Annotated in this window: 51 protein-coding genes and 2 pseudogenes (1 of these 53 only partly in view); 18 read left to right on the top strand and 35 right to left on the bottom strand. The window is 65.5% G+C overall.

Annotated features, from left to right (window positions below):
- From miaB to murJ, 9 genes and pseudogenes are all read right to left on the bottom strand, one after another.
- Nucleotides 1-513, bottom strand: partial view of a tRNA (N6-isopentenyl adenosine(37)-C2)-methylthiotransferase MiaB gene (miaB, locus tag WN73_RS28240; protein ID WP_028172527.1) — the 5' portion only. Its footprint begins 885 nt before the window's first position; the window shows 513 of its 1,398 coding nt (coding positions 1-513); the start codon lies at nt 511-513; its stop codon lies off the left edge, out of view.
- Nucleotides 514-704: 191 nt separating this feature from the next.
- Nucleotides 705-1,381, bottom strand: a pseudogene (locus WN73_RS28235) (HAD family hydrolase).
- Nucleotides 1,382-1,837 carry a Fur family transcriptional regulator gene (locus WN73_RS28230; RefSeq protein WP_011083619.1) on the bottom strand — a complete coding sequence of 152 codons (456 nt, stop codon included), beginning with the start codon at nt 1,835-1,837 and terminating at the stop codon, nt 1,382-1,384.
- Nucleotides 1,838-1,875: 38 nt separating this feature from the next.
- Nucleotides 1,876-2,361: a ribosomal protein S18-alanine N-acetyltransferase gene (rimI, locus tag WN73_RS28225; protein WP_028172529.1), complete on the bottom strand. Its 486-nt coding sequence runs from the start codon at nt 2,359-2,361 to the stop codon at nt 1,876-1,878.
- Nucleotides 2,358-3,053 (bottom strand): tRNA (adenosine(37)-N6)-threonylcarbamoyltransferase complex dimerization subunit type 1 TsaB, encoded by a 696-nt coding sequence (gene tsaB / locus WN73_RS28220; RefSeq protein WP_028172530.1) that lies wholly within the window; start codon nt 3,051-3,053, stop codon nt 2,358-2,360. Before tsaB ends, rimI begins: the two co-directional genes overlap by 4 nt.
- A 199-nt stretch (nt 3,054-3,252) precedes the next feature.
- Complete coding sequence (locus tag WN73_RS28215) at nt 3,253-3,822, bottom strand: NifU family protein (protein WP_028172531.1); 570 nt, start codon at nt 3,820-3,822, stop codon at nt 3,253-3,255.
- Nucleotides 3,823-4,060: 238 nt separating this feature from the next.
- The gene (locus WN73_RS28210; protein ID WP_028172532.1) at nt 4,061-4,555 is read right to left on the bottom strand and encodes a universal stress protein; all 495 of its coding nucleotides are present in this window, start codon (nt 4,553-4,555) and stop codon (nt 4,061-4,063) included.
- 108 nt (nt 4,556-4,663) lie between these two features.
- Complete coding sequence (gene trpS / locus WN73_RS28205; RefSeq protein ID WP_028172533.1) at nt 4,664-5,716, bottom strand: tryptophan--tRNA ligase; 1,053 nt, start codon at nt 5,714-5,716, stop codon at nt 4,664-4,666.
- A 92-nt stretch (nt 5,717-5,808) separates the two neighbouring features.
- Complete coding sequence (murJ, locus tag WN73_RS28200) at nt 5,809-7,341, bottom strand: murein biosynthesis integral membrane protein MurJ (RefSeq protein ID WP_028172534.1); 1,533 nt, start codon at nt 7,339-7,341, stop codon at nt 5,809-5,811.
- Nucleotides 7,342-7,466: 125 nt separating this feature from the next.
- On the opposite strand from murJ, the gene WN73_RS28195 reads away from it, so the two are divergent.
- The gene (locus WN73_RS28195) at nt 7,467-8,468 is read left to right on the top strand and encodes an adenosine kinase (RefSeq protein WP_011083626.1); all 1,002 of its coding nucleotides are present in this window, start codon (nt 7,467-7,469) and stop codon (nt 8,466-8,468) included.
- A gap of 165 nt (nt 8,469-8,633) precedes the next feature.
- Here the strand turns inward: WN73_RS28195 and WN73_RS28190 are convergent, their stop codons facing one another.
- On the bottom strand, nt 8,634-9,827 hold the full coding sequence (locus WN73_RS28190; RefSeq protein ID WP_028172535.1) for a serine hydrolase domain-containing protein: 1,194 nt from the start codon (nt 9,825-9,827) through the stop codon (nt 8,634-8,636).
- 347 nt (nt 9,828-10,174) lie between these two features.
- On the opposite strand from WN73_RS28190, the gene WN73_RS28185 reads away from it, so the two are divergent.
- On the top strand, nt 10,175-10,495 hold the full coding sequence (locus WN73_RS28185; protein ID WP_011083628.1) for a hypothetical protein: 321 nt from the start codon (nt 10,175-10,177) through the stop codon (nt 10,493-10,495).
- A 189-nt stretch (nt 10,496-10,684) separates the two neighbouring features.
- A complete protein-coding gene (locus tag WN73_RS28180) occupies nt 10,685-12,178 on the top strand; it encodes an NAD-dependent succinate-semialdehyde dehydrogenase (RefSeq protein WP_028172536.1) in 1,494 nt (497 codons plus the stop codon).
- A 51-nt stretch (nt 12,179-12,229) separates the two neighbouring features.
- On the opposite strand, the gene WN73_RS28175 is transcribed toward WN73_RS28180, so the two are convergent.
- The 5 genes from WN73_RS28175 to WN73_RS28155 all read right to left on the bottom strand — a co-directional run bounded on the left by WN73_RS28175 (nt 12,230) and on the right by WN73_RS28155 (nt 17,898).
- Entirely contained in the window at nt 12,230-12,505 is a 276-nt protein-coding gene (locus WN73_RS28175) for a hypothetical protein (RefSeq protein ID WP_011083630.1), read from the bottom strand.
- Between the two features lie 192 nt (nt 12,506-12,697).
- Nucleotides 12,698-13,120 (bottom strand): hypothetical protein, encoded by a 423-nt coding sequence (locus WN73_RS44750; protein WP_231166608.1) that lies wholly within the window; start codon nt 13,118-13,120, stop codon nt 12,698-12,700.
- 352 nt (nt 13,121-13,472) lie between these two features.
- A complete protein-coding gene (locus WN73_RS28165; RefSeq protein WP_271555625.1) occupies nt 13,473-15,689 on the bottom strand; it encodes an SLC26A/SulP transporter family protein in 2,217 nt (738 codons plus the stop codon).
- Nucleotides 15,690-15,972: 283 nt separating this feature from the next.
- The gene (locus tag WN73_RS28160) at nt 15,973-16,887 is read right to left on the bottom strand and encodes a phosphoribosylaminoimidazolesuccinocarboxamide synthase (RefSeq protein WP_028172538.1); all 915 of its coding nucleotides are present in this window, start codon (nt 16,885-16,887) and stop codon (nt 15,973-15,975) included.
- A 93-nt stretch (nt 16,888-16,980) separates the two neighbouring features.
- A complete protein-coding gene (locus tag WN73_RS28155) occupies nt 16,981-17,898 on the bottom strand; it encodes a pirin family protein (protein WP_028172539.1) in 918 nt (305 codons plus the stop codon).
- Nucleotides 17,899-18,189: 291 nt separating this feature from the next.
- Between WN73_RS28155 and WN73_RS28150 the strand changes: the two genes are divergently transcribed.
- Nucleotides 18,190-19,251 (top strand): AraC family transcriptional regulator, encoded by a 1,062-nt coding sequence (locus tag WN73_RS28150; RefSeq protein WP_271555623.1) that lies wholly within the window; start codon nt 18,190-18,192, stop codon nt 19,249-19,251.
- Nucleotides 19,252-19,566: 315 nt separating this feature from the next.
- On the top strand, nt 19,567-20,994 hold the full coding sequence (locus WN73_RS28145) for a serine hydrolase domain-containing protein (RefSeq protein WP_271555621.1): 1,428 nt from the start codon (nt 19,567-19,569) through the stop codon (nt 20,992-20,994).
- Between the two features lie 149 nt (nt 20,995-21,143).
- Here the strand turns inward: WN73_RS28145 and WN73_RS28140 are convergent, their stop codons facing one another.
- Nucleotides 21,144-22,511, bottom strand: coding sequence for an MmgE/PrpD family protein (locus tag WN73_RS28140; RefSeq protein WP_028172542.1), 1,368 nt, complete (start codon nt 22,509-22,511; stop codon nt 21,144-21,146).
- 122 nt (nt 22,512-22,633) lie between these two features.
- On the opposite strand from WN73_RS28140, the gene WN73_RS28135 reads away from it, so the two are divergent.
- Nucleotides 22,634-23,749, top strand: coding sequence for an FUSC family protein (locus WN73_RS28135; RefSeq protein ID WP_271555619.1), 1,116 nt, complete (start codon nt 22,634-22,636; stop codon nt 23,747-23,749).
- A gap of 13 nt (nt 23,750-23,762) precedes the next feature.
- Here the strand turns inward: WN73_RS28135 and WN73_RS28130 are convergent, their stop codons facing one another.
- From WN73_RS28130 to rpsT, 13 genes are all read right to left on the bottom strand, one after another.
- The gene (locus tag WN73_RS28130; protein WP_271555617.1) at nt 23,763-24,410 is read right to left on the bottom strand and encodes a DUF6064 family protein; all 648 of its coding nucleotides are present in this window, start codon (nt 24,408-24,410) and stop codon (nt 23,763-23,765) included.
- A gap of 142 nt (nt 24,411-24,552) precedes the next feature.
- Complete coding sequence (locus WN73_RS28125) at nt 24,553-25,203, bottom strand: 2-hydroxychromene-2-carboxylate isomerase (protein ID WP_011083641.1); 651 nt, start codon at nt 25,201-25,203, stop codon at nt 24,553-24,555.
- Nucleotides 25,200-25,688, bottom strand: a complete 489-nt coding sequence (locus WN73_RS28120; protein WP_271555615.1) for a DUF2867 domain-containing protein — start codon at nt 25,686-25,688, stop codon at nt 25,200-25,202. The genes WN73_RS28125 and WN73_RS28120 overlap by 4 nt, the downstream gene beginning before the upstream one ends.
- On the bottom strand, nt 25,685-27,079 hold the full coding sequence (locus WN73_RS28115) for an MATE family efflux transporter (RefSeq protein WP_271555783.1): 1,395 nt from the start codon (nt 27,077-27,079) through the stop codon (nt 25,685-25,687). Before WN73_RS28115 ends, WN73_RS28120 begins: the two co-directional genes overlap by 4 nt.
- Before the next feature lie 84 nt (nt 27,080-27,163).
- On the bottom strand, nt 27,164-28,459 hold the full coding sequence (murA, locus tag WN73_RS28110) for a UDP-N-acetylglucosamine 1-carboxyvinyltransferase (RefSeq protein WP_011083644.1): 1,296 nt from the start codon (nt 28,457-28,459) through the stop codon (nt 27,164-27,166).
- 293 nt (nt 28,460-28,752) lie between these two features.
- Complete coding sequence (gene gyrB / locus WN73_RS28105; protein WP_011083645.1) at nt 28,753-31,188, bottom strand: DNA topoisomerase (ATP-hydrolyzing) subunit B; 2,436 nt, start codon at nt 31,186-31,188, stop codon at nt 28,753-28,755.
- Nucleotides 31,189-31,469: 281 nt separating this feature from the next.
- Nucleotides 31,470-32,153: a hypothetical protein gene (locus WN73_RS28100; RefSeq protein ID WP_271555609.1), complete on the bottom strand. Its 684-nt coding sequence runs from the start codon at nt 32,151-32,153 to the stop codon at nt 31,470-31,472.
- Between the two features lie 140 nt (nt 32,154-32,293).
- A complete protein-coding gene (locus tag WN73_RS28095) occupies nt 32,294-34,450 on the bottom strand; it encodes a hypothetical protein (protein ID WP_271555607.1) in 2,157 nt (718 codons plus the stop codon).
- A 118-nt stretch (nt 34,451-34,568) separates the two neighbouring features.
- Nucleotides 34,569-35,312: a hypothetical protein gene (locus WN73_RS28090; RefSeq protein WP_028172551.1), complete on the bottom strand. Its 744-nt coding sequence runs from the start codon at nt 35,310-35,312 to the stop codon at nt 34,569-34,571.
- Between the two features lie 112 nt (nt 35,313-35,424).
- Nucleotides 35,425-36,561 (bottom strand): DNA replication/repair protein RecF, encoded by a 1,137-nt coding sequence (gene recF, locus WN73_RS28085; protein WP_028172552.1) that lies wholly within the window; start codon nt 36,559-36,561, stop codon nt 35,425-35,427.
- A 200-nt stretch (nt 36,562-36,761) separates the two neighbouring features.
- Nucleotides 36,762-37,880, bottom strand: a complete 1,119-nt coding sequence (gene dnaN, locus WN73_RS28080) for a DNA polymerase III subunit beta (RefSeq protein ID WP_011083651.1) — start codon at nt 37,878-37,880, stop codon at nt 36,762-36,764.
- Nucleotides 37,881-38,258: 378 nt separating this feature from the next.
- Complete coding sequence (gene dnaA / locus WN73_RS28075; protein WP_028172553.1) at nt 38,259-39,671, bottom strand: chromosomal replication initiator protein DnaA; 1,413 nt, start codon at nt 39,669-39,671, stop codon at nt 38,259-38,261.
- Between the two features lie 1,280 nt (nt 39,672-40,951).
- Nucleotides 40,952-41,218 carry a 30S ribosomal protein S20 gene (rpsT, locus tag WN73_RS28070; RefSeq protein ID WP_011083654.1) on the bottom strand — a complete coding sequence of 89 codons (267 nt, stop codon included), beginning with the start codon at nt 41,216-41,218 and terminating at the stop codon, nt 40,952-40,954.
- A gap of 361 nt (nt 41,219-41,579) precedes the next feature.
- Here rpsT and WN73_RS28065 point away from each other — a divergent pair, with 361 nt between their 5' ends.
- The 3 genes from WN73_RS28065 (at nt 41,580) to WN73_RS28055 (ending at nt 43,753) form a co-directional block, all read left to right on the top strand.
- The gene (locus tag WN73_RS28065; protein ID WP_011083655.1) at nt 41,580-41,897 is read left to right on the top strand and encodes a hypothetical protein; all 318 of its coding nucleotides are present in this window, start codon (nt 41,580-41,582) and stop codon (nt 41,895-41,897) included.
- A 144-nt stretch (nt 41,898-42,041) separates the two neighbouring features.
- Nucleotides 42,042-42,698, top strand: coding sequence for a peptide-methionine (S)-S-oxide reductase MsrA (gene msrA, locus WN73_RS28060; RefSeq protein WP_011083656.1), 657 nt, complete (start codon nt 42,042-42,044; stop codon nt 42,696-42,698).
- A 350-nt stretch (nt 42,699-43,048) separates the two neighbouring features.
- Entirely contained in the window at nt 43,049-43,753 is a 705-nt protein-coding gene (locus WN73_RS28055) for a polysaccharide biosynthesis/export family protein (protein WP_231166607.1), read from the top strand.
- 143 nt (nt 43,754-43,896) lie between these two features.
- On the opposite strand, the gene WN73_RS28050 is transcribed toward WN73_RS28055, so the two are convergent.
- The 4 genes from WN73_RS28050 to WN73_RS28035 all read right to left on the bottom strand — a co-directional run bounded on the left by WN73_RS28050 (nt 43,897) and on the right by WN73_RS28035 (nt 46,560).
- Nucleotides 43,897-44,379: a hypothetical protein gene (locus tag WN73_RS28050; RefSeq protein WP_028172555.1), complete on the bottom strand. Its 483-nt coding sequence runs from the start codon at nt 44,377-44,379 to the stop codon at nt 43,897-43,899.
- Between the two features lie 214 nt (nt 44,380-44,593).
- Nucleotides 44,594-45,268: a dienelactone hydrolase family protein gene (locus WN73_RS28045; RefSeq protein ID WP_028172556.1), complete on the bottom strand. Its 675-nt coding sequence runs from the start codon at nt 45,266-45,268 to the stop codon at nt 44,594-44,596.
- A gap of 160 nt (nt 45,269-45,428) precedes the next feature.
- On the bottom strand, nt 45,429-45,770 hold the full coding sequence (locus WN73_RS28040) for a hypothetical protein (protein ID WP_028172557.1): 342 nt from the start codon (nt 45,768-45,770) through the stop codon (nt 45,429-45,431).
- Between the two features lie 25 nt (nt 45,771-45,795).
- A complete protein-coding gene (locus WN73_RS28035) occupies nt 45,796-46,560 on the bottom strand; it encodes an alpha/beta fold hydrolase (RefSeq protein ID WP_028172558.1) in 765 nt (254 codons plus the stop codon).
- A gap of 319 nt (nt 46,561-46,879) precedes the next feature.
- On the opposite strand from WN73_RS28035, the gene WN73_RS28030 reads away from it, so the two are divergent.
- The 3 genes from WN73_RS28030 (at nt 46,880) to WN73_RS28020 (ending at nt 51,155) form a co-directional block, all read left to right on the top strand.
- On the top strand, nt 46,880-47,371 hold the full coding sequence (locus WN73_RS28030) for a (2Fe-2S)-binding protein (protein WP_028172559.1): 492 nt from the start codon (nt 46,880-46,882) through the stop codon (nt 47,369-47,371).
- The gene (locus WN73_RS28025) at nt 47,368-49,662 is read left to right on the top strand and encodes a xanthine dehydrogenase family protein molybdopterin-binding subunit (RefSeq protein WP_028172560.1); all 2,295 of its coding nucleotides are present in this window, start codon (nt 47,368-47,370) and stop codon (nt 49,660-49,662) included. The genes WN73_RS28030 and WN73_RS28025 overlap by 4 nt, the downstream gene beginning before the upstream one ends.
- Before the next feature lie 398 nt (nt 49,663-50,060).
- Nucleotides 50,061-51,155 carry an HD-GYP domain-containing protein gene (locus tag WN73_RS28020; protein WP_011083664.1) on the top strand — a complete coding sequence of 365 codons (1,095 nt, stop codon included), beginning with the start codon at nt 50,061-50,063 and terminating at the stop codon, nt 51,153-51,155.
- Between the two features lie 115 nt (nt 51,156-51,270).
- Here WN73_RS28020 and WN73_RS28015 read toward each other — a convergent pair whose 3' ends face one another.
- Nucleotides 51,271-52,851, bottom strand: coding sequence for an ATP-dependent acyl-CoA ligase (locus tag WN73_RS28015; RefSeq protein WP_028172561.1), 1,581 nt, complete (start codon nt 52,849-52,851; stop codon nt 51,271-51,273).
- A 218-nt stretch (nt 52,852-53,069) separates the two neighbouring features.
- Nucleotides 53,070-53,480: a VOC family protein gene (locus tag WN73_RS28010; RefSeq protein WP_011083666.1), complete on the bottom strand. Its 411-nt coding sequence runs from the start codon at nt 53,478-53,480 to the stop codon at nt 53,070-53,072.
- 126 nt (nt 53,481-53,606) lie between these two features.
- Between WN73_RS28010 and WN73_RS28005 the strand changes: the two genes are divergently transcribed.
- The 6 genes and pseudogenes from WN73_RS28005 to WN73_RS27980 all read left to right on the top strand — a co-directional run bounded on the left by WN73_RS28005 (nt 53,607) and on the right by WN73_RS27980 (nt 57,070).
- Complete coding sequence (locus WN73_RS28005; protein WP_028172562.1) at nt 53,607-54,581, top strand: Bug family tripartite tricarboxylate transporter substrate binding protein; 975 nt, start codon at nt 53,607-53,609, stop codon at nt 54,579-54,581.
- Between the two features lie 150 nt (nt 54,582-54,731).
- Complete coding sequence (locus tag WN73_RS28000; RefSeq protein ID WP_028172563.1) at nt 54,732-55,010, top strand: DUF3551 domain-containing protein; 279 nt, start codon at nt 54,732-54,734, stop codon at nt 55,008-55,010.
- 95 nt (nt 55,011-55,105) lie between these two features.
- The gene (locus tag WN73_RS27995) at nt 55,106-55,390 is read left to right on the top strand and encodes a DUF3551 domain-containing protein (RefSeq protein WP_312000463.1); all 285 of its coding nucleotides are present in this window, start codon (nt 55,106-55,108) and stop codon (nt 55,388-55,390) included.
- Between the two features lie 37 nt (nt 55,391-55,427).
- Nucleotides 55,428-55,967: an ArsR/SmtB family transcription factor gene (locus WN73_RS27990; protein WP_271555594.1), complete on the top strand. Its 540-nt coding sequence runs from the start codon at nt 55,428-55,430 to the stop codon at nt 55,965-55,967.
- Nucleotides 55,968-55,978: 11 nt separating this feature from the next.
- Nucleotides 55,979-56,311, top strand: a pseudogene (locus WN73_RS27985) (SRPBCC family protein); the annotation flags it as partial.
- A gap of 21 nt (nt 56,312-56,332) precedes the next feature.
- Nucleotides 56,333-57,070 (top strand): DUF899 domain-containing protein, encoded by a 738-nt coding sequence (locus WN73_RS27980; RefSeq protein ID WP_028172567.1) that lies wholly within the window; start codon nt 56,333-56,335, stop codon nt 57,068-57,070.
- Nucleotides 57,071-57,180 lie beyond the last annotated feature (110 nt).

Raw genomic sequence — 57,180 nt, 5'->3', positions numbered from 1 at the left:
GGTGCAGAACTTGTCGCAGCCTTCCTGCACCGTGACGAAGGCGGAAATGCCGCGCGCGCGGATCGCATCGGGTTTCGGCTGGGCCAGGAAGCTGAACTTGTCGGCCGCGGGAAATTCGGTCTCGATCGCGCGGCCTTCGTTGCCGGCCCGCTTCAGCAGCTCCGGCAGGTGATGATAGCTCTGCGGGCCGACCACGACGTCAACCACCGGCGCCCGGCGCACGATCTCCTCACCCTCGGCCTGCGCCACGCAGCCTGCGACGGCGATCTGCATCGCGCGGCCCCCGCGGGCGGCCTCGTCCTTGGCGACGCGCAGCCGGCCGAGCTCGGAATAGACCTTCTCGGAGGCCTTCTCGCGGATATGGCAGGTGTTGAGGATGACGAGGTCGGCGTCCTCGGCGCTGGCCGTCTCCACGAATCCTTCCGGAGCCAGCGTGTCCACCATGCGCTGGGCATCGTAGACGTTCATCTGGCAGCCATATGATTTGATGTGCAGCTTGCGCGGCGGCGTCATGGAACCCGAAAATGGAGGTGGAGGACGGCCTTCAGATATAGGCTGGAGGGGGGAAAATCCAGCGAATGGAGCCCGAGGCGGTCATTCCGGGGCGCCCGCAAGGCGGGCGAACCCGGAATCGCTCCAAAAGCACGGGATTCCCGGTTCACGCACCTTGCGCGTGCCCCGGAATGACGAGCAAGGGGGCGAAGTCAGCCCGCCAAAGCGTCCGCCTCGACCCGCCGGACCAGCTCCGGCAACTGCCGCATATCGTCGAACGTCAGTCCGGCGCCGGCGGCCCGCAGCCTTTCGGCGTGCCCCGGCGGGCAATGGCTGCCGCCGTGAAAGCCCAGCACGGTCATCCCGGCGGCGTGCGCGCCGGTCACTCCGGGAAGGCTGTCCTCGATCACGAGGCAGCGCTGCGGGGCGACCTTCATCTGCGCGGCGGCAAACAGGAACAGGTCGGGCGCGGGCTTGCCGCGGGCGACCTGGCTCGCGGAAAAGATGTTCGGCGCGAGCAGGAGAGCCCGGCGCACGTCAGGCCGTGATGGATCTTCTCCGGCGTGCCGCTCGATGCGACGCATTTCGGTAGATCGATTGCGGCGATCGCCGCGGCCACATGGGTGATCGGCTGCAAATCGCTGGCGTAGAATTGCAGCGTGGCCGCATTCACTTGGCTCTCCAGATCGTCGGGGAGGCTGCGGCCGATTTCCTGCTCGACCATCCGCCGCGCGTCCTTCTCGGATACGCCGAGAAAGCGGATTAGCACCTGCTCCGAGGTGATCGGATAGCCGTGGCGGGTCAGCACATCCGCATGCGCGCGACAGGAGATCACCTCGCTGTCCACGAGCACGCCATCGCAGTCGAAGATGATGAGATCGACGGGCACTTAGCTTGTGGGCTTGTCGTCGTCGAGCGGGACGCAATAGAGCTCGAGCCGGTGGTCGACCAGCTTGTAGCCGAGCTTGCGCGCGATCTCCGCCTGGAGCTTCTCGATCTCTTCGGAGGTGAACTCGATCACCTTGCCGTCGCGCAGATTGATGAGGTGGTCGTGATGGCTGTCGCGCATCGTCTCGTAGCGCGCGCGTCCCTCGCGAAAGTCATGGCGTTCGATGATGCCGGCATCCTCGAACAGCTTGACGGTGCGATACACGGTCGAGATCGAGATCTTGTCGTCGACGGCGACGCAGCGGCGGTATAATTCCTCGACGTCGGGATGATCGACTGCCTCTGCGAGCACGCGGGCGATGACGCGGCGCTGCTCGGTCATGCGCATGCCGGTGGCGGCACAGCGCGCCTCGATGCCGGACGCCTTGGATGCAGAAGAAGGTTTCAGTGCGGTCATGATCTGTCTGCCTGACGGGGCGTTTTCTGCCATCAATGTTACGACAAGTCACGCCGCATCAGAAGGGCGTTCAATTGTTCCCCGTTCGGCTGTTTATAGTAGCGTTCGCGGCGTCCGACCACCATGAATCCGCACCTTGCGTAGAGCCGCCGTGCCGGCTGGTTGTTTTCCTCGACCTCGAGAAATATCGTGCGCACGCCGCGCCCGGCGAGGTGGCCGAGATGGCTCATCAGCAGCGTGTGGGAGAGGCCGCGGCCGCGATGGGCCTGGTCGACCGCGATCGAGAGGATCTCCGCTTCGTCCGCGCCGATCCGCGACACCGCAAAGCCGATGGTCTTGCGGCCGAGGCGCAGCCGATGCACCAGCGTATTGCGCTCGCTCATCATGCTCTCGAATTCGCCTTCGCCCCAGCCGCGCGCGAAGGAGGCGCCATGAAGCTGCGCGAGCCGCGCGGCATCGCGCGCGGAAGCCGGCTCGACGGCGGCCGTGCCGCCGCGCCACCATTCCGACAGCCATCTCATCATGGGGTTGCGGCTTGAGCTGCGAGCGACGGCAGTGCGGTCGGTTTTGCGTCGGGCGCCTTCAGATAGAATGGCCGCGCCGGATTTGTCTCGGGATCGGCGGCAGCGCCAAGCCATGCGACCCAGCCGATATCGGGCGCGGGCTGCGCGTCGACCGCGACCGGCTGCGGTGCATCCTTCGGCCAGCGATCGGCAAGGATGTTTGCGGCATTGCCGACCAGATGCGGTGCGCCGAATTGCGAGGCCGCGATCGCCTCGTCGACGGAGACGACGCCCGGCCGCACCAGCTGGCTGCCGTCGCCGGCGACGATCTGGAAGTAGACGTGATCGTGCCGCGCATCGATAGCGGAGATGACCGGGGCCGATTTGCTCTGGCCGACGACGGTGGCGGCATAGGCCGACAACGTCGTCAGCCCGACGGCCGGCCGCTTGGCCGCGAGTGCAAGGCCGCGTGCCGCCGAAATGCCGACGCGGAGGCCCGTGAAGCTTCCCGGGCCGACGGTGACGGCGATTCGGTCGAGCGCGGTGAAGGAAAGATTGGCCGATTGCATGACGCGCGCGATCATCGGCATCAACGCCTCGGCGTGGCCGCGCTTCATGAGAAGCTGCTCCTGCGCAAGCAGCTCGCCGGCGTCGGTATCGAGCACGGCGGCCGCGCACGCCTCGAGCGCGGTATCGATGGCAAGGATCAGCATGAGAACGCGAATGGCGAGTGGCGAATAACGAGTAGTGTAGCGAACCACGCGCCAATCCGCCATTCATCACGCACTATTTGCAGGCCTCCAAAATGCCCCACGCAAGCTGTCATTCCGGGATGGTGCGTCAGCACCAGACCCGGAATCTCGAATTTCCGGGCTCGGTCCTTCGGACCGCCCCGGAATGACGGCTTCGTCGTCACATCGGCCGGACTTCGACCACGTCGGGCACGAAGTGCTTGAGCAGGTTCTGGATGCCGTGCTGGAGCGTCGCGGTCGATGACGGGCAGCCGGAGCAGGCGCCCTTCATGTTGAGATAGACGATGCCGTCCTTGAAGCCGCGGAAGGTGATGTCGCCGCCGTCATTGGCGACCGCCGGCCGCACCCGGGTCTCGATCAGGTCCTTGATCATGTCGACCGTCTCGGCATCGGCCTCGTCGAAGAACTCGTCCTCGTCGTCGAGATCGGCATCGCTTTGCGCCGCGCCGTCGGCGAGCAGCGGCGCGCCGGACATGTAGTGCTCCATGATGGCACCGAGGATCGCGGGCTTGAGCTGCTGCCATTCACCGTTCGCCTTGGTCACGGTGATGAAGTCCGATCCGTAGAACACACCGGTAACGCCGGGCACCTCGAACAGCTTTTCGGCGAGCGGTGAACGCGCGGCCGATTCGCGGCTCGAAAATTCCATCGGGCTGCCGTCGACCACGACGCGGCCGGGAATGAATTTCAGCGTGGCGGGATTGGGGGTAGCTTCGGTTTGAATGAACATGGTTTTCTCCAGACGTCGCCGGTTCAAGGCCGGCGCGCAAGCTATCCACTAGCAGATGGCGACGGGGAACGCACGATCAAGGGGCGAGATGGCCGTTCCGTTGTTATATCAGTGGGTTAAGGTGCCAAGATATTCCAACCTCGTCATGGCCGGGCTTGTCCCGGCCATCCACGCCTTACTTCGCGGAAGCAAGAACGTGGATGCCCGGGACAAGCCCCGGGCATGACGAGCGCCCGGCCTACGACAGCGAATCCACGCTTTGGTCGCTCAGCGCGCCGGAGATGATCGTCACCGGCACCGGGAACGTGCCCAGCTCATGCGCGAGCAGCGCGACCAGGGGTCCCGGACCTTCCGCGCCGGGATTGGCGGCGAGCACCAGCATGGCGATGTCGGGGTCCTCGTCGATCACCGCGAGCAGCTGTTCCATCGCGGCCCCTTCGCGAATCACCCGCTCCGGCGTGATCGCGGCAATGCCGTTGGCGCGGCCGGCGGCGCGGTCGAGCGCGGCTTCCGCCGCCTCATGCGCCTCGGCGCGCATGATGTCGGCGACACCAAGCCATTCCTGGGTCTGCTGCTCGGGCTCGATGATGCGCAGCATCACCACCCCGCCGCCGGCGCGGATCGCCCAGCGGCTGGCGTAGTAGACCGCGCGGTCCCATTCGGCGGTGTCGTCGACGATGACGAGGCATTTGGGCTTGTGACCCGGCTCGAAGCAAAGTCGCTTGCTGGTCATGCATGTCCCGGCGTGTGCGCGGCCGGCATGCTGCCACACTCCCGCAACGTTTGGGAGAGGGGAAGCGGCCGACGCCGGCGCGCCGGCCGCGTTTTGCGAATGCGACAATCAGCGCCGGCGGATGAAGCCGACGATGTCCTTCGAGAGCTTCATGGTCTCGTCGGCGATCGCGCGGGCCCGGTCGGAACCCTCGTTCAGGATCGCGTCGATATGGCCGGGGTCGGCGACGAGGCGCTTCATCTCGCCGGCAATCGGCGCGAGCTTGGTGACGCACAGCTCCGCCAGCGCGTTCTTGAAGCTGGAGAACTGTCCGCCGCCGAAATCCCTGAGCACGTCGGCCTTGGAGCGGTCGGCGAGCGCCGCGAAGATGCCGACGAGATTGTCGGCCTCGGGCCGGGCTTCCAGGCCTTTCTCCTCGGTCGGAAGCGGCTCCGGATCGGTCTTCGCCTTTCGGATCTTCTGCGCGATGGTGTCGGCGTCGTCGGTGAGGTTGATGCGCGAATTGTCCGAGGCATCCGACTTCGACATCTTCTTGGTGCCGTCGCGCAAGCTCATCACGCGCGTCGCCGGGCCCGTGATGAAGGGTTCCGGCAGCGGGAAGAACATGCCGTCATTGGTGCCCTGGGCGCGGATCGAGTCGCCGAAGTCGTTGTTGAACTTCTGCGCGATGTCGCGCGAGAGCTCGAGATGCTGCTTCTGGTCCTCGCCGACCGGCACGTGGGTGGCGCGGTACAGGAGGATATCGGCCGCCATCAGCACGGGATAGTCGAACAGCCCGACGGAGGCGTTCTCGCGGTCCTTGCCGGCCTTCTCCTTGAACTGGGTCATGCGGCCGAGCCAGCCCATGCGCGCGACGCAGTTGAATATCCAGGCGAGCTCGGCATGACCCGAGACCTGGCTCTGGTTGAACACGATGTGCTTCTTTGGATCGATGCCGCTGGCGATGAACGCGGCGGTCACCTCGCGGGTGTTGCGCGCGAGCTCGACCGGTCCGCCCCAGACGTCCACGCCCTGCGTGATCGCGTGCATGTCGACGACGCAATAAATGCAGTTATGGGTTTCCTGCATCTTCACGAAGTTGACGATCGCGCCGAGGTAATTGCCGAGATGCAAATTGCCCGTCGGCTGGACGCCCGAGAAGACCCGTTCAACGAATGGCATGGCAAGCTTTCCTGGAAGGTACCGGCCGTCGTTTCCAACAGCGGCGCTGCCTCGTCAAGGGCAATTCGATCATCCTGCGCGCCGAGGTCGGGCTAGGCGGGCCGCCTCAAGGCGGCAGCCGCCTCGCGCCAGGAGGCCGCGCCGAGGATTTGCAGGAGCAGGCCGTAGACGGCGATTCCGGCCGCGATCTGCACGCCCAGCACGATGAATTTGATGACGCCATGCGCGTCGGGCGGCACCAGGCCCGCGGTCAGCCAGAGCAGGGCGCCCATGGCGGAAGCGGCGAGCACGATCCGCGGCAGTCGCCTGCGGGCGGCGGTGTCGACCGAGAAGCCGAATTCGCCCGTGCCCTTCCGCAGCAGCGAGAGCGCGCTGCTCCAGGCGCCGGCCGCGATACTCGCGGCGATCCCGCTTGCGCCGAAGAAATGGCCGAGCAGAACCGCAAGCGCGACCGCGACCACAAAACCCTTGGCCGTTGCGAGCAGCGGCGTCATCGTGTCGCTGCGGGCATAGAAGGCCGGTGACAGCGCCTTGATCAGCACGTGGGCCGGCAGGCCCAGCGCCAGCCACATCAGCGCGCGCGCGGTGGCCGTGCTGTCATCGGCGCCGAAGGCGCCATGCTCGAACAGCAGCCGCACGATCGGCTCGGCCAGCACGATCAGGCCGAGGGTTGCCGGCAGCGCGAGCCCGGTCGCAAGTTCCAGCGCGCGCGATTCCGCATGCGCCACCGCGTCGCGGTCGCCGCCGGTGACGGCGCGCGTGAGCTCCGGCACCAGCACCGTTCCCATGGCGACGCCGACGATGCCGAGCGGCAGCTCGATCAGGCGGTTGGCGAAATAGAGCCAGGAGACGGCAGAGGGCGTCGCCGAAGCGATGATCGCACCGGCCACCATCAGCCATTGCGGGCCCGAGCTTGCGATCATGCCGGGAATGGCCTTGGCGAAGAAGCCGCGCATCTCCTTGTCGAAGCTTGCGCGCAACGGTGCGGCAAGCCGTCCGCTTCGCTGCGACAGCAGCATGGCGAGTTGCAGTAGCCCGGCGATGCCGACGGTCGCCGCCAGCATCCACGCGGCGGAGGTCGCATCGGCATGCCAGACCAGCAGCGTCGCGATTGCGGCGATCAGGGCGATGTTGAACAGCAGCGGCGAGAACGCCGTGAGCGCAAAACGCCCCTGCGCGTTGAGCAGCCCCATCAGCACGGTGACGGGGCCGGCGAAAGCGAGATAGGGCAGCATCAGCCGCGCGTTCTGGACGGCGAGATCGAGGCTGCTGCTACCGAGAAATCCCGGCGCGATCACCGTGATGATCAGCGGCATCAAGAGCGCAATGACGAGCGAGATTGCGATCAGGGCCGCGCTGACCGTGCCGAGCACGCGTCCCGCGAACGCGGAGGCGGCCGCCTCGCCGTCGCGATCCCGGACGCGCAGCCAGGCCGGGATCAGCGCCGCGTTCAGGGCCCCTTCGCTGAGCAGCCGCCGCACCACGTTGACGAGCTGGAATGCCGCCAGAAAGGCATCCGCCACCGCGCCGGTGCCGAGCAGGGCGGCAATCATGGAATCGCGCGCAAAGCCCAGCAGTCGCGAGGCCAGTGTTCCCGTCGAGACGGTCAGGAAGGAGCGGATCATTGCGCGTGCATAATACCGTGGCTTGCCCGCGAAGGCCGGGTCGTGATAGGCCGCGAGCCAGATTTCAGGCCGACAGGAAGCGGATTTTCCCGGCAATCGCAATCCGCCAAACAGGATCAAGGTGAATGGCTGACGTGAAATATGACGTTCTCGGGATCGGCAACGCGCTGTTCGACGTGCTGGTCAGGACCGACGAGGCTTTTCTCGCCAAGCACGGCATGACCAAGGGCAGCATGTCGCTGATCGACGAGGCGCGGGCCGCCGCCATCTACCAGGATATGGGCCCGGCGACGGAAGTCTCGGGGGGATCTGCCGCCAACACCATCGTCGGCATCGGCAGCCTCGGTGCGCGTGCCGCCTATGTCGGCAAGGTCAAGGACGACCAGATCGGCAAGCTCTACGTCCACGACATCCGTGCCGCCGGCGTTGCCTTCAACACGCCCGCCGCGAAGGATGGTCCCGCCACCGGCTGCTCCTACATCCTGGTCACGGGCGATGGCGAGCGCACCATGAACACCTATCTCGGCGCGGCGCAGGATCTGTCGCCGGCCGATATCGATCCGGCCGAGATCGCGAGCGCCGGGATCGTCTATCTCGAGGGCTATCTCTGGGACCCCAAGAACGCCAAGGAGGCCTTCGTCAAGGCGGCCAAGATCGCTCATGACGCGAGGCGCAAGGTGGCGCTGACATTGTCGGATTCCTTCTGCGTCGATCGCTATCGCGACGAGTTCCTGTCCTTGATGCGCAACGGCACCGTCGACATCGTCTTTGCCAACGAGTCCGAGCTGCATTCGCTCTACATGACCTCGGACTTCGACACGGCGCTGAAGCAGCTGCGCAACGACGTCAATCTCGGCGTGGTCACCCGCAGCGAGAAGGGCTGCATGGTCGTCTCGGCGGAAGACGCCGTCGCCGCGCCGGCGGCTCCCATCGCCAAGCTCGTCGACACGACAGGCGCCGGCGATCTCTTCGCCGCCGGCTTCCTCTATGGCCTGGCGCGCAACCTGCCGTACAAGCAGTGCGGCGAGCTCGGCGCGCTCGCGGCCGCCGAAGTGATCCAGCACATCGGCGCGCGTCCGCAAGTGTCGCTGAAGGAGCTGGCGGAGCAGCGCGGGCTGACGGCGTAACGCAAGCCCGCGCCTCGCTCTCCGCTGTCATCGCCCGGCTTGACCGGGCGATCCAGTACTCCGAGACGCCTGTGATTTATTGAGAAGCCGCGGCGTACTGGATCCCCCGCCTTCGCGGGGGATGACAGTCGTCGTGTGGTGAGAGCCGTGCGCGAAGTCGCCCCCTCACGCCGCCTTCTGCCCGCTCCCCGCATCGAGCCCGGCATAGACGCCGCGCTCGAATCCCGCGAACGCCTCCAGGCACTTTCCGTCCGCGAACGGCAACACCTGCATCAGGATCACGCCGGTGACGTCGCGCGCCGGGTCGATCCAGTAATAGGTGTTGGCGAGGCCCGCCCAGGCGAGGCTGTTCGGGCTGCGGCCTTCCGGCGTCTTGGCGGTGTTGATGAGGAAGCTGAGGCCCCACTTCTTCACCTGGTCCGGATAGAGGTCGACGTCGTTGGTGTACATCGGCGCCACCGAGGTCATCTTGGTGACGTTGAGATCGCCGATGTGGTTCTGCCCCATCGTTGCGACCGTCTCGGCCTTCAGCACCTGGTTGCCGTTGCCGCGGCCCTTGTTCAGGATCATCTGCGTGAACCTGATGTAGTCGGCCGCGGTCGAATAGAGGCCGCCGCCGCCCATGCAAAATTCCGGCGCCTGCTCGAGCTCGAACGGGATCGCGCCGAGCTGGCCGTCCTCGCCGCGCGCATGCATGCCGACCAGCCGTTTGCGCATGTCGTCGGTGATCTTGAAGCCGGTGTCGCCCATGCCGAGCGGGGCGAACAGATTGTCGCGCAAATACGCGTCCAGCCGCTTGCCGCTGACGGCTTCCACCGCCTTGCCGACGAAATCGATATTGGTGCCGTATTCCCAGCGCGTGCCGGGATCGGAGGCGATCGGCGTCTTCAGCGCGGCGTTCTGGCAGGTGATGATACCCGGCGTTCCGGTCTTCTCGAGATAGATGCCCATATTGCCGTTCCACATGTCGTAGCAGAAGCCGGCGGTGTGGGTCATGAGCTGGCGCAGCGTGATCGGTCCCTTGGCCGGCCGCAGCTTCGGCTCGCCCTTGGCGTCAAAGCCTTCGAGCACCTGCGGCTTGGCGAGGTCGGGCAGCACCTCACCGATCGGCGCGTCCAGCGACAGCTTGCCTTGCTCGACCAGCTGCATCGCGCCCGCTGCGGTCACAGCCTTCGTCATCGATGCGATCCAGAACACGCTGTCCGCTGTCATCGCGTCGGGCTTGGACAGATCGCGCTTGCCGAACGCGCCCTGATACAGCACGTCGTTACCGCTGGCGGCGATCGCCACCACGCCGGGAATCTCCTTGGCGTCGCTTGTCTTACGCAGAACCTCGTCGATCTGGGCTTGGCTTTGCATACGCGTTTCCTCCGGTTTGATTATTGTTGGAAGTGATCGATTGTCCTCCTGCATGCCCCGCGCGGCAAGCGCGTCGCGATGTCTCCGCCGGTCGCGATGTCGTGACTTGACGACCCGCGCCGCGCGCAGGACGACAGGTCGTCTGAACTGAAACACTCCGTCACAATCTGGGGTGGATGGCCGCAACGAACCGTGACCGTGGACGGGCTCCGGCGATATGTTTCGCGTGTTTGAAGCACTTGAAACATTTTGTGCGTCGCGGCGTTTGGCAACGGGCCCAATCAGCCGCGGACGTTAGGACTTGATACAAATTTGGCGGCCGGCACCGGCCGCGAGGGGGACCTCTGATGATTTCAACCTGGAGCGAATGGAAGCGCTATCCCCGTCCCGGACGGGGCGACAATCTCGAGGCGCCGATCTCGCCCGGCATTTACGAGGTCCGCATCGCCGGCAGCGGCGCGCTCTATTCGTTCGGCGCGGTCGACAATCTGGCGCAGGCGCTGGCGCTGCTTCCGGTCGGCTCGAAATCGTGGTTTGGCCGCCGCGACACCACGGGCGTTCCCGATCTCGAATATCGCACCTGTGCGACCTCCTCGAAGTCCGACGCCAAAGCCGCCGCCGAGCGCATGATCGGCCGGCGCGAGACCTATATGAGCGGCGCGGCCTGAGCATGATCCGGACCCGAAGGGCCGCGTTAGCGCAAAGTGTGCAGCGGTTTTCCGGAAAGATCATGCTCAAACAATAAGTTCGCCGCTACGAGCTTAGCTCCCATCTGATGTGCGTTGCGGGGCGGTGCATTACGCGCCGTCTGTCCCTATATTCCGGGCCGATCCGATCGCGCTCCGAGGAGTAACGCTATGACCCCGACTGCCGCCGCACGCGCCCAGCACGCCACCGCCACCCTGCGCGACCGGTTGAAGGACCCGTCGCTGCTGAAGGAGGCCTGCTACATCGACGGCGCCTGGGTCGGCACGCCGGTCTTTGCCGTCAACAATCCCGCCACCGGCGTCGAGCTTGCGAAGGTTCCACAGCTTGGTGCGGACGATACGACCAAGGCGGTCGAAGCCGCCGAGCGGGCCTTTCCCGCCTGGGCCAAGCACACCGCCAAGCAGCGCTCCAACATTTTGCGCAAATGGTTCGAGCTGATCATCGCCAATCGCGAGGACCTTGCGCTGATCCTCACCTCCGAGCAGGGCAAGCCGCTCTCCGAGGCATTGGGCGAGGTCGACATCGGCGCCGCCTATATCGAGTTCTTCGCCGAGGAAGCCCGCCGCGTCTATGGCGAAACCATTCCGACGCAACGTCCTGATGCGCGCCTGCTCGCGATCAAGCAGCCGATCGGCGTCTGCGGTGCGATCACGCCGTGGAATTTCCCGAACTCGATGATCACGCGAAAAGTCTCGCCGGCGCTGGCGGCCGGCTGCACCGTGGTGCTGAAGCCGGCCAACGAGACGCCGCTGTCGGCGCTGGCGCTGGCCGTGCTCGCCGAGAAGGCCGGCATCCCCAAGGGCGTACTCAACATCATCACCGGCGACGCGCCGCCGATCGGCAAGGTGCTGTGCGAGCATCCGGCGGTGCGCTTCGTCGGCTTCACCGGCTCGACCGCCGTCGGCAAGATTCTCTACCAGCAGGCCTCCGTCGGCGTGAAGCGGCTCGGCCTCGAGCTCGGCGGCAACGCGCCCTTCGTGGTGTTCGACGACGCCGATATCGATGCGGCGGTCGAAGGCGCGATCGTCTCGAAATACCGCAACATGGGCCAGACCTGCGTCTGCGCCAACCGCCTCTACGCCCAGGACAAGATCTACGACGAGTTCGTGCAGAAGCTGTCGAAGAAGGTCGCGGTGATGAAGATCGGCGACGGCACAGAAGCCGGCGTGACGCAGGGCCCGCTGATCAACCTGAAGGCGGTCGACAAGGTCGAGCGCCACATTGCCGACGCCGTGAAGCGCGGCGCCAAGGTCGTCACCGGCGGCAAGCGCAGCGAGCTCGGACGCTCCTTCTTCGAGCCCACGGTGCTCGCCAACGTCAAGCCGGACTCGCTGGTGGCGCAGGAGGAAACCTTCGGCCCGCTCGCGCCGGTGATCCGCTTCAAGGACGAGGCCGACGTCATCGCGATGTGCAACGCCTCGCCGTTTGGGCTCGCCTCCTACTTCTATTCCCGCGATCTCGGCCGCGTCTGGCGTGTCGCCGAAGCGCTGGAGTCCGGCATGGTCGGCGTCAACACCGGCCTGATCACCACGGAAGTCGCGCCGTTCGGCGGCGTCAAGGAAAGCGGCTTGGGGCGCGAAGGCTCGCGCCACGGCATGGAAGAGTATGTCGAGATCAAATACGTGATGATGGCGGGGGTCTAACCGGCAATCGATGCTGCGCGCCGGCGATTTGAACTCGCCGGCGCGAATGCATCAGCGGCACACGTAGGCGCCGTTCACATATACGCGGACGCATGCTGTGCCGACCGCTGCCGCGCCTACCGCCGCTCCCCCTACGACCGCGCGCCGCGTGGTTCGACGTGCGACGCCGGCGACGCTCGCCGGGGTTGCCGGTCGTCCGACCCTGGCTTCAGCGGCTTGAACGACGAGCGTGATGCCGTCCTCGTGTGACCAATTGATCGAGCCGAAAATTCCACAGCCTAGAACGGCTGCAACAAGTAGCATTCGCTTGGTGCCGGCCAGCTTCATGGCAATCTCCCTCGGGTATCAAAGCCGAGCGATCAGCATTCTCTGGTCATTTGCTCCCGGCTTGATCTGGATCAATGGAGCACAGGAATTGCAAAGCGGCTTGCTCGCTGTTGCGAGGCGTGCGCCGTCTGGCAAAGGTGCAAGATGCGGGAGGCGGCTCGAAAGCCGCCTCCCGCTGATGCGACTGTGCCATTACTGACAGCGATACATGCGGCCGTCCTCCATCTTGGTCAGCGTACCGGGTGTGCAGACCATGCCGTTTCGCCTGCGCCAGTCCTCCGGCGAGTAGGCGTAAGACGCGTAAGGACCGCCGCCCGCATAATAGCCCGGACCGGCCCCCCATCCAGGTGACGTTGCGGCAATCGCGGCGGCTGTGCCAACCGCTGCGACACCTGCTCCGACACCGTAGGCGCCGGCACCATATACGGCGCGCCGTGTCTGTCGACGCGCCACGCCGGCAACGCTCACGGGAGTCAGCGGGCGACCGACCCGCGCCTGTGCACTGTCGACCGACATCGAGACGCCGTGCTCCTCAGACCAGGCGAAGGAGAACAACGTCGCGCAGGCGAAGGTCGAGACTGCTATTGCAATTCTTGTCGCGCATGTACGTGTCATGTTTTTTCCTCCATTGCTGTCTTCCAAATGCGCTTTCGCTGTCCGGGGGCCGTTGCGCGGTCCCTGGCGGTCTTCTCGCGCTGGTCTGGAGCGGCGTGCAACCGACGCCGTTTGCGCGCGGCGCAAGCGGCGGCCCTTGCGATAAGAGAAGCTTCATCGGAGGCACGCCGTATCGTACTCGGAGAGCAATGGCAGGCAGGATCATATTGCAGATCGGCGACGCCCGCTATTGTCCCAATGCACCGCAATGGGTCACGCCAACTGCCTCATTGCAATGCTTGGTGGCGCAATCTCATGAGACGGAAGTGCCGTAGCCCGGACTGCGTTTCGCTCCGTCCGGACTACGCGGTCGTTACCGCCGCAGCACCGCGATCGTCCTGTTCGCAAATGTCAGTCGCTCGGCCATGACCGACACGAAATAGGTCAGCAGCTTGCGGCTGAGCGCGGGGGCCTCGTCCCTGATCGCGTCGAACTGGTGCGTGTTCAGCACGTAGAGCACGCTGTCGACCTCGGCCTGGATCGTCGCGCTGCGCGGCGTCTGCGACACCAGGCCCATCTCGCCGATCGTGGTGTAGCGCCCGAGGCTTCGGACCCGCGTCATGCCATTCTGCTCCGCGGGGATCATGATCCCAACGCGGCCGTCGAGGATGAAGTGCATGGAATCGGCGGCATCGCCGGCCTGCACGATGATTTCGCCGGCCTCGACCTCGAGGCGCTGGCAGCGGCGGATCAGTTCGTCGGCATCGTCCTCGCTGTCGAGAATCCCTGCGAACCAGTCGCGCAAATTCGCCTCTTCCTGCGCCAGGCCCTGATGCTGCGCGATGAGCTCGTTCTCGCACCACTCCAGCGCATGATCGAGCTCGGGAATGACGGTGACGCCGTCGCCGAGGAAATCGCTGGAGCGCAGCACCTTCTCGGCCGCGGCTGGCAGGTGCACCAGGATCAGCTCGACGCCGAGGTCGCCGGCGCTGCGCTTGATCTGGGCAAAACTGTAGGCGGCCGACGAATCGACGCCGGTGACGAGCTTGAAGTCGAACAGCAGATAGCGGCACTCCGGGCGTTCGTGCAGCAGTTTCTTGACGTGCTGATAGAGCCGGTTGGCGGACCCGAAGAACAGATAGCTCTGGAGATTCAGGCCCTGGATCTTGCCGCCATGAGCGAGCAGCACCTCCTGGTCGTCGCGCGAGCGATCGAGCGAGGAGCGATATTCGGCGCCGTCAAAACTGTATTTGATCGATTCGACCCGCGCCGCGCTGAATGCGAAGGTCGTGCAGCCGATGATCACGCCGATCAGGATGCCCGGCACGAAACCCCAGATGACGATGATCGCGATGATGGCGACCAGCGACAGATATTCGAGCTTCGAGAGCCGCTTGCGCGACTCGATGAGCCATTTGTGGAGCTGATCGGCGCCGAGATAGAGCAGCAGGCCGCCGAGCACGAATTTCGGCATGAAGCCGAGCAGCTCCGGTGCGATCGCGAGCATCAGCAGTGATATGGCCGCAACCGTGAAGCCGGACAGGCGTCCGCGGCCGCCGCTGCTGAAATTGAGGATCGAGCGGCTGACCGAGATGCAGCCGGCATAGCCGGCGAGCGCGCCGGACAGGATATTGGCGGCGCCGGTCGTGTTCAGCTCCCGCTCAAGATTGGCCTCGCGGTGAACGGCGACCTCGATGCCGGTGGTGTTGAACAGGGTGCTGGAGGCGCTAACGAAGATGACGGCGACGACGTTGCCGAGCAGGTCCGGCACGGCGAACCACGGATAGTGCGCGAGGTCGTCGATGTGCCAGGGCAACATGAAGGTCGCCGGCGGCGGCGGCTGGAACATCCAGCCCAAAGCGCGCGCCTCCTCCGGCGAAATCCCGGCGATCCAGAACGCCAGATGCGCGGCGAGCATGCCGCCGACCAGGATGATCGGCAACCCGAACGCGTTGCGCGAGCGGTGCCACGTCAGATAGAGCACCAGCGCCATCGCGCAGGCGGCGCCCAGCTCCGACATCGTGACGCCGTTGGTGAAGCGCGGCAGGGTGGCAAACTGCACGGGACGATCGGTGATCACCCGGATCGCGCCCATCACGATCAAGAGCCCGGTGGCGCCGAGAAAGCCGCCGATCACCGGATAAGGCACGTAGCGGATGGCGCGGCCCATCCGCGTCAGTCCCAGTCCGCACAGCACGATCCCGGTCAGCATGGTCGACAGGCCGAGCGTGATCAGGACGGGCGAGAGCAGCGGCGCCGACAGATTGGCCGCTTCAATGCGTTCGACCAGCGAGGCGGCCAAGATGCCCGTCACCGCGGCGGTCGAGCTGTCGGGGCCGGCGACCGCGAAGGGCAGGGAGCTTCCCAGCCCAATGACAGCCGCAAGGACCGCGGAGCTGATGAAAGTCGCGGCGATGCCGTAGGACAGATAAGGCGACAGCGGCCCGGTGAAGATCAGCAGCGCGTAGGATAGCCCGAAAGTGACGGCCAGGACGCTGGCGGCGCTCCCGCCCAATATATCATTCAGCGCACGCCTGAGGGCCGGGTTGAAACGGGCAGCCGGACTGAAAATAATTGCTGGATCGGTCACGCGGTTGCGCTCGCCCCTGAAAAAGTCCCGTCCGAGACGTAGACGACTGCGGACTTAGCGCAACAGGATTCTAGTAGCTATGAAATATCCGACAGTTTCGGCGATGGCATGTGAACGGCCAATCATGCGTGAAGAAATAGAGCCGGACGGACAATGCCGGAGCGGCGCACCGACCCCCTCCACGTCATTGCGAGCGTAGCGAAGCAATCCAGAATCCCTCCGCGGAAAGACTCTGGATTGCTTCGTTGCGCTCGCAATGACGAGTTTGTGGCAGCAACTGCGCCTAAATCTTCAGCTCTTTCCCCGTCACGCGCCGATACGCCTCCAGATACCGTTTGCTGGTCGCCTCCACCACGCTCGCCGGCAGCGGCGGCGGCGGGGCGTCGCCGTTCCAGCGGCCGGCGCGGCGCTCGACGTCGAGATAGTCGCGCAGCGGCTGCTTGTCGAAGCTCGCCTGTGGCTGGCCGGGCTTGTAGGCATCGACGGCCCAGAACCGCGACGAATCCGGCGTCATCACCTCGTCGATCAGGATGATGCGGCCGTCCTTGTCGCGGCCGAACTCGAACTTGGTGTCGGCGATGATGATGCCCTGCTCGCGCGCCAGCTCCTCGCCGAGCGTGTAGATCGCGCGCGTCATGCTCTCGAGCGTGTAGGCTGTCTCGTCGCCGACCACCTCGCGCATCCGCGCAATCGTGATGTTCTCGTCATGGCCGGTCTCGGCCTTGGTCGCCGGGCTGAAGATCGCTGGCTCCAGCTTCTCGCTCTCGACGAGGCCGGCCTTCAGCTTCTCGCCCGCGAGCGTGCCGCTGGCGGCGTATTCCTTCCAGGCCGATCCCGAGAGATAGCCGCGGATCACGCATTCGATCGGAAACACCGTGGTGCGGCGGGAGAGCATGGCGCGGCCGAGGATCTCGGCGCGATGCGGCTTCAAGGCGGGCACGGCCGCGATGATCTCGTCGGTGTCGGCGCTGATCATGTGATGCGGCACCACGCCTTCAAGCTCGTTGAACCAGAACGCGCTGATCTGGGTCAGCACCGCGCCCTTCATCGGGATGGTCTCGCCCATGACGACGTCGAAGGCGCTGATGCGGTCGGTGGTAAGGAGCAGCAGGCGGTCGTCGTCGACGGCATAGATGTCGCGCACCTTGCCGCGCCCGATCTTGGGGAGCGGCAGGTCGCTGGAGAGCATGGTGGTCATCGGCAAAGCTTTCGCAGACAGATCTTTCGAAGGCATGGCCTTCAGGCGGGAAATCCGGCCGCGCCTGACGGCACGGCCGGAAACCGGATTAGCCTATTCCGGCAACGGAATGAACTCATGTTCCTGAGGAACCGCCGCGAAGCGGCCGGTTTTCCAGTCCTGCTTGGCCTGCTCGATCCGCTCCTTGCTGGAGGAGACGAAATTCCACCAGATGTGGCGCGGGCCTTCCAGTGCATCGCCGCCGAGAAACATCATTCGCGTGGCCTTGAGTGCCTTCACGGTGATGCGGTCACCGGGGCGGAAGATCAGCAGCCGCGGCCCCTCATAGCGCTCGTTCGCGATCTCGACCTCGCCGTCGACCACGTAGATCGCGCGCTCCTCGTGATCGGGGTCAAGCGGCACGCTCGCGCCCGCGACCGCCGTGACCTCGGTGTAGAACCAGGGCGAGACCATGGACACCGGCGACGTGATGCCGAAGGCGGAGCCCGCGATCACCCGCGCGGTGAAATCCCGCTCGGAGATCATCGGCAGGTCGCCGGCGCCGTAATGCTGGAACGACGGTGCGATCTCTTCCGATCCGGCCGGCAGCGCGATCCAGCTTTGCAGGCCCAGCATCTGCTGGCCCGAGGCGCGCTGCGCATCCGGCGTGCGCTCGGAATGCGCGATGCCGCGGCCCGCCGTCATCAGGTTCATCGCGCCGGGCGCGATCTCCTGGACGTTGCCCTCGCTGTCGCGATGCATGATCGAGCCGTCGAACAGATAGGTGACGGTGGCAAGTCCGATATGCGGATGCGGCCGCACGTCCATGCCCTTGCCGGAAACGAACTGCACCGGGCCGAAATGATCGAAGAAGATGAAGGGTCCGACCATTTGCCGCCTGCCATGGGGCAGCGCGCGCCGCACGACGAAGCCGTCGCCGAGGTCGCGCGTGCGCGGCACGATGACAAGATCGAGCGCATCGCAGGACATGGGATCGCCGAGCACGGGATCGTTGGAGGGTTGCCAGCTCATGATGGACTCCTTTTAACTTTCTTGGGCACGATCGTAGCAGGATTTGGCGTCGCCGTCGCGACAAAGCCGGACAAGATGTCGTGGGGGCGGCGGTGCCACATTCTCAACTGTCTTCGCCCGCGAAGGCGGGCGATCCAGTACGCCGCGGACCATCGATTTAATCATTGCCGTCTCGGAGTACTGGATCGCCCGGTCAAGCCGGGCGATGACGGTTGTGGTGCGGATGGTGCTTGAAAAAATCGGCCTGACGAACGATGGTCGGTCGATTACACCAGACGGCCGCCACAACTGATGACCCTTGCCGCAACAGAGCTTGCATTTCGCGCCGCGTCCGTGGCGCTGCTGCTGGTGCTTGCGGCGTCCTTGGTCTCGGATTTCCGCAATGTGCTGGCGGCCCGGCTCGGTGCGGCCTTCGCGCTGGGCTCAGCGGCGCATGCGGCGAGCTATTCGGTAGATGTCACGTCGCGGATCCCGCTCCTGCATGCGCCGCTGATCGCGCTCTCGACCGGCACGATCGTGGTGTTCTGGCTGTTCACACGCTCCCTGTTCGACGACGAGTTTCGCCTCCGCTGGTGGCACGGATGGGTCTGGGCGCTGGTGACGGCCTTCAGCTTCGCAGGCTGCGTCTGGATTGCACCCAGCGGCCATGTGCGGTTCTCGGTGACGGTGGTCAATCTGATCGCGCTCGGCTTCATCGCGCTCGCGGTCGGGCAGATGATCGCCTCCTGGCCGGCCGACCTGGTCGAGCGCCGCCGTCACGTTCGTGTCTTCATCGTCTGCGTAACCGCGCTCTATGGCGGGCTGAACGCGGTGCTCCAGATCGCCGTCGCCGGCCAGCACGTCGGCGATGTCGCCGAAACCATCAATGCCGGCGTGCTTGCCTGCACCGTCGCGGCGATCGTCTATGCCATGATGCGCGTTGACGGGGCGGATCTGTTTCCGGCCGCGGCGGAGCCCGCACCGCCGATTGTTTTCAGTCAGCCTGCAGCCGATGACGCGGCCGATCAAAAGCTCATCGACGCCCTGATGCGGCTGATGGCCGACGAGCGGATCTATCGCCAGGAGAACATCACCATCGGCGTCCTGGCGGGTCGGCTGAAGATTCCCGAATACCGGCTGCGCCGGCTGATCAACCAGCGGCTCGGCTACCGCAACTTCAATGTATTCCTGAACAACCACCGGATCGAGGAAGCAAAGGCCGCGCTCGCCGATCCCGCCCAGGCCGAGGTCCCGGTCATCACCATCGCCATGGACGCCGGCTTCCAGTCGCTCGGCCCGTTCAACCGCGCCTTCAAGGCGGTCACCGGCGTGACGCCGACGGAGTACCGGCGGCTCAACACCAGCGCGGCGTGACGGGTCCTTCGCCTCTCCCCGCCTGCGGGGAGAGGCCGACGCGCGAAGCGCGGCGGGTGAGGGGGAGCCTCCGCGAGTCAAACTCTCACCGCCCCCGCGGAGGCTCCCCCTCACCCCAACCCTCTCCCCGCAAGCGGGGCGAGGGAGCGGACCACCGTCGTGACTGCATCCTCGCATTGCTTTGAAATATTTGAGTTATTTCGGAATCGGCCAGCCCCGCTCAGTTTCAGCCACGCTATTTTCCAAATCCGGCGAGCGCGTGTCGCCCGCATCCGGCCTGCTCTCCCGCACCTGCCCCGAAGCCGGAGAAAGCCCGTGACCCGCCGCCGCAAGATCATCCTCCTCACCACCGCCATCGCCGCTGCCGGCGTCGCGCTCGGCGCGGCGCGGGCGCACGACGTGCCCAGGATCGCCACCGGCTTCGTCGCCGACATCCTGTGCTCCGAGACGTTCGTCTCGGGCCTGGATATCAGGCGGACCTTCGCCGAAACCATGGACGCCATGCCGGGCACCAGTCTGATCACCTGGGCGATGGACTATCAGGTCGATCGCGCGCGCAAGGACGTCACGGTGACATTGTTCGGCATCGGCCGCAGCCATGCCGTCTATCGCGAGGGGCTCGGCTGCACGCTGGAGCACGGCGCGGCGATCGCCGACGTCACCGTGCCTGCGGACGACAGGCAGCCGGCGCTGCTGCCCGAGATCGCCGGCCCTGCGATCGTGCCGCCGCAAAGTCCCGAGCTTGCCGCCGCGCTCGACCGCGCGTTCGCGGAGCCCGCGCAGCCGCCTTATCGCCGCACCCGCGCGGTCGTCGTGATGAAGGCGGGCCGCATCATCGCCGAGCGCTATGCGGACGGAATCGGACCGGAGACTCCGCTGCTTGGCTTCTCCATGACGAAATCGGCGATCTCGGCGCTAACAGGCGTGCTGGTGCGCCAGGGCAAGCTGAAGCTCGATGGGCCTGCGCCGGTCGCCGCCTGGAAAGATCCTGACGATCCGCGCCACGCCATTACCGTCGATCAGCTGCTGCGCCACACTGCGGGCCTTGCGCTCGGCAGCTCATTGGAGGCTTCGCTCGGCTCCGCCTTCGAGCCCGTCAACCGGATGAAGTTCATGGAATCCGACATGGCCACCTATGCAGAGAGCATCCCGCTCGAGACCGCACCGGGCACCGCGTGGAACTATCACGACGGCAACACCATCATTCTCGCGCATCTGATCCGCGTTGCTGCCGGCGGTACCCCCGAAGACGCGCTGCGCTTCGCGCGCCGCGAATTGTTCGCCCCGCTCGGCATGCGCCATGTCACGCTCCAGCTCGACGGCGCCGGCACGGTCGAGGGCTCCAGCGAAATGCTGGCGACCGCGCGTGACTGGGCGCGGTTCGGCCAGCTCTATCTCAATGACGGCCTCGCCGGCGGCAAGCGCATCCTCCCCGAGGGATGGGTGAACTATTCGGCGACGGCGACGCCAAACGCGTGGGTCGGCATCGGCGCCGGCTTCTGGACCAACCACGGCGCCAGCTTTGGCGCGAACCTTCGCATCACACACGGCTGGCCACGCGATGCCTTCTTCGCCAAGGGCACGATCGGGCAGTACACGATCGTCATTCCCTCGGAGCGACTCGTGATCGTGCGGCTCGGCCGCTCGCCGAACTGGCCGCCGGAGGCGGACGGCGTGTTCGATCTCGTGCGCGACGTGGTGGCCGCAACGCACGAGAAGGGGAAGCTGGCGGGGGTGAATTGATTTAACCTCTCCCCGCTTGCGGGGAGAGGTCGGATTGCGCAGCAATCCGGGTGAGGGGGTACAGGTCTCGCGGCCATCTCATTCGCGGAGAGATGCCCCTCACCCCAACCCTCTCCCCGTAAGAACGGGGAGAGGGGGAAGAGAGAGTCCTACCTCCCCAATTCCGTCGCCTTCGCCACGCGGTCGAACCGCTCCAGCGTCAGGATCGCATCGGCAAATTTCTCCGCGCGCGCATTCAGCACCGGACGCGCCAGCGTCAAGAATTTCTGCTGCATCGCCTGCGCATCGGGAAACGAATTCGGCTCGCCGGAGGGATCGGCATACAGCCGCTCGTGCACGCCGTCGTCCGTCGTGATGCTGACGCGCGCGCCGAACGGATGGGTGCGGCCGATCTCGAGCCGGTCGTCCTGCACCACGTCGAACTTGTCGGCGAGCGCGTCGATGGCGGTATCGCCGAGGCGGTTGTAGTCATCCCAACCAAAGCTGCCCTGATCGAGCGCGAGCGCGCCGGTGAAGAACATCGAGAACTGGCCGCCGACGATCGAGGTCGGATGCCGCTTGGTCGCGGCATCGCCGGTCAGCGTGATGCCGTTGCGATGCAGGCCGATCTCGACGCGCTTGACCTGGTCTGGCGTCAGATTGTGCTCGCGCCGCATCGCGATCAGCGCGTCGATTGCGGCATGGGTGTAGCGGCAGCTCGGATACGGCTTCACGCCGATCTTCATCGTCTCATAGGTCTTGCCGAGCTCGGCGACGGCCTTGCCGGGATGCGCGTCGTCGGTGTAGCCGGTGAGCAGGCCGTGCTTGCCCTCGACCGATTCGGTCGCGCCGACGAAATCGTTGCGCGCCAGCGTCGCGGCGATCACGCCGTTCATCGCGGCGGCGCCGACCTGGTAGCGCTTGTTCCAGGCGCCGTTGACCAAAAATTGCAGCGAGCCGGCGGCCTGGCTGCCGGAGACGCCGAAGGCGGCGATGATCTGTTTTTCGCTGAGGCCGAACAGTTTTCCGGCCGCGGCGGCCGCGCCATAGGTGCCGGCGGTCGCGGTCGGATGGAAGCCGCGCGCATAATGCGAGGTCGGGTCGAGCGCGTTGCCGAGCCGGCAGCAGACTTCATAGCCCGCCACGATCGCGGTCAGCACGTCGCGCCCGGAAGCGCCGACCATCTCGCCGACGGCGAACGCGGCCGGAACGACCGGCGCGCTCGGATGCAGCGAGGAATCCGCATGCGTGTCGTCGAAATCGAGGGAATGGCCGAGTGCGCCGTTGAGGAGCGCCGCCACCGCCGGGGTCCAGGTCTTGCTGTCGCCGAACACGGTGGACTCGCCCCTGGTGTCGAGCGCGAGCGCCTCCAGCATCTTCAGGATCGAGGGGGTGGATTCCGCTTCGCTTCTGGCCCGGATCGCGCTGCCGAGGAAATCCAGCGTCAACACCTTGGCGCGATCCAGCACTTCCGCCGGAATATCCTGGTATTTCAGATTGAAGACATAGGCGGCGAGCGTTGCGGTTTCGTGGGCCATCGTGTTTCCTCGTTTTGGCGCGCAAGTTAGGCGGGCTGATTTGGCCTTTCAAGCGGCCTTGGGGCCGCGGGCATCAGCTATGCTTTTGGCAGGCGCAAGAGGATCGACCGGGACATTCGACGATGGCACTCGCAAGACAAATGTTCGACCGGATCCGATCACGGCGGACGCAGTTGGGGTTGGCCATCCGGGTCACGGTCGCCGCGGTGGCGGCCTATGCCATTGCCACCGCGCTGCATCTGCTCCTGCCGCTCTGGGCGGTGCTGACCTCGCTGATCGTGACCCAGATGAGCGTCGGTCGCTCGCTGAAGGCGACGCGCGACTATGTGCTCGGCACGATCGGCGGCGCCATCTATGGCGGCGCCATCGCGATCCTGATCCCTTACTCTACCGAGGCCGGCCTGTTGGGGTTGCTGGTGCTGGCGGTCGCGCCGCTCGCCTTCGTGGCCGCGATCAACCCAAGCCTGAACGCGGCGACGGTGACCGCGATTATCGTGCTGCTGGTTCCGACCATGCATCATTCCGATCCCATGACCTCGGCGATCGATCGCGTCAGCGAGGTCGGGGTCGGCGCCATCACGGGATTGCTCGTTTCGTTCCTGGTGCTGCCCTCACGCGCGGTGCGACAGATCCGCGCCAGCGCGGCAAGACTGCTCGAACTGATCGCGGACGCCTTCACCGAGTTGCTCGCGGGTCTCACGCGCGGCCGCGACAACGATGCGCTGCACCGGATCCAGGACGGCATCGGCACCGCGATGGTGGGCATGAATGCCATCGGTACAGAAGCCGAACGCGAGCGTGCGGCGCGCCTGTCGAGCGGGCCCGATACCGGTCCCTTGCTGCGAACGGTCCTGCGGCTGCGCCATGACGTCGTGATGATCGGCCGCGCCACCGTCGTCCCGCTGCCGGTCGAGGTGCAGATGCGGCTCGCCGCGCCGCTGGCGGAGGTCAGTGCGGCGATCGTGCGCTTCCTGCGGTCGGCGGCCGAAGCACTGCGGGCTGGCGCCGGCGCGCCGCCGATCCATCCCGTGCATGTCGCGCTTCAGCACTACGCCGAGGCGGTTGCCGCGGTGCGCCAGGACGGTCTGATCCGCGGCCATTCCGGCGACACCGCCGAGCGCTTCTTCGCCATCGGATTCTCGCTGGAGCAGATGCACCAGAATCTCTGCGATCTCGACCGCGTCGTCGGCGAGTGGTCGGAGGCAGCAAGCGACAAGCCCGCGCGCGTGGCGGAGTGAGCCGGTGCTGGAACTAGCAGGCTGATGCGACCCGCCGGTCACGCTGGACCAGCAGTGCCAGAGAGACAGCTCCAGCCACCAACAGCGCCCAGTCTTGCGGCACGCGGAGCAGTATCGCGGCGCTGCCGCCGACAAGCGACCATAGAAACGGGATCACAAGGAGCCAGCGCGGGACCGGCTGCCTTGTCAGCAGCAACATGCCGAAGCTGAAGATGGTGACGGGACACGGCGTGACTCCGAACATCGGCAGTTCGTTGGGGTGCTGACCCATCTCGAGGCCGAACAGGGGGTAGATCGCCGCCGCGTAGAACACGAACGCGACTCCGATAACCCCCGCTGATTCCTCATTGTAGTCGAAATCGATCCGGTTTTGGCACACGCCGAAATAGACGAAGGCCGCAGCCTGGACGACAAACAATGCGCCGAAAATGTAGGCCAGCTTGTTGATCGTTGCGAAGAAGGTCAGGTGATAGACGATCCCGGTCCATGCCCACATCGCCGCAAGAATGCCGGCGACGATCTGATCGGCCCATCTGTCCTTGCGAAACACCAGCACGAAGGCCAGCCCGCCCAACAGATATGCGAGAACCTGCATCGGCCAGATTGCCCGGTTGTAGCTCGCAAAAACACCTAGGAATTGCTCGATCGTGAACGGCAGCATGATCGCGGCTCCTTCCGGGAGGAGACGCTATGCAGCCGGCGAGATGCGTCATTTGACCGGGATCAACGCGGATGCACGCCCGGCCGCGGCATGTTGACCTATGTCGGTCATGGGCCGAGGCCGGTACGCATCAGGACTTGCCCTACCGCTTCGTCAGGCCCTTGTCCTGCATGCGCCAGACCAAGAGATCGATGCGGTCCTGGCCGAAGAACGGCTCGTTCTCGAACACGAAGGTCGGCACGCCCCAATGGCCGGAGGCGGCGTGGTCCTTCTCGTTCTCCGCGATCACCTGCTCGTAACGATCCGGATCGGCGCTGATCGCAGCATCCATCGCGGCGAGATCGAAGCCGGCCTTCTCGGCAGCGCGGGCGAGATGATCGCCTTCGTTCCAGCCCGCCACCGAGCCGTCCCACAGCACGCGCGCAATTGCATCGGTGAATGCGAGCGAACGGCCCTCGAGCTGCGCCATCGCGCCCAGCCGGGTCAGCCGGTGGATGTAGGGTTGCTCGGCCGCGACATCGAACGTCGTCTTGTCCTGCACGATCGGATCTGGCCTCGGAAAGCGGAACGGAATGCCCTCGTGCTGCGCGACGCGCGTGCTGTCGAGCACCACATAGCGAATGAAGTTCGGGCTGGCCTTCTTGAAGAAGCCGGGGACGCGGACTGCGAGCGGATAGACCGGTCGCAGGTTCACCGCGAGGTCATACTCCGCGACGAGCTTCAGCGTCTTCGGCAGCGCCAGATAGCTGAAGGGACTGCGGTAGGAGTAGAAGAGGTCGACGGACAGGGTCATCTCGCCGGTTCCCCGATGCGCTTCATCATGCCGCGGACCACGAACTTGTGGAAGGGCATGATGAGGGCGAGATAGGTCCGGCCGAGCAGATTGTGGGTGCGCACCAGCGTGGTCGATGTCACCTGGCGGTCCGCCTCCGTTCCGGCGACATCGACGACGAGGCGGAAATCGAGATGGGAATCGTTGAAGCCCGCGACCAGCCGCTCGGGTGTTTCGCTGACCACCGGAAACAATCCGATCAGGCCATACGGCGCCGGTGCGCCTTCGCCCGAGGTCTTCAGTCCGAACGGTCTCACCAGGATGTTGCGCAGGCGTATGAGCGCATCGACCCAGCGTGGCCCGTGCAGCACCATCCGCACGCAGGCCTCGCGGGCATTCACCGCCGTCGCGCCGATCTCCACGCGAAATGCGTCCACGAACTGCGCGCCCGCCAGCAGCGTGCCGGCGTCGACATTGGGAGGAACTTCGCGGACTGTGCCGATCATCTCACCAGTCTGCGCGCCAGCATCCGGAAGCGCAAGACCAGGAGGCCGGCATAGACGAACGTGCCGATCGAGAATCCGATCCAGACGCCGACTGCGCCCAGCCCGGCGTGGAAAGCCAGGACCCAGGCGACGGGAAAGGCGACGCACCAATAGCCGATCGCCGCGAACACCAGCGTCATCCTGGTGTCATTGATGCCGCGCAGTGCGCCGCCCATGATGGTCTGGAGACCGTCGGCGATGAAGAAGGTCGCGCCGACCAGCAGCAGTGTCGCCGTCAGCTCGACCGTTGCCGCGCTGGCCTCGCTGCCGCCGAAGAACAGCCGTCCGAGCTCGTAGCGGCCGAGGATGATGGCAACCGTCAGGGCCGAGACCAGCGCTACGCCAAGCACCGCAGCGACGAGGCCCGCACGTCTCACCGCGGCCGGGTCGTTGCGGCCGAAGGCGTGGCCGACGCGGACCGTCGCCGCCATGCCGATGCCGAGCGGGACCATGAACAGCACGGCCGTGACCTGGAGCGCAATCTGGTGCGCGGCAAGCGCCGTGGTCGAGATCAACCCCATCAGCAGCGCGGCGGACGAGAACAGGCCATATTCCAGCAGCAGGGAAAACGAGATCGGCGCGCCGAGCGCGATGAGCTGGCGCATCAGGGGCCAGTCGATCCGCCAGAGATGGGCGAGCGGGCGGTAGTCCGCGAATGGCTTTCGCCATGCGGCGATGGCGAGCACGGCGAGGAAGGTGCCGAGATTGACGAGCGTGGTCGCAAGCCCGGCGCCGAACAGGCCGAGCTCCGGCAGGCCGAACAGGCCATGGATCAGGACATAGACCAGCGCGGCATTGACGGGGATCGCCGCGACCGTGATCCACAGCGGCGGCTGCGGCCGGTTCACCGCGCTCATCATGCTGCGCAGCGCGATGAAGCCGAGCGCCGGTGCGATGCCCCAGGCGAGGCCGTTCAGATAGCGCTGGGCGAGCGCGGCCGATTGCGGCACCTGTCCGAGAGCGATCAGGATGTGTTCGCCATAAAGCGGCGAGGCCATCATCGGCAGCGAGATCAGCAGCGCGACCCACAAGCCGACGCGCAAGGCGCGGCGGATGCGCCTGACGTCGCCGGCGCCGAACGCCTGCGCCACCAGCGGCGACACCGCAGCCATCAATCCGAGCCCGAAGGTAAAGCTGACGAAATAAACTGTATGCGCCAGCGCGGCGGCGGCGACCGCATCCTCGCCGAGCCGGCCGATCAGCGCGAGATCGGTCGTGATCATCGCGATCTGCCCGAGCTGCGTCAGCATCATCGGCACGGCCAGCCGCAGCGTCTCGACGAACTCATCGGCGAGATGGTTTTGCGGCACGCCGGATTGCGGCTGCGAATGATGTTGCACGGTGTCGAGCATGGTCACTCAATAGCATCACTGAGCGACGAAAACATGGCCGTGTTTTTTCCCTCTCCCACAAGGGGAGAAGGGAAGAAAGATGCCTCAGCTCTTCCGCTCGGGCACGCGCTTGATCTTCGCGCCCAGCGCGTTCAGCCGCTCCTCGATGCGCTCGTAGCCGCGCTCGATCTGATCGGCGTTGTTGATGGTCGAAGTGCCCTCGGCGCAGACCGCGGCCAGCAGCATCGCCATGCCGGCGCGGATGTCGGGCGAGGTCATCGGCGCCCCGCGCAGGCGGCTGGGACCGGCGATGATGGCGCGATGCGGATCGCAGAGCACGATACGCGCGCCCATCGCGATCAGCTTGTCGACGAAGAACATCCGCGATTCGAACATCTTCTCGAACATCAGGATCACGCCCTCGCATTGCGTGGCGGTGACGATCGCGATCGACATCAGATCGGCCGGGAAGGCCGGCCAGGGCTGGTCCTCCAGCTTCGGCACGTGGCCGCCGAAATCGTCCTGGATCTTCAGCGTCTGGTTCGAGGGCACGATGAGGTCGTCGCCCTCGACGCGGCAGACGATGCCGAGCCGTTCGAAACCCATGCGGATCGAGCGCAGATGCTCGACACCGGCGCGCACGATGCGAAGCGGCGAGCGCGTCACGGCGGCAAGCCCGATCAGCGAGCCGACCTCGATATGGTCGGGCTGGATCCGGTAGGTCGCTTCCCCCAGCGTTGCCGGACCATGGATGATCATGGTGTTGGTGCCGATGCCCTCGATTTTGGCGCCGAGCGCGACCAGGAAGTTGGCGAGGTCCTGCACATGCGGCTCGGAGGCTGCGTTGCGCAAATAGGTGACGCCGTCGGCGGCGACCGCCGCCACCAGCGCGTTCTCGGTCGCGGTGACGCTGGGCTCGTCCAGGAACACGTCAGCGCCGGCGAGCTTTGGCGCGCGGAATTCGAGCCGGTCGGTTGCGGTGACTTTGGCCCCAAGCTGTTCCAGCGCCAGCACATGGGTGTCGAGCCGGCGGCGGCCGATGACGTCGCCGCCGGGCGGCGGCAGCATCACCTCGCCGCAGCGGGCGAGCAGGGGGCCCGCGAGCAGGATCGAGGCGCGGATGCGGACGCAGAGCTCGGGGTCGAGATCCGCAGCGCGGATGCTCTTGGCATGGATATGAAGCGTGTTGCGGGCGGTCCACTCCGCCGCCGCGCCGACCGAGCGGATCAGCTCGACCAGCGTCTCGGTGTCGCGGATCCGCGGCACGTTCTCCAGCGTCACCGGATGCTCGGTGAGCAGCGCGGCGGCGATGATCGGCAGCGCCGAATTCTTGTTGCCGGACGGCTCGATCGAGCCCGAGAGCCGATGACCGCCCTCGACGATGTACTGGATGGGCGCCACGGTGGTTCTCGCTGTCCTGTTGGGTGGGGCGGGGTGGTTCGGAGGCGGAAACTACCGAGAATTGGGCACGGTAGCAATTCGGGCTTGAAGGTCGCCACGAAGGAGGTGCGCTCCCTCTCCCGCTTGCGGGGGAGGGTTGGGGTGGGGGGGCTTCAGCGGTGGGGTTGTCGAAATCTACGGAGGATATCCCCGCGAGGAGAAAGCCCTCACCCGCCGCGCGCGGGACGATGCTTCGCATCGCCCGGGGGGCGTCGACCTCTCCCGCAAGCGGGAGAGGTGCAACGAGGTCGGGGCTAGATATCGATCGTCGCGCTGAGCGAATGTTCCTGGATGAAGTCGCGGCGCGGCTCGACCACGTCGCCCATCAGCTTGGTGAAGATGTCGTCGGCCTCGTCGACCTCCTTGACCTTCACCTGGAGCAGCGAGCGCGCATTGGTATCCAGCGTTGTTTCCCAGAGCTGCTCCGGGTTCATCTCACCCAGTCCTTTGTAGCGCTGCAGGGTGACGCCCTTGCGGCCGGCGTCGGTGACCGCTTCGAACAGATCGACCGGACCGTGGACCGTGTGCTCGACGTCCTTGCGCCGAAGGTTGCCGGGGCGGGCATAAACATCCTGCAGCTTGGGCGTAAATTCGTCGAGCTTGCGGGCCTCGGCCGAGCCCAGGAACGCGGAGTCAATGATCGCGACGTCCTTGACCCCGCGCACAGTGCGCTCGAACTGGAAGCCCTGGCCTTCCACGTAGTGGCCGACCCATCCGCGTTCGACATCCTCGGCCTGCTTGTCCAGCCGTCCGGCGACGTATTGGGCGGCCGCGGCGGCCTTGTCGGGATCGCCGTAGATGTCCTTGTTCAGCACGCCAGTGATGGCGGCCTGTTCGACGACCTTGCGGTTGTAGCGGGTGTGCAGATTGCGCAGGATGCTGCGAACGACGCGGGCGTCGTCGATCAGTCCGCGCAGGTCACGGCCGCTGCGGTCGCCGCCGGTGCCGGGCGTGAATATGCAATCATCGAGACCGGTCTCGATCAAATAGTCCTCCAGCGCCCGCTCGTCCTTCAGGTACTGCTCGGACTTGCCTCTGGAGACCTTATAGAGCGGCGGCTGGGCGATGTAGAGATAGCCGCCGTCGATGATGTCGCGCATCTGCCGGTAGAAGAAGGTCAGCAGCAGCGTGCGGATGTGGGCGCCGTCGACGTCGGCGTCCGTCATCACGATGATCTTGTGATAGCGCAGCTTCTCGATCGAGAACTCGTCGCTGATTCCGGTGCCGAGCGCCGTGATCAGCGTGCCGATCTGCTCGCTTCCCAGCATCTTGTCGGGACGCACGCGCTCCACGTTGAGGATCTTGCCGCGCAGCGGCAGCACCGCCTGGAATTCGCGGTTGCGGCCTTGCTTGGCGCTGCCGCCTGCCGAGTCACCCTCGACGATGAAGAGTTCGGACTTGGCCGGATCCTTTTCCTGGCAGTCGGCGAGCTTGCCGGGCAGCGAGGAGACCGAGAGCGGGCTCTTGCGCGTCAGCTCGCGCGCCTTTCGCGCGGCTTCGCGGGCGGCTGCGGCCTGGATCACCTTGCCGACGATCATCTTGGCTTCGCTAGGGTGCTCCTCGAACCAGGCCTGGAGCGCCTCGTTGAGCACGTTCTCGACCACGGGACGCACTTCCGAGGACACCAGCTTGTCCTTGGTCTGCGACGAAAACTTCGGATCGGGCACCTTGACCGACAGAACGGCGGTGAGGCCTTCGCGGCAATCGTCGCCGGTCAGCGCGATCTTTTCCTTCTTCGCATTGGCCTCGGCATAGCCGTTGACCTGGCGCGTCAGCGCGCCGCGGAAGCCGGCGAGATGGGTGCCGCCGTCGCGCTGCGGGATGTTGTTGGTGAAGCACAGCACGTTCTCGTGGTAGCTGTCGTTCCACCACAGCGCCGCCTCGACGCCGATGCCGTTGGCTTCCGCGCGCACCATGATCGGCGCCGGCACGATCGCCTTCTTGTTGCGGTCGAGATATTTGACGAATTCCTCGACGCCGCCGGAATAGTGCATCTCCTCGCGCTTCTCGACCGCGTGGCGCATGTCGGAGAGGGCGATGTTGACGCCGGAGTTGAGGAAGGCGAGCTCGCGCAGGCGGTGCTCGAGCGTCGCGAAATCATATTCGATGTTCTTGAAGGTGTCGGGCGAGGCCAGGAACGTCACCTCGGTGCCGCGCTTGCCCGGCGCGTCGCCGACCACCACCAGCGGTGCGACGGCATCGCCATGGGCGAACTCGATGTAGTGCTCCTTGTTGTCGCGCCAGATGCGCAAGCCGAGCTTGCTCGACAGCGCGTTCACGACGGAGACGCCGACGCCGTGCAGGCCGCCGGAGACCTTGTAGGAGTTCTGGTCGAACTTTCCGCCGGCATGGAGCTGGGTCATGATGACCTCGGCCGCCGAGATGCCTTCACCCTTGTGGATGTCGACGGGAATGCCGCGGCCGTCGTCGCGCACGGTGACGGAATTGTCGGCATTGAGCACGACATCGACGCGCGTGGCGTGGCCCGCAAGCGCTTCGTCGATCGCGTTGTCGACGACCTCGTACACCATGTGGTGCAGGCCAGAGCCGTCGTCGGTGTCGCCGATATACATGCCCGGGCGCTTGCGGACGGCATCGAGACCCTTGAGCACGCGGATCGATTCCGCCCCGTAATCGCTCGGATTTGAGGGCTCGTTTTCGGCAGGCGTCTGCCGAGCAGGTTCTGTCATAAGAGGCCTTCGAGATGTCGCCCGAATCAGCCGCGCAAAAGGCGCTGATGTGAGGCTATTTGTGCCATGAAAGACCGCTCGCGCCTAGCGCAAAGTATCCTCCGGCAACCCTTTGACTAAATAGGGATTTTTGGCCGGTTTTCAAGCCTCGCAAAGGCCGATTCTGGGCGCCGCAAAAAGCGCGATTCGGACCCTCTTTTTCACTCCCTCGAAGGCGTGGATTTTGCGGGGTGGGAAACGGCGTTCCGGGCGCCGTGGCGCGCCGGACCAGGCCACTGGGTTCAGTATATCTGGGACGGTTTCTTATCGTCGCTGAGGCCCCAGGCCTCGCCTGAGGCCAGGGTGACGGTATCGGTGCGCACCAGAAGGCCCGACACGCGTAGCTCGTAGGAATACGTGCCGGGCGGCAGATCCAGCGTTTGTGGATGATTTTCGCCGCCCGCGATCTTGATGGTTTGATCGTTGATCACAAGCGAAGCCACATCCGGCCTTAGATAGCCGAATATCAGCCGCGCTTGTCCTGATATCGGCAGGACATCGGCCTTGGCTGCAGCCTCCGGATTCCGCTGCGCCAGGCTGACCGTGGTCTCGCCCTTGGCGCGGCCAAGCTTCAGCACGGCCGGGCCCTTCGGGGAGACGAAGGCCAGTTGCACGCGATCGGCGGCGATCACCGCGTCATCCGGCTTCTCCTGCCAGCCGCGCTGTCCGAGCTCTCTGCGGTAGAAGGCGAGCACCTCGCTGAGCTCCGCGGGCACGCGCGCTTCGATCTCGAGCCGGAGCGGGACCTTGGCGTCATGCGCGTGCGTGGTGCGGAATTGGCTGAAGCTGCTTTGCTTCGGTGCCGGCATGTCGACGTCGGGATCTGCCGTCAGCGGCTCCTTCGAACAGCCTGCGAGAAGCGTGAGGGCGCACACCAGCAGCCGCCATCGTGCCGGAACTCTCGTCCCGCGCTTGACCGCTGTCATGCTCCATCTCCGAGAATGTCGCGCGTTGTGGTCTTCGCGCGATGCGGCGGCTGCGACACGGTCGCCGCCGCTTCCAGACGACTAGTCGCCCCAGGAACCGGACAGGTTCAACCTGGCCGTTACAGGCACAGGCGGCGGAATCAATACATCTGCAGCGGAAGCACCTCGCCGGTCGGACCCACCATCAGGCCCCAGGCATCGCCGGCGGCGACCGTGAGGGTCTCGGTGCGGGCGGGACGCCCCGGTACGCGCAGCGCATACTGATACTTGCCGGGCGCCAGATCGAGCATCGGACCTTTCGGCGACTGCGGGCCGCCGGCGCCGGCCGCGATCTTGATGGTCTGCTTGTTGATCGTGAGCGATGCTTCCTTCGCCCCGATATTGCCGAGCATCACCCTGGCCTGGCCCGGCTTGGGCATGATGTCCGCCTTGGTCGCGGCATCCGGATTCTTCTGCGCCAGATTGACAATGGTCTCGCCTTTGGCGCGACCGAGCTTGAGCACGGCCGGGCCTTGCGGCGAGGTGAAGTCGATCTGCGCGCTCTCCGCGGACACGGCGGCGCCGTCGGCCTTTTCCTGCCAGCCGAGCTTTCCAAGCTCGGTGCGGTAGAACGCCAGCACGTCGCCGAGCGGGGCGGGGATGCTGGCCTCCAGCTCGCGGCGGAACGGCGTCTCGCTGCCCGGCAGTTTCGTGGTGGCGAGCGAGGTCGACGACCGCTGCGTCGGCACGGGAAGCTGGGATTCGGTGTCCGGCTTGAGCGGCTCGGATGACTTGGCCTGCACCTCCGCAGGCTTATCCGCAGGCTTGGCCGCAGTCACCCTGAGGCCCGAACCCTCGGCACTGACCCGCACCTTGGGGCCCATCTGCATCACGGTGAAGGAGATCGACTTGCCGCTTCTGGCAAACTCCAGCATCGCCATGTTGGGCTGGTTGATGACCGAAGGCCGCTCGTTCCAGCCCAATGGCTTCAGCGAGGCCCGGTAGAACGCGGTCAGCGCCTTCACGCTCGATGTGGACGAGAATTCGAGGCTGCCGTCGCTGCCTTCGAACTTCACGCCCTCGGCGTTCTCCGGCAGCGGCACCGGCGTCTTGCTGTCGGCGAGCGCGTTGAGCGGGACATCGGACAGCGCGGCCGCCTGCACCTTGCGCCGCGCCTCGTCGGCGGCGATGACCTGCTTTGCGGCTGCCGCGGCATCGCTGAAGAATCTGTCGTCAGCCTCCTTCTTTGCCTTGGCGCGGGCGGCAAGGGCTGATTCCTTCACCTGCGCGGTCAGGCTGACCATGGTGAAATCGTATTTGCGGCCAAGCCGCAGCACGCCGGCTTCCTCGGCGTTGGAGATCTTGATCGCCACCTCGTCGCCGGGCGCGAGCGGCGCGCTGCCGTCCTCCTGCCAGCCGCGCGCGGCGAGCTCGCGATGATAGAAGGCCAGCACCGCGGGCAGCTCGGCCATCGCGGCCGCCGACATCTCGCGCTTGTTGGAGCTTGCGCTGCCGAGCCCCCTCGACGACTTGGTGAAAGTTGGCCGCGGCAGCCCGGCGGCGTCGCTGTCGGCCTTGAGATCGAAGGGAAGCGCGAAGGGCGCGACGCGGATGTCGACATTGGTGCGGCCGTCGTCGCGGCGCGTCAGCGTCAGCATGACGGGCTTCTGCTTGTAGAAGCCGGTGACCTCACTGTCGGGATGCTCGTAGAACACGCGTAAGCCGTTGGGAACGGTCTCATCCAGGCTGGTCGTCCAGCGCGCGGCCGTTTCCGGCGTGAGCTTGCGCCAGCCGATCGCTTCCATCTGGCCGGTGTAAAAGTCCGATGTCGCATCGAGCGCTTGAGGCGCGACGCAGCCGAGATAGGGCCTTGTGCCATCGAACACGATGTCGCTCGCGCCGTCGGGGAACGGCACGTTGCCGTAGATCCGGTCGGTCGAATAGTAGACCACGGACTGGTCGGGCCGGCCGAGGGCCTGCGTGAAATGAACGGACAGGCCCTGCCGTCCCTTCTTGAAATTCAGCGTGGTGCTCTTCTCCTCCAGTGGCCGCACATAGGGCACCCAGCCGGCGGCGCTGAGGAGCTTCTTCACCGCCGGCGATGTCACGGATTCCGGCGTCGCCATGCGATATTCGACGCGGTAGGGATCGGGGCGCGAATTATCCTCCACCGCACCCTCGAGCTGCGGCAGCGCGTGAACGTCGACAATGCCATCGTCGGCGCGTGCGGGCAGAGACGCGCTCGCCATGAGCAGAAGGCCGCAGGCAAGCAGCCGCCAGCGTGCCGGGACCTGCGTCCCGCGCTTGATGATCGACATCGCCAAAACTCCTGGATTTCGCGCGGGTCTTGATCCCTCGCGCAATTGCAGACTGCGACACCGTCGGCGCGGCCTCAGACGAGAAGTCGCGGCAGGAACCCGTGAGGTTCAAAAGGGCTCAATACAGCAGGAGCGGCGACCATGCGTCACCGTCGGGCCCGACGGTGAGCTCCCAGGTATCGCCGGCAGCGACGTCGAGGACATTCGTGGTGGCTGGATGGCCCGGCACGCTCATCTCGTAGGAATATTTGCCGGGCTGCAGATCCAGCGACACCGCATGGGCGCCGGCGGCGCGCTTGATGTTCTGCTCATTGATCGTGAGCGTGGCGTCCGTCTTGCTGATATTGGCGAACACCAGCTTGGCCTGGCCGGGTTCGGGCATGACGTTCGCGTCGGTCGCGACCAATGCGTTCTTCTGCACGAGCTTGACCGTGGTGCTGCTGTCCTTGCGGTGGAGCTCCAGCAGCGCTGGTCCCAGCGGGGAGGCGAAGGCGAGCTGGACGTGATCGGCGGCGATCACCGCGCCGTCGCGCTGCTCCTGCCAGCCGAGCTTGCTGAGCTCGGTGCGGTAGAAGGCGAGCACGTTGCCGAGCTCGGCGGGTACGGTGGCCTCCAGTCTGATGCGAAGCGGCGCTTTAACGCCCTGCACCACGGTGGTGTGGGTCCCCCTGTAGCTGTAGCGGGTCGGCGCGGGCAGCTTGGCCTCGGGGTCCGGCGTGAGCTCTGCCGAAAACAGCCGCGGCAGATCCGGCACAAAGGCGCCGGCGGTTGCCGCGAGCATGCAGCTTGCGAGCAGGGCGAGGCCGCACGCAAACGCCCGCCATCGTGCCGGGGCTTGCGCCCCGGACCTTACCGTCCGCATCTCACTCTCCAAGGGATTGCGATTCATGTCATCGCGCAGTCACGGCTGCGACGTCGTCGGCGCGGCCTCCGACAGCTAGTCGCGGCGGGAAATCGTCGGGTTCAATGGCGTTCTAGCGCCGGGCGGAGACGCGTCCGCTCTCGACGTCAAAGACTTCGCCCCCGGCGCCGATCTCGGCGAAAGCGGCGGGGTCCGCGCCGGTCAGCCAGACCTGCGCGCCGAGCTTTTTCAGCTCCTCGAACAGCGCGGCGCGGCGGTTCGGATCGAGATGGGCGACGACCTCGTCGAGCAGCAGCAGCGGCACGATGCCGGTCATCTCGGCGACCAGCGTCGCGTGCGCCAGCACGAGGCCGATCAGAAGCGCCTTCTGCTCGCCGGTCGAGGCATCGCGCGCCGGCATGCCTTTCGGCGCGTAGATGACCTGGAGATCGGTCAAATGCGGGCCGTCGGTGGTGCGGCCGGCGATGGCGTCGCGCGGACGGTTGTCGCGCAGGATCTGGCGGTAGCGGTCCTCGACCGACGTCGCGGTCTCCCGGAGCAGCGCGTTCTCCATCCAGCCGTCGAGCGCGATCTGCGCCGAAGGAAAGGCGGAAGCCTGCGCGCGTGCGTTCAGCATGCCGGTCAGCCTTGCTGCGGTCTGGCCGCGGGTTGCTGCGACCGCGACCGCAAGCTCGGCGGTCTCGCGCTCGATCGCGTCACACCAATGGTCGTCGTAATTGCGCGTCTCGAGCAGGCGGTTGCGCGAGCGGAGGGAGCGCTCGAGCGCGTTGATGCGGCTGGAATGCTCGCTGTCAATGGCGAGCACCAGGCGGTCGAAGAAGCGCCGCCGCTCGGAGGCCGCGCCCATGAACAGCCCGTCCATCGCCGGCGTCAGCCACACCATGCGGATGTGGTCGCCGAAGGCGGCCGCCGAATTCACGGGCTCGCGGTCGATGCGGCAGCGCCGGGTCACGGCAGCGTCGGCGCGCGGCGGCTCGATGCCGGTGCCGAGCGTGGCGAGGCCCAATGCGCCCTCGACCTGCGCAGACACGGCCCAGGAGCCGTCGCCCTGATTGTCGGCAACGTCCTCCAGCGTCGCACGCCGCAGGCCGCGCCCCGGCGACAGGAACGAGATCGCCTCGATGCAATTGGTCTTGCCCGCCCCGTTCGGCCCGACCAGCGCCACCATGTCAGCCGCCGTCTCGAGCCCCGCCGCCCGATAATTGCGAAAATGCGTCAGCGTCAGGCGATGAATGCGGGAGGGGGTCATCAGTTCTTCGTCATGGGCGCGTTCTCCCTTTGCGGGAGCCTGCCGTAGGGTGGGCAAAGGCGCGCGCTTCGCGCGGCGTGCCCACCGTCTTGCCGCGATCTGCGGTGCTGCATGGTGGGCACGCTTTCGCCTTCGCTCTTCGAGCTCCGGCGCAAGCTTTGCCCACCCTACGGCTTCGATGGTTGGCCGAGAGAGGGCCCTCACACCCGCATCGGCATCAGCACGTAGAGCGCGCTCTTGTCGTCGCGGTCCTGGACCAGGGTGGGCGAGCCGGGGTCGGCGAGCCTGAGGGTCGCGACCTCGCCTTCGATCTGGGCGGCGATGTCGAGCAGATAGCGGGAGTTGAAGCCGATATCGAGGGCGTCGGAGGCGTATTCGACCTCGAGCTCTTCGGTCGCGCTGCCGGAATCGGGGTTGGTCACCGACAGCACCAGCTTGCCCGGCGACAGCGACAGTTTCACCGCGCGGCCGCGCTCGCTGGAGATGGTGGAGACGCGGTCGACCGCGTTCTCGAAATCCTTCTTGTCGACGACGAGCTCCTTGTCGTTGCCTTGCGGGATCACGCGGCCGTAGTCGGGGAAGGTGCCGTCGATCAGCTTCGAGGTCAGCACGACGTTGCCGATCGTAAAGCGGATCTTGGCCTGCGACAGCTCGATCGTCATCTCGGCTTCGGTGTCCTCGATCAGGCGCTGCACCTCGCCGACCGTCTTGCGCGGCACGATTACGCCGGGCATGCCGTCGGCGCCCTTGGGCTGGACCAGGTCGAGCTGGGCGAGGCGGTGGCCGTCGGTGGCGACGCCGCGCAGGGTCGCGGCCTTGGCGGTGCCGGCGGCGTGCAGATAGATGCCGTTGAGATAATAGCGCGTCTCCTCGGTCGAGATCGCGAACTGGGTGCGGTCGATCAGCCGCTTGACGTCCTTGGCGGCGAGCGAGAACGAATGCGACATGTCGCCGGCGGCCAGATCCGGGAAATCATTCTCCGGCAGGGTCTGGAGCGTGAAGCGCGAGCGGCCGGCGCGGATCGCCAGCACGGCGCGGTCGCCGTCGGCCTCGAGCACGATCTGGGAGCCGTCCGGCAGCTTGCGCACGATGTCGTAGAACATGTGCGCCGGCACCGTGGTGGAGCCGGCAGTCGCGGTTTCCGCGGGCAGCGTTTCCGTCACCTCGAGGTCGAGGTCGGTCGCCTTCAGCGACAATTTCGCGTTCTCGGCCCGGACCAGCACGTTGCCGAGGATCGGAATCGTATTGCGGCGCTCGACCACGCGGTGGACATGACCCAGCGATTTCAGGAGTTGCGCGCGTTCGACCGTAACCTTCATTGCACTACTCGCCCGATCCCCAAGATGAAAAAAGCCGGGCGGCCGAAAAGCGCGCCGCGGCACCGAAGACCCCGACAGGCCAGGGTCTCCAGCCGATATGACCAAAGCCGTCAGGGTCGCGCAAGGTGGCGCGGATGGCCCCCGGTTTCAAGGGATCGGGAGGCAGTTCCCCACGATTTACAGGCAAAAACACCCGCCGCCGCTCAGGCATAGGTCTGCTCCCTCGCCCCGCTTGCGGGGAGAGGGTTGGGGTGAGGGGGAGTTTCCGCAAGGGAGGTGAGAGTTGGACGCGCCGAGAGTCCCCCTCACCCGGAATCCGCGCTGCGCGCGTATTCCGACCTCTCCCCGCAAGCGGGGAGAGGTGAAAGAAATAGGCGTTTATTCCTGAAGCTGGCGCTTCAGCGACTCGACTTCCTCCGACAGCGCGGTGTCCTTGGAGACCAGCGCCTCGATCTTGCGCACGGCGTGCAGCACCGTGGTGTGGTCGCGTCCGCCGAAGCGGCGGCCGATTTCGGGCAGCGAGCGCAGGGTCAGCGTCTTGGCGAGGTACATCGCCACCTGGCGCGGACGGACCACGTTGGCGGTGCGGCGCGAGGACAGCAAGTCGGAGCGGCTGACATTATACTGCCGCGCCACCACGCGCTGGATGTCCTCGATCTTGATCCGCTTCGGCTCCTGCGGCCGGACCAGGTCGCGCACCTCGCGCTCGGCCATCTCCAGCGTCACCGGCTGGTTGTTGAGCTTGGAATGCGCCAAGAGCCGGTTGATCGCGCCTTCGAGGTCGCGGCCGTTATGGGTGATGGTGCGGGCGAGATAATGCAGCACCTCCTCCGGCACGTCGAACGTCGCATGATGGGCGCGGGCGGCGGCGACGCGCGACTTGAGGATGCCGTGGCGCAGCTCCTCGCCGAGCGAGCCCATCTCGACCACGAGGCCGCCGGCCAGCCGCGAGCGCACGCGGTCATCCAGGCTTTCGAGATCGGACGGCGGACGGTCGGCCGCGATCACGACCTGGCGGCCGGCGTCGATCAGCGCGTTCAGCGTGTGACAGAACTCGGCCTGAGTGGACTTGCCCTGCAGGAACTGGAGATCGTCGATCACCAGCACGTCGATACCGCGCAGCGCTTCCTTGAAGGCGAGCGCCGTCTGCGTCTTCAGCGCGGCGACGAAGCCGTACATGAACTTCTCGGCCGTGAGATACAGCACCTTACGCTCGTTGCCGGAATTGCCGGCCCAGGTCACCGCCTGGAGCAGATGCGTCTTGCCGAGGCCGACGCCGGCATGGATGTAGAGCGGGTTGAACATGACGGGATCGCCGCGACGTCCTTCGGCAACCTGGCGCGCGGCTGCATGGGCCAGCGTGTTGGAGCGGCCGATGACGAAGCTCGCAAAGGTCAGGCGCGGATCGAGCGGCGAGCCGCCGAGCGCGTCATGATTGGCCGAGACCGGCGCGGTCGCAGTCGAGCGCAGCTCCGGCGCAGGCGCGCGGCGTGTTTCGACCGGCACCGGGGCTTCCTTCGGCGGCGCGACCGGGCGCACCGCGGAGCGCACGGTGAGATCGATGCGATGCACTTCCGGCATCTCGGCCTGCCAGCACGACAGCACGCGCTCGGCATAATGGGCCTGGATCCAGCTCTTCAGGAAGCGCGTGGGAACCGAGAGCCGCACGCTCTCATCCTGCACGTCTTCGAGATCCATGCGCGCAAACCAGCTCGTATAGATGTCTTCGCCGACGCTCGAGCGCAGCCGACCCTTCACGCGTGACCAGCGATCCTGTTCCGATGTGTTCATCGTCAAAACTTCTCTTGAGAGATTTAGTTGCGTTGTGAGCGCCATGCAGGGTTCCTGCCATAGGGTTCCTGGCATGGCGCGACCTCAAAGCGAGTCCATCGTCAGGCATGGCTCGACCGTTCGGCGAGAACGCCGCGTCCGATCAGCGATGTCAGAGATGGAGGGGTCGCGAGGTCAGCGCGTACTCGGCGCTCCGTCACACGCGGGAGGCTGGGTGTCCGACGGATTTAAAACGGCATCGTTGGAATGGGAAACCTGTTTCAATACCGCGTTCTGTCCGTAAGACATGATACCTCCCCGTCCTGCCGTGATTGCTCACGGCAAGGTCCTGCGTGTCCTGAAGACATCCGCGGCTAAAGTCGCCGATGTCCTGCCCGTCTGCACTGTTCGTTCGCCCGGCTTCGCCAATCACGCGTGTCGGGGTAGTCTCAAGATGTCTCTCGTTTGCGCTTGGATCTCGCTTGGAGACATTCAGACAAAAAGCTACCATTCCCATGTTGCTATGGGTTTTGAACCGACAATCGCTTGTTGAAGCGTCGCCAACGTGCACACCGCCGCCGATTTGCACGCTCGCCCCGTTTCCAAAACCGCGCTGGTCTCAAGATCGTGGGCGCCGCGAACGACTTAAGGAATACACTAAGCGGAAAGACTCGCAACGAAATTGATTCACACTCGATGCATCAAAAAACTTGACCAGCGTTAACGCCGCGCGCGACTTGTGCACAGGCTCGTGACCAAGTTTTTGGATTCGTGCACAGAATCGAAAATGCGCCGCGTCATGTGACAAATCCTCGTCACAGCCAAAAATTTTTTACAAAATCGTCACGCGCGCGACGTGCAGACGAATTTTCCAAATGCTTGCGATCGCTATGTCGATAAGTGATTAGCGAGACACCGTTTTTTGAGTCTCGTTTCACAGGGTAACTCCATCGCACGATGTGTCCCGGTGAAACTACGGTGTGCAGAACCTGGCGCGCGTGCAGGTGCGAGTTGGGCCCGCCTCGCAAGGGTTTTTCGCAGCGCAGCGCAGCGAAAGTTTCCGCTGTTGCAATATCACCCGCAACGAGGCTGGAGGTAAAATTGCGGAACGCATCATAGTGCGGAGATGCAAATCCTCCAATCGAGGATTGGCGCGTGACTGCTTGCGTGAATATGACAGGCAGCAAAAAGCCCGGCGCGAGGCCGGGCTGATTGACGAACGTGATGTCGAGCGGATCAACCGATCGGATGATTGCAACCAGTCGCTTGGCGAGCCTGGTCAGCGAACTTGCTTCGCGAACTTACTTGGCGAGCTTGGCGATCTGCGCGGTGAGCCGCGAGACTTTGCGGCTGGCATTGTTCTTGTGAATGATGTTGCGCTGCGCGGCGCGCATCAAGGCGGGCTCGGCATTCGCCAGCGCCTTCACGGCGGCGGCGCGGTCGCCGGTCTTGATGGCTTCCTCGACGTTGCGCACGGCGCCACGCATCTGGGTGCGGCGCGACTTGTTGACGGCGGTGCGGCGGGCGATCTTGCGCGTCGCTTTCTTGGCGGAGGTGGTATTGGCCATGGTCTCAATGTCCTTTGCGGGTACCGGTCGCGTCTTGGTCGGGTAGCGCCGGCTTGCTTGACCGCGTAATCGACGCTCGGATTTAGGGTGTTCGGTTCAAGGCTGTTCCCGGAACATGAGGCCTCAAAGAGCCTGCAACTGCTCAAAGAACAGCGGCGGCAGGATTGCGCCCGCCGCCAGTTGGCGCCCTTATAGAGAGGGTCTTTGGCACCGTCAACGCTTTCAAGACCCGGAAAACCGGCTCTGGCGGCCTGAATGGGTGCCGTAACGCCCTGAAGAGGTTGAATTTCTGCCGTCGCCCGGCTATTGGCTGGCGGCGTTTCTTTGGGTCCTCCGACCGGACGACCATATAAGGTGAGGCATGATCCGCGGCTTTTTCCGACTGATTGGGCTGTTGCTGCTCGCCGGCGGGTTCATCTTCATGGTCTATGACGGCGCCCGCTGGGTGGCCGACCAGACCCTCAAGTTCACCCGGTTCGGCCAGTTCTGGAACGACATCAATCAGGCCAGCCAGTCGGCGTTCCGGACCTGGGTCGAGGCCAAGGCGCCCTGGCTCTGGACCTCGGTGATCCGCCTTGTGCTGGATCAGCCGGTGTTCGCCGTCCTCGGCATCCTGGGCATCCTCCTGATGATCCTGTTCCGCCCGCGCAAGCCGCTGATCGGCTATTCCCGGGACTGAGTCCCGCGCGCGGCGCCGCGTAACAAGGCTGCCCCTTCGCGCGTAAACGCCTATATTCCCACCTGATCGCGAGCACGCCGCCTGAGCGCCTGGCTTTTCAAGTCGGCACAAGCGACGGACAGCTCGTTCTTCGGAGATCCGACCATGCTGTTCATGCGCAAGACCACCGCATTGCCGAGCGCAACTGAGGCGCTGCCGGGCCGTGCGCAAGCCATCCCGACCGCGAGCACCCATTTCGTCAACGGCAGCAAGTTGCAGCCGCCTTATCCCGCCGGCCTCGAGCAGGCCGTGTTCGGGCTCGGCTGCTTCTGGGGCGCCGAGCGCAAGTTCTGGGAGCTTGGCGATGGCGTTTACACCACCGCCGTCGGCTATGCCGGCGGCCACACGCCGAATCCGACCTATGAGGAGACCTGTTCGGGACGCACCGGCCACACCGAAGTGGTGCTGGTCGTGTTCGATCCGAAGAAGGTCTCCTACGAGAAGCTCTTGAAGACGTTCTGGGAGAGCCACAACCCGACGCAGGGCATGCGCCAGGGCAACGACGTCGGCACGCAGTACCGAAGCGCGATCTACACTTACTCGGATGCGCAGAAGAAAGCGGCCGACGAGTCGAAGGCGCTCTACCAGAAGGCGCTCGCGGCCAAGGGCCTCGGTGCCATCACCACCGAGATCGCGCCCGCCGGCGCATTCTATTTCGCCGAGGACTACCATCAGCAATATCTGGCGAAGAACCCCGCCGGCTATTGCGGCCTCGGCGGCACCGGCGTGTCCTGCCCGATCGGCGTCGGTGTGAGCGCGTAAGTCAGCTCCGGACTCGCTGCACCTCTCCCGCTTGCGGGAGAGGTCGGCGTGCCCGGGCGATGCGAAGCATCGTCCCGCGCGCCGGGTGAGGGCTCTATCCCCTGGGGGATTGTCCCGTTGTGGAGACACCCTCTCCCCAGCCCTCTCAGCGCGAGCGAAGCTCGTCGCGCCCCGCATCCGCCTTCGCCAAGGCTTCGGCGGACAAGAGCGGGAGAGGGAGCGCAGTGTGCCCGTTGCTCGCGGCGCTCCAGCCCCCTCAACGCTTTATTAACCATAACCGGTGCATCACTGGAGCCGTCTCGTTTCGAGGGATAGGTCCGGTGCCGGTTGCACGCGCGTTTCGATGGTCGATGTTGGCAGCGTCCGCCGCGCTTGCCCTTGGCGGCTGCATGCAGACCGCCGGCCCCGTCGCGGTGATGCAGCCGCGCGCCGATCTCGATTCGATGGCCTACGGCCAGCCCTACAACGCGCCGCAGCCGGTTGTCGTCGCCGACGGTGGCGGCGCCATCGGCGCGCTGCGCAACTCCTTTGCCTCCGCGCCTGCGCCGATGCCGGTCGGCTACGCCGCGCCGATGGGAGCGCCGGTCCGTTATGACGCCTCCTACCATCTCGATGCCGGCGACAAGCTGCGCGTCGTGGTCTACGGCCAGGAAGGTCTCACCAACAGCTACGCGATCGATGCCGGCGGCTCCATCACCATGCCGCTGATCGGCGCGGTGCCGGCCCGTGGCCGCACCACGGCGGGCCTCGCCGGTGAAATCGCCGCGCGCCTGCGCAACGGCTACATCCGTGAGCCCTCGGTCGCCGTCGAGATCGAGGCCTATCGCCCGTTCTTCATTCTCGGCGAAGTCTCGGCGCCCGGCCAATATCCCTACGTGCCGAACATGACGGTCGAAAGCGCCGTCGCCATCGCCGGCGGCTTCTCGCCCCGCGCCAAGCGCGACGTAGTCACCGTCACGCACACAGAAGCCGGCGGCTCGATGCGCGCCGTGGTTCCGCTCGGCACGCCGTTGGCACCGGGCGACACCGTGTTCGTCGGCGAGCGCTGGTTCTAGCTCTCTCGTCATTCCGGGGCGCGCGTAGCGCGAGCCCGGAATCTATTTCTCCACCATCTCTGACGCACGGTGGATTCCGGGCCTGCACCGCTGCGCGGCGCATCCCGGAGTGACGGCAGGGATGATGTCGGCGACCTCGCGACCTATCTCCTGAAATCCAGCCGCCCTTCCGGAAAACATCCGTCGATGCGCGCGGCATCGACCACGCGCCCGACCCACGGCCGCGTGATCGCAGGGTTGGTCAGGTTGATGTACTTGCCGACCAAGCGATCCGCGCCCTCGCGCACAGCGTCGATCAGCCCGTGCCGGCGGCCGTTGTCCCAGTCGAAACGCAGATAGATCCGGTTCCCCGCGACGCGAATTTCCGCGCGGCCCTGCTTCCACATCTCCGGCGTATCGCCCGCGATGGTTGGATCGGCGCCGCCGTTCCAGCGGCTTGCCCAGATGCCTTCAAGCGGATCGGCGCGCGAAGAAATGTCTGCCCAATGCGCCGCATTGACGTCGGCTGCATCGCCGGAAAGCGTGGCGGCCGCGGCGTAGTTCATGACGTCAGAATCGTCCGGGCCGGGGACGTCCATCGTGCCGAAGGGGTTGCGGATGACGAGGTTCGTGTTGACCTGCTGCATGACGATCTCCCGGCGTGTGTTGGCTTGATCGGCCAGCTCTAGCGCCGGGGGCAAGGTGCGGCCACCCGATTCCCGCTCTCTCCTCTGGTCATTCCGGGGCGCGCGTAGCGCGAACCCGGAATCCATCGCGCCTCCGACTTTGACGCATGATGGATTCCGGGCCTGCACCGCTTCGCGGCGCATCCCGGAATGACGGAGGAGAGAGTCGCCCGCGCTACTTCGTCAAATGCTTCGCGAAGAATTGCATGCTGCGTGGCCAGGCGATGTCGGCACTCGCCTTGTCGTAGCTCGCGCGCTCGTCGCAATGAAAGCCGTGCTGGGCGCCGGGATAGATGAAGACCTCCACGTCCGGCCGTTTCGCCTTGACGGTCTCGACGTCGGTCAGGGGAATGCCGGCATCCTTCTCGCCGAAATGCAGTTGCGTCGGCACCTTCGGCGTCTCGTCGGCAAAGCGCACGACCGCGCCGCCGTAATAGCCGATCGCGGCCTTCAGGCCCGACAGCCGCGTCGCTGCGACGAAGGCGACGCTGCCGCCGAGGCAAAAGCCGATGATGCCGACCGGGCCGACGCCCTTCACCGCATCGATCGCGGCTTGGGTGTCGCGCAGCATCGCGGCCCAGTCGGGACTGGCCACGAACTTGCGCGCCTCGGCGATCTCGTCGGGCGTATAGCCCGACTGGAAATTGGGCGAGGTGCGGTCGAAGATCGACGGCGCGATCGCGACATAGCCTTCGCTCGCCAGCCGATCGCAGACCGAGCGGATGTGATGATTGACCCCGAAGATCTCCTGGATCACCACCACCGCGCCCTTCGGGCTGCCTGCGGGATCGGCGCGATAGCCGCCCAGCTGGAAATTGTCGGAGGCCGTCAGTCTGATGTCTTGTCCCACGCGGGTTGTCCTTCTTTGTTATTGCGAACTCAGCTCTCTCCCCTCATCCTGAGGAGCGCGCCCTTCGCGCGCGTCTCGAAGGATAGAGGCCGAGCTGCGAGAGGCGGGCCTGCATGGTTCGAGACGCGCGTTCCGCGCTCCTCACCATGAGGGGTGACAGTTATTCCCACATCCAGTTCTCGCCGTAGTCCTCCTTCCATCCCGCCAGCCGTCCGTGGCGGAATTGCAGGAACAGGCGGTGGCGGTAGGGGATCAAGCCGCTGCCGCCGATGTTGCGAAGCGCGAGGTAGATCTCGTTGCCGGGACGTCCCCGTACATATTGCAGCGGCTGCCCCAGGGCTCGCGCGCTCTGCTCGGCGTCCATGCCGAAGGCGAGCGGTGTGTTGTTCGACAAGGTCGCGACGAAGGGCCGGCGCGGCGGCATGGTGCCAAACGGCTCGGCCTGCACAGGCGCCGAGAAAAGTGTCGCCACGACGCCCGCAACCAACATCGCTCGCTTCATCGCCTCAGGTCCCCGTCCGGCCGGCCTATTGCGGCAAGTTCTTCAGGAAAGGCACGACCGCGTCAACAAAAGCCTTGGGCTGATCGATGTTGACGGCGTGTCCGGCGGCGGGGATCACGACCTTTTGTGCGCCGGGGATCTTGGCCGCCATGTAGTCGGATGCGGCCAGGAACGGCGTGTCGTCGGCGCCGACCACGATCAACGACGGCACCGTGATATCGGGAAGCAGCTCGATTACCTTCGCATCGCGCTGGGTCAGCATGCCGCGTGCGGCGAGCGCCAGCCCGCTGGCGTTGCGATGACTAGCGGAGGCGCGCTCGTGCGTCGCCGCCTTCAGCACGTCGAGACCTTCGCGCTCGAGCCTGTCGGCGGTGGCAAGCGCCCGTGCGTTCCAGGCCTCGCGTGCATCGTCCTTCTTGAAGCCCGGGCCGGTGTCGATGATCAGCAGAGCGCGGACGCGTTGCGGATAAGCACGCATGAAGGCGAGCGACATGTAGCCGCCGAGCGACAGCCCGCCGATGACGGCGCGCTTCGAGCCGACGGTATCGAGGATCGCCGCCATGTCGCCGACGGTGAGCGCTTCGCTATAGGCCTTGGGATCGTCGGGATAGTCGGACTGGCCGTGGCCGCGCATCTCCCACAAGACAAGCTTGTGGTCCCTCGCCAGCGCATCGACCTGTTCATGCCACATCGCCGAGGTCGATGAGTAGCCGTGCGTGAGCAGCAGCGGCGGCCCGTCGCCATGAACCTCGTAATAGATTCCGACGCCGTCCCGATCGATCTTCGGCATTTCTCCCGCCTTTATTGTTTGTTTCGTCGCGGCCATCCTAGCCGCCGGGTTACCTCGAAGAAACCGCCTGAAGGCGATGGCATGTATGCTTGACGCGAGGTCTGCCGTTTTCCTTTGCATCATGCGCGCTGCGTCAGTTCCGTTCTCGCAACGCACAACATGCAAAGGCCGAGATGGCTTCGATCAATTCCAGATTGCATTTGCCTCTGCAGCGGAACGCGATCATTCTTGCGATCAAGGTTGACGCCAGCCCGGTGGGCGTCCGCCAATACAAGTTGCCGCCGTAAGCGGCTTCATGCACCGGCAGGGGAAGACGCCTATGCCAACTCTCACCATCAACGGGCGGAGTCTGTCCGTGGATGCGGCGAACGACACGCCGCTCCTCTGGGCTATCCGCGAGCAATTGCAGATGACCGGCACCAAGTTCGGCTGCGGCGCCGGCCTGTGCGGTGCCTGCACCGTGCACGTCAACGGCGAAGCCGTGCGCTCGTGCCAGACCATGGTCGGCGATGTTGCCGGCAAGAAGGTCACCACCATCGAAGGCCTCTCCGCCAAGGGCGATCATCCGCTCCAGAAGGCATGGATCGCCGAGCAGGTTCCGCAATGTGGCTACTGCCAGTCCGGGCAGATCATGCAGGCAGCCTCGCTGCTCGCGAAGAATGCCAATCCGACCAAGGAAGAGGTCGTCGCACACATGGACGGCAATCTCTGCCGCTGCATGACCTATTCGCGGATACAGAAGGCAATCATGCGTGCCGCAACCGAGATGCGCACTGCATCCGCCTCCGGCAATGAGCGGAGGTCCACATGAATAAGCACGTGAACAACGTCGCCCCCGGGACGACCGATCTCAGCCGCCGCTCCTTCCTCGTCGGCACCGCCGCGTCCGGCCTCGTGCTCGGCTATGCCGGCATGCCCGGCATCGATCCGGCGTCGGCCGCCGCGCCCGCCAATTTCGAGCCGAGCGTCTGGTATGCGATCTCGCCTGACGGTCTCGTCACCGTGACCTGCGGCAAGGCCGACATGGGCCAGCACATCGCCTCCACCATGGCGCAGATCGTCTGCGAGGAGCTGGGCGCGAAATGGAGCGACATGCGCGTGCAGCTCGCCTCCAACGATCCGAAGTTCAACGATCCCGTTCTGGGGGCGCAGATCACCGGCGGCAGCTGGTCAACCATGATGAATTTCGAGGCGATGAGCCGGGCGGGCGCTGCCGGCCGCATTGCGCTGACGGAAGCGGCGGCCGCAGCCATGGGCCTGCCGCCCTACTTCAAGGACCAGCTGGTGGTGCGCGACTCCATGGTCTCGCATCCGAAGTCGAAGAAGCAGATGTCGTTTGCAGACATCGTCAGGAGCGGCAAGGCGACCAAGACCTTCACGCCGGACGAGCTCAAGGCGATCAAGCTGAAGACGCCGGATCAATACACCATGATCGGCGTGTCGGTGCCGCAGCTCGACATCCCCTCCAAGACCAACGGCACCGCCAAGTACGGCATCGACGTGATGCTGCCGGGCATGGTCTACGGCAAGGTGGTGACCCCGCCGGTGCGCTTCGGCGCCACGGTGAAATCGGTCGACGACAGCGAAGCAAAGAAGGTGCCCGGCTTCATCAAGGCCATCATCCTCGACGACAAGACCGGAACCACCTCCGGCTGGGTGGTCGCGGTGGCCGGCACCTATGCCAACGCGCGCAAGGCGGCGGATGCGCTGAAGATCGCCTATGACGGCGGTCCGAACGCCAAGCTGTCGAGCCAGTCGCTGCTCGACGAGGCCAAGCGGCTCCAGGGCCTCGAGGATTCCGGCCAGTTCTTCGTCAAGGACGGCGATCCCAATGCGGCCTTCGGTTCGGCGGCCAAGGTCGTGGAGGCCGAGTACACCACCAGCATCAACATCCACGCGCCGCTGGAGCCGATGAACGCCACAGCGGAGTTCAAGGGCGACATCCTGCACATCTATTCCGGCAACCAGTTCGCGACGCGCTCCGGCGCGATCGCCGCGGGCGCGGCCGGGATTGATCCGAAGTTCGTGGTGATGCACCAGCATTGGCTGGGCGGCGGCTTCGGCCGGCGTCTCGATGCCGACATGATGATTCCGGCCGTGCAGGCGGCAAAGGCGGTCGGCAAGCCGGTGAAGGTGATCTATTCGCGCGAGAACGACATGACGATGGATTTCTCGCGTCCGCTCACCTACCAAAAGGTGAAGGCCGGCGTGGACGGCGACGGCAAGCTCATCGCGCTCAGCCACGACGTCGTCTCCGCCTGGCCGACCGCGCGCTGGGGAATCCCCGATTTCCTGACGCCATCGGTCGACAAGAAGGGGCCGCTCGACAGCTTCACGGTGAACGGTGCCGACTTCTTCTACACCGTGCCCAACCATTATGTGCGCGCGATCAAGAACGAGCTCGCGCACAATGCGACGCCGTCCGGGCAGCTTCGCTCGGTGGCGCCCGGCTGGACCTTCTGGGCGGTCGAAAGCATGATCGACGAGATCGCGGCTGCGACCGGCAAGGATCCCGCGCAGTTCCGCATCTCGCTGCTCGACGGTGCCGGCAAGAACGACGGCGGCGCGCAGCGGCTGCGCAACACGCTGCTCGCCGCAATGGGACTGTCCGGCTACGGCACCAGGCAACTGCCGAAAGGCGAGGGCATGGGCGTCGCCTGCGTCTCGTCGCAGGAGCGCGCGACCGCAAGCTGGACGGCGTGCGTCGCCCACGTCGCGGTGGCGCCGTCGGGCGAGGTGACCGTGAAGAAGCTCACGGTCGCAACCGATGTCGGCACGCAGGTGCATCCCGACAACATCCGCGCCCAGGTCGAGGGTGCGGCGCTGTGGGGCCTGTCGCTGGCGATGTACGAGAAGGCGACGCTCAAGGGCGGTGGCATCGAGCAGACCAATTTCGACAGCTACACGCCCTTGCGCATGAGCCAGATGCCCGAGGTCGCGGTCACCGTGATCGCCAATGGCGAGAAGGCCACCGGCGTCGGCGAGCCGGCGGTGACGGTGATCGCCCCCGCCATCGGCAACGCCATCTTCAACGCCAGCGGCGCCCGCGTGCGGGCGCTGCCGATCACGGCCGAGGCCGTGAAGGGCGCAATGAAGGCGTAAGCCGGTCGAAGGCGGCCAGAGATCATCCGCCGGAGGGCAACTTCCGGCGGATTGGTTGTTATGCGGAACGCCGCATCCACATATTCACTGTCATGCCCCGCGCAGGCGGGGCATCCAGTACGCCGCGGCCTTTCCGTATCCTCACGCTGCCTCTGGAATACTGGATCACCCGCCTTCGCGGGTGATGACAGTGGGACCCAAATTCCCCTTTATCTTCAATGGCCGTTCTACTGTGCATGGGGTTGTTTTCACCGTTCTGCAGTTCCCTTGCCGGTAACCGAAATCCGTAAAATTGCGCGCAATTCCGGAAGGTTCCATTGAGTACGCCTCTTAAGGGCCGGAGAACCTGATCCGGCTTAGGCTTTCGCCCGAAACACTCCCGTTCTCTTGGGGAAGCCATGAACGCCTCAGTGAAACCCGCCGCCAAACGCCGGCTTCTGCTCGCCTCCGACCGGAGCGACGAGAGCACCGAGCTTGCCAGCATCCTGAAGGCGGTCGGCGACGTCTCGACGGTGACGACCCAGGACATCCCCGAGAAGCCCTCGCGCGATCTCTCCGGCCTCGTGGTCGACATCAATCTGCGCTCGCCCGAGAGCGTGCAGCGGGTGCGCAACAAGCTGCGCGGCGATGCCTATCGTTCGATGCCGCGGCTGTTCGTGCTCGCCGATGCCCTGCACCACGGCACCATGCAGGCCTGGGCGCTGGGCGCCACCGACACGATCTCGCGGCCGCTTCAGGCCGACGCGATCCTGCAGCGCATCCGCGCCGCATTTCCCGACACCGCCACCTATGACGCGACCGATCGCGGCAAGACGCTCAACCGCGGCGTCGAGGCGGCGCACGCGGTGCTCGCCAAGATGTTCGAGAAGCTGCCTCTCGGCGTGCCCCTGACCTTCGACGACGTCATCGCCGCCGAGAGCAAGATCCTGAAGGCGATGAAGCACTCCTCGCTGCGCGAGTGGCTCACCACGGTCGGCTGCCACCATGTCGGCAGCTATCGCCACTGCCTGTTCGTCACCGGATTTGCGGTCGCCTTCGCGCAGCATCTCGGTATGCGCGAGGACGACCAGCGCCGCCTGACCCGTGCCGCGCTGCTGCACGACGTCGGCAAGGCCTTCGTTCCCTCCGCGCTGCTCGACAAGCCCGGCAAGCTGACCGACGAGGAGATGGACGAGGTCCGCCAGCATCCGCGCCGCGGCTATGATGCGCTCGCAGCCCAGGGCGGCTTCCCGCCGGAGATGCTCGACGTCGTGCTGCATCACCACGAATTCCTCGACGGCAGCGGCTATCCCAACGGCCTGTCGTCGAACCAGATCAGCGACATCGTGCGGCTGACGACGATCGTCGACATCTACGCCGCCCTGGTGGAGAAGCGCGCCTACCGCATGCCCTTCACCCACTCCCGCGCCTTCACGATGATGGAAGGCATGGGCGGCAAGCTCGACCAGCAGCTGCTGCAGGCGTTCAGGCCCGTGGCGCTGGGGTCGTTTTGACTTCTTGACGAGTCATTCCGGGGCGCGCGCAGCGCGAACTATGGTGCGCAGTTGCGCACCTGAGAATCTCGAGGTTCCGGGTTCGGTGCTTTGCACCGCCCCGGAACGACTGTGATCACCCCACCATCTTCCTCAGCTCCGCCTTCGCCACCTTCTCCAGCGTCGAGCGCGGCATGTCGTCGACCAGCCTGATCTCGCGCGGCACCTTGAAGTCGGCGAGGCCTTTGCGGCAGGCGGCCATCACGCTGTCATGCAGGTCCGGCGCTGCACCCGCGACGCCGCCGTGCGGGATGATGAAGACGACCGGCACCTCGTCCAGCATCGGGTGCTTCTTCGCCACCACCGCCGCCTCGCGCACGCCGGGGACGAGCGCGATCACCTGCTCGATCTCGGAGGCCGCGACGTTCTCGCCGCCGACCTTCAGCATGTCCTTGGCGCGGTCGCCGAACCTGATGAAGCCGTTCGCCAGCCGCTCGACGCGGTCGCCGGTGAGGAAGAAGCCGTGCGTGTCGAAGCTCTCGCGCGTGGCTTTCTCGTTGTGGAGATATTCGGCGAACAGCGACAGGCCGCGGATGCCCTTGATCGAGAGATTGCCGGTGTCGCCGACCTCGGTCGGCCGTCCGTCATCGTCGGTGATCCGGATCTGGTACTCAGGCGCGGCGCGGCCGATCGACATCGGGATGTTGGGCTGATCGACCTCGCCGACGATGCCGTGGGTGATGGTCTCGGTCATGCCCCACCAGCCGATGATCTTGACGCCGAACGCGGCAAAGGCCGGCGGCTCGTTGACGGCGCTGCCCCACAGGCGGAATTTGTGGTCCTTCGGGATCTCCTGCTCGAGCAGCGCCTTCATGCAGAAGGGAATGGTCGAGGTCCAGGTCGAGCCGTGCTCGCGCGCGACGCGCCAGAACCGGCTTGCGGAGAAGCGCGGCTGAATCACGCAGGTCGCCCCGACCCAAAGCGTCGCCAGCATGGAGTAGGCCAGCGCGTTGGTGTGAAACAGCGGCAGATAGGCCTGGTGCACGTCGCCGGCGTGCAGGTCCTCATGCGCGGCGTTGATCTTGGCGCCCCACAGCGCGTTGGCGTGGGTCCACAGCACCGCCTTCGGCCGCGATGTCGTGCCGGAGGTGTATTGTACGCTGCACGGCGCGAGCGGATCGGCCATGCGCCCGGGACGGTCGGCGCTGTCGGCGAACAGCGCCCCGAAGCTGTCGTCGTGCGCGACGGGCTGTGCCGGCGCCGCGCCCGCATCGTGCGAGGTCACCGCGATCCAGCGCAGATTGCGGCAGTGCTTTGCAAGGATCTCGGCGTAGGACGGTTGCGTGATGGCGGCAACCGCGCCGCAATGATCCGCAAAATATTCCATCTCGGCCGGCGCCGAACGCGTGTTTGTGGTCACTGCGATGGCGCCCAGCTCGACGCAGGCAAACCAGGCCAGCAGCGCCTCGATGCAATTGTCCAGGTGAATGAGCACATATTCGCCCGGCCTGACGCCGCGCTTCGCCAGCCCCGCCGCGAGCGCGCCGACCCGCTCGTGAAACTCGCCATAGCTCCAGTGCCGCGCCGGCGCGTCGAACGGCGCCCAGATCAGGAAGGGATGAGCGCTGCGCACCTCGGCGCGCATCTTCAGGAGCCACGGCACATCCAGCCCGTCAAACGGGCCCACGATTCCGGCTGCGGTCTGTTGATTGGGCATGCGTCCTCCCGTGCAGCCTGCATCTTGATGGCGGCCGCCTTTTGATTATTGCGTCTTCCTGCCACCGGACGGCGCGGGGAGCAAATCGGGGGCGGTGTGCGCTGTGCAGTGGCCGCGCGCTCGTTCTCTCATTCGTCATTCCGGGATGGTCCGAAGGACCAGACCCGGAATCTCGAGATTCCGGGTTCGATGCTTCGCATCGCCCCGGAATGACGAGTCTAGTTTTCGTACGACGAGATCTCGATCAGGCTGCCGTCCGGATCCCTGCAATAGACCGAGCGCAGCGTGCCGCGGGCGCCCTGCTTGGGAACCGGGCCTTCCTCGATCGCGACGCCATGTGCCTGCAAATGCGCCACCACCTCGTCGGGCGCGGCGGAGGTGAGGAAGCACAGATCCTCGCTGCCGGCGGTCTGGTGATCGGCGGTGAACCACTCGACCTTGTCGGCATCGCGCGGCCGGACGTTGATCTTCTGGTTACCGAATTGAAGGGAAGTCCGCGGCGCTTTGCCGCCGCCGGGGTCGAACACCTTGACTTCCATGCCGAGAATCTTGCGGTACCACTCCGCGGTCACCGCGACGTCGGCGACGTTGATCACGAGGTGATCGAGGGCCTCGACCTTGACCGGCATGCCTTATCCTTTCGTCGCCATGTGCGTTGCGCACTTTCCGCGTGCTTCCGGCTTTGTTACAACGCCGCCGACGACGCTTTCAAGATATCTGGCTTTCAAGAACAACACGTTGGGAGAACCCTTGAAATGATCACTCGCCGTACCGCGCTGGGCCTGCTTGCCGCCACTCCTCTTGCAGCCAGCCCGCTGTCGAAGGCGCTTGCCGCCGATTATCCGGCTCGCCCGGTGAAATGGGTGGTCGGCTATCCGCCGGGCGGCGCCACCGACATCCTGGCACGGCTGATCGGCCAGCGGCTGTCGGAAAAGTTCGGCCAGCAATTCGTGATCGAGAACAAGCCGGGCGCCGGCAACAATATCGCCACCGAATCCGTGATCAATGCCGAGCCCGACGGCTACACGCTGCAGCTGGTCAATCCGGCTAACTACATCAACGCCTCGCTCTACACCAACCTGAAGTTCAACTTCGTGCGCGACATCGCGCCGGTCGCCTCGTTCCAGCGCGTGCCGAACGTGATGACCGTGAACAAGGACGTGCCGGCCAAGACCGTCGCCGAGTTCATCGAATACGTGAAGGCCAATCCCGGCAAGGTCAATATGGCCTCGTCAGGCAACGGCACCTCGGTGCACCTGTCCGGCGAGATGTTCATGGCGATGACCGGCTGCAAGATGCAGCACGTGCCCTATCGCGGCGCGGCGCCCGCGATCACCGACATGCTCGGCGGTCAGGTGCAGGTGATCTTCGACAACATGCCCTCGATCATCCAGCACATCCGTTCGGGCAGCCTGCGTGCGATCGGCGTCACCACCGCGCAGCGCTCGCCGCAACTGCCCGACGTGCCGGCGATCGGCGAGACCGTGAAGGACTACGAGGCGAGCGCGCTGTTCGGCATGGGGGCGCCGAAGAACACGCCGAAGGAAATCATCGCCAAGCTCAACGATGAGATCAACACGCTGATGAAGGAGCCCGACATGACCAAGCGTCTGGTCGAGCTCGGCGGCGAGCCGCGGGTGCAGACCCCCGAGGCGTTCGGCGAGGAGATCAAGGCCGAGACCGAGAAGTGGAAGAAGGTCGTCGAGTTCGCCGGCCTGAAGGTCGAGTAGCGATCTTGTGATGATCGGAATTGGAGCCCTGCCGTTCGGCAGGGCTTTTTTTCTTGCGCGCGTTGTCTCGTTGATCTGGAATAAAGCGGCCCGGCGAAACCTGATGATGTATGGCGCCGTATCTGGCGCCGTGAAGAGAGGAGTTGGGACATGCGCAAGACGCAACTGGTCCTGCTGACATTGGGTGCGACGGCCCTTGCCGGTGTCGTCACCGTCACGCCCGCCGCGGCGCGCGACTATCCCTGGTGCGCCCAGGGCGGCGAATATGATTATCCCGGCGAATGCGCCTACAGCACCTACGAGCAGTGTCTGGCCAGTGTGTCCGGCCGGCTGCTGTACTGCGGCCCCAATCCGCTCATGGCCTATGGCCAGGTGCCGCAGCGCCAACCGCAGCCGCGCCGGCGCACGCGGCCCGTCGCGCCGTACTAGCCGCACGAAGTCATCTCGAAACCCGCAGCGGCGCATTTTCGCGTGATCGCTCCGGAATAAACTGGCTCCGCGAGCCTTTCTCTCTGTGAGGTCGCATGTCGCGCGGCGAACATGGGAGATCGGTCATGCGCAAGGCGCAACTCGTGCTGGGCACCATGGTCCTTGTGTGGCTCGCCGGCGGCAGCCCGGCGCGGGCGGACTATGCGTGGTGCATTCAGGATTCGGAATATGGCTATCCCGGCGACTGCTCCTATCAAACCCGGGAGCAGTGTCTGCTGAGCGCCTCAGGCCGCAAGGGCTTTTGCGGTCAGAATCCCGCCTTGGTCACGCGAGCGCCACCTCAGCCGGCTCCACGAGCCCGGCACGCTCCGCCATACTAGCGGCGCCTCTCATTGACGTCTGCCTGATCACCTGATCGTGCAGATCCGGGCGCGCGGGTTCCCGCTTGACGCCTTCTCGTTCACGTCTATACTAAACCACATGGTTAAGTATCAGGACGAGACGCTGGACCGGACCTTTGCGGCGCTATCCGACCCGACGCGGCGCGCGCTTCTCGCCCGCCTCGGCGAGCAGGACAGTCTGTCGGTGAGCGAGCTGGCCGCGCCGTTTCCGGTCTCGCTGCCGGCGATCATGAAGCATCTCGATGTGCTCACGGACGCAGGCCTGATCGTGCGCGAGAAAACCGGTCGCACGGTCTCGTGCCGGCTCACCGCGCAGCCGATGGAGCAGGCGATGAACTGGCTCAATCGTTACGCGCAGTTCTGGTCCGACAATCTAGATCGTCTTGCCGCCTTCGTGGAGGAAGAGACATGGCCAACACAGCCGTCAACGCCGATTCCCGCAGCGCCGGGCGCCCGGCAGAACGTCCAAGCGAACGTCCAAGCCTCACGCTCACGCGCCGGCTCCGCGCGCGGCCGGAAAAAGTCTACGCCGCCTGGACGCAGGCCGCGCAGCTAGCGCAATGGTTCGGGCCGCCGAACATGAAACCGGCGACGCTGACCGCCGAGCTCGACGTTCGCACCGGCGGTCGCTACCGCATCAGCTTCGTCAGCGACGACGGCGAATATTTCGAGGCCGGCGGCACCTATCGCGAGGTCGTGCCGAACGAGCTTTTGGTCTTCACCTGGGCCTGGCACTCGACGCCCGAGCGCGAATCGCTGGTCACGATCTCGTTCAAGCCGGATAGCGCCGGCACGCTGATGATCTTTCATCACGCCCAGTTCTTCGACGAGGCCGCACGCGACAACCATCGGCGGGGCTGGAGCTCGTTCCTCGACAAGCTCGATGCCTTCGTCGCCTGATTTCTGTCAGAGGAGACCGTCATGCAACCCCATCAGATCGTATCGCGCGAGCAATGGATCGCGGCTCGCAAAACCCTTATGGCGCATGAGAAGGAGCTTACAGCGGCTCGCGAGCGCCTCGCCGAGGAGCGCCGCGCGCTGCCCTGGGTCAAGGTCGACAAGGACTACGTGTTCGACGGACCGAGCGGCAAGGTGACGCTCGGCGATCTCTTCAAGGGGCGTCCGCAGCTCGTCGTCCAGCACGTGATGTTCGCGCCCGACTGGGAAGCGGCCTGCAAGAGCTGCTCGTTCTGGGCTGACGGTCTTGATCGCATGGTGCCGCACCTGGCCGCACGCGACACCGCGACGGTCGCAATCTCGCTGGCGCCGATCGCAAAGCTCGAGGACTTCAAGACGCGGATGGGCTGGACCTTCGACTGGGTCTCGTCGGGAAGCAACGACTTCAACCGGGATTACGGCGTGACGTTCTCGCCGGACCAGATCGCCACGGACAAGCCGATGTACAATTTCGGCACCACGAAGATCTACGGGCCGGAGCTGCCGGGCATCAGCGTGTTCTACCGCAACGAGGCCGGTGAGATCTTCCACACCTATTCCTGCTTCGCCCGCGGCCTCGACATGATGAACGCCGCTTATCAGTACCTCGACCTCACCCCGCTCGGCCGTCACGAGGAGGGACTGCCCTATCCGATGGATTGGGTGCGCCTGCGCGACCAGTACGAGCCGCAGGCGGAGAAGGGTGCGTGCTGCCACGGGTGAGGGGGCGGGGACGCCCTGCCCACGTCAAAGGTGTCATCGCCCGGCTTGATGTTCAGCCCGGGCACATAGCTTACACCTGTTCGGGGAGATGGTTGACACTTTTGGGGTTA

It is taken from the genome of Bradyrhizobium sp. CCBAU 45394, assembly GCF_028128655.1.
Taxonomy (GTDB): Bacteria; Pseudomonadota; Alphaproteobacteria; order Rhizobiales; family Xanthobacteraceae; genus Bradyrhizobium; species Bradyrhizobium diazoefficiens.
This window is presented reverse-complemented; position numbering and strand designations above follow the sequence as displayed.

Coding starts and splice junctions, on each gene's coding strand:
- WN73_RS28230 (WP_011083619.1), bottom strand. CDS start 1,837: ATGACCGCACTGAAACCTTCTTCTGCATCCAAGGCGTCCGGCATCGAG.
- rimI (WP_028172529.1), bottom strand. CDS start 2,361: ATGATGAGATGGCTGTCGGAATGGTGGCGCGGCGGCACGGCCGCCGTC.
- tsaB (WP_028172530.1), bottom strand. CDS start 3,053: ATGCTGATCCTTGCCATCGATACCGCGCTCGAGGCGTGCGCGGCCGCC.
- WN73_RS28215 (WP_028172531.1), bottom strand. CDS start 3,822: ATGTTCATTCAAACCGAAGCTACCCCCAATCCCGCCACGCTGAAATTC.
- WN73_RS28210 (WP_028172532.1), bottom strand. CDS start 4,555: ATGACCAGCAAGCGACTTTGCTTCGAGCCGGGTCACAAGCCCAAATGC.
- trpS (WP_028172533.1), bottom strand. CDS start 5,716: ATGCCATTCGTTGAACGGGTCTTCTCGGGCGTCCAGCCGACGGGCAAT.
- murJ (WP_028172534.1), bottom strand. CDS start 7,341: ATGATCCGCTCCTTCCTGACCGTCTCGACGGGAACACTGGCCTCGCGA.
- WN73_RS28195 (WP_011083626.1), top strand. CDS start 7,467: ATGGCTGACGTGAAATATGACGTTCTCGGGATCGGCAACGCGCTGTTC.
- WN73_RS28190 (WP_028172535.1), bottom strand. CDS start 9,827: ATGCAAAGCCAAGCCCAGATCGACGAGGTTCTGCGTAAGACAAGCGAC.
- WN73_RS28185 (WP_011083628.1), top strand. CDS start 10,175: ATGATTTCAACCTGGAGCGAATGGAAGCGCTATCCCCGTCCCGGACGG.
- WN73_RS28180 (WP_028172536.1), top strand. CDS start 10,685: ATGACCCCGACTGCCGCCGCACGCGCCCAGCACGCCACCGCCACCCTG.
- WN73_RS28175 (WP_011083630.1), bottom strand. CDS start 12,505: ATGAAGCTGGCCGGCACCAAGCGAATGCTACTTGTTGCAGCCGTTCTA.
- WN73_RS44750 (WP_231166608.1), bottom strand. CDS start 13,120: ATGACACGTACATGCGCGACAAGAATTGCAATAGCAGTCTCGACCTTC.
- WN73_RS28160 (WP_028172538.1), bottom strand. CDS start 16,887: ATGACCACCATGCTCTCCAGCGACCTGCCGCTCCCCAAGATCGGGCGC.
- WN73_RS28155 (WP_028172539.1), bottom strand. CDS start 17,898: ATGAGCTGGCAACCCTCCAACGATCCCGTGCTCGGCGATCCCATGTCC.
- WN73_RS28150 (WP_271555623.1), top strand. CDS start 18,190: ATGACCCTTGCCGCAACAGAGCTTGCATTTCGCGCCGCGTCCGTGGCG.
- WN73_RS28140 (WP_028172542.1), bottom strand. CDS start 22,511: ATGGCCCACGAAACCGCAACGCTCGCCGCCTATGTCTTCAATCTGAAA.
- WN73_RS28135 (WP_271555619.1), top strand. CDS start 22,634: ATGGCACTCGCAAGACAAATGTTCGACCGGATCCGATCACGGCGGACG.
- WN73_RS28130 (WP_271555617.1), bottom strand. CDS start 24,410: ATGCTGCCGTTCACGATCGAGCAATTCCTAGGTGTTTTTGCGAGCTAC.
- WN73_RS28125 (WP_011083641.1), bottom strand. CDS start 25,203: ATGACCCTGTCCGTCGACCTCTTCTACTCCTACCGCAGTCCCTTCAGC.
- WN73_RS28120 (WP_271555615.1), bottom strand. CDS start 25,688: ATGATCGGCACAGTCCGCGAAGTTCCTCCCAATGTCGACGCCGGCACG.
- WN73_RS28115 (WP_271555783.1), bottom strand. CDS start 27,079: ATGCTCGACACCGTGCAACATCATTCGCAGCCGCAATCCGGCGTGCCG.
- gyrB (WP_011083645.1), bottom strand. CDS start 31,188: ATGACAGAACCTGCTCGGCAGACGCCTGCCGAAAACGAGCCCTCAAAT.
- WN73_RS28100 (WP_271555609.1), bottom strand. CDS start 32,153: ATGACAGCGGTCAAGCGCGGGACGAGAGTTCCGGCACGATGGCGGCTG.
- WN73_RS28095 (WP_271555607.1), bottom strand. CDS start 34,450: ATGTCGATCATCAAGCGCGGGACGCAGGTCCCGGCACGCTGGCGGCTG.
- WN73_RS28090 (WP_028172551.1), bottom strand. CDS start 35,312: ATGCGGACGGTAAGGTCCGGGGCGCAAGCCCCGGCACGATGGCGGGCG.
- recF (WP_028172552.1), bottom strand. CDS start 36,561: ATGACCCCCTCCCGCATTCATCGCCTGACGCTGACGCATTTTCGCAAT.
- dnaN (WP_011083651.1), bottom strand. CDS start 37,880: ATGAAGGTTACGGTCGAACGCGCGCAACTCCTGAAATCGCTGGGTCAT.
- dnaA (WP_028172553.1), bottom strand. CDS start 39,671: ATGAACACATCGGAACAGGATCGCTGGTCACGCGTGAAGGGTCGGCTG.
- rpsT (WP_011083654.1), bottom strand. CDS start 41,218: ATGGCCAATACCACCTCCGCCAAGAAAGCGACGCGCAAGATCGCCCGC.
- WN73_RS28065 (WP_011083655.1), top strand. CDS start 41,580: ATGATCCGCGGCTTTTTCCGACTGATTGGGCTGTTGCTGCTCGCCGGC.
- msrA (WP_011083656.1), top strand. CDS start 42,042: ATGCTGTTCATGCGCAAGACCACCGCATTGCCGAGCGCAACTGAGGCG.
- WN73_RS28055 (WP_231166607.1), top strand. CDS start 43,049: ATGTTGGCAGCGTCCGCCGCGCTTGCCCTTGGCGGCTGCATGCAGACC.
- WN73_RS28050 (WP_028172555.1), bottom strand. CDS start 44,379: ATGCAGCAGGTCAACACGAACCTCGTCATCCGCAACCCCTTCGGCACG.
- WN73_RS28040 (WP_028172557.1), bottom strand. CDS start 45,770: ATGAAGCGAGCGATGTTGGTTGCGGGCGTCGTGGCGACACTTTTCTCG.
- WN73_RS28035 (WP_028172558.1), bottom strand. CDS start 46,560: ATGCCGAAGATCGATCGGGACGGCGTCGGAATCTATTACGAGGTTCAT.
- WN73_RS28030 (WP_028172559.1), top strand. CDS start 46,880: ATGCCAACTCTCACCATCAACGGGCGGAGTCTGTCCGTGGATGCGGCG.
- WN73_RS28025 (WP_028172560.1), top strand. CDS start 47,368: ATGAATAAGCACGTGAACAACGTCGCCCCCGGGACGACCGATCTCAGC.
- WN73_RS28020 (WP_011083664.1), top strand. CDS start 50,061: ATGAACGCCTCAGTGAAACCCGCCGCCAAACGCCGGCTTCTGCTCGCC.
- WN73_RS28015 (WP_028172561.1), bottom strand. CDS start 52,851: ATGCCCAATCAACAGACCGCAGCCGGAATCGTGGGCCCGTTTGACGGG.
- WN73_RS28010 (WP_011083666.1), bottom strand. CDS start 53,480: ATGCCGGTCAAGGTCGAGGCCCTCGATCACCTCGTGATCAACGTCGCC.
- WN73_RS28005 (WP_028172562.1), top strand. CDS start 53,607: ATGATCACTCGCCGTACCGCGCTGGGCCTGCTTGCCGCCACTCCTCTT.
- WN73_RS28000 (WP_028172563.1), top strand. CDS start 54,732: ATGCGCAAGACGCAACTGGTCCTGCTGACATTGGGTGCGACGGCCCTT.
- WN73_RS27995 (WP_312000463.1), top strand. CDS start 55,106: ATGTCGCGCGGCGAACATGGGAGATCGGTCATGCGCAAGGCGCAACTC.
- WN73_RS27980 (WP_028172567.1), top strand. CDS start 56,333: ATGCAACCCCATCAGATCGTATCGCGCGAGCAATGGATCGCGGCTCGC.